61 protein-coding genes and 1 pseudogene (1 of these 62 cut by a window edge) are annotated in these 53,650 nt (G+C 63.3%); 33 read left to right on the plus strand and 29 right to left on the minus strand.

The genetic code is table 11. From position 1 onward, the window contains the following. The 5 genes and pseudogenes from EGD98_RS19305 to EGD98_RS19325 all read left to right on the plus strand — a co-directional run. Positions 1-356 (plus strand): annotated as a pseudogene (locus EGD98_RS19305) (FAD binding domain-containing protein); the annotation flags it as partial. A 435-nt stretch (positions 357-791) separates the two neighbouring features. After that, positions 792-1,685, plus strand: coding sequence for an alpha/beta fold hydrolase (locus tag EGD98_RS19310; RefSeq protein WP_220589993.1), 894 nt, complete (start codon positions 792-794; stop codon positions 1,683-1,685). A 332-nt stretch (positions 1,686-2,017) separates the two neighbouring features. After that, entirely contained in the window at positions 2,018-2,386 is a 369-nt protein-coding gene (locus EGD98_RS19315) for a MarR family winged helix-turn-helix transcriptional regulator (RefSeq protein ID WP_220589994.1), read from the plus strand. Between the two features lie 1,146 nt (positions 2,387-3,532). After that, the gene (locus tag EGD98_RS19320) at positions 3,533-3,784 is read left to right on the plus strand and encodes a hypothetical protein (protein WP_220589995.1); all 252 of its coding nucleotides are present in this window, start codon (positions 3,533-3,535) and stop codon (positions 3,782-3,784) included. Next, positions 3,784-3,954, plus strand: coding sequence for a hypothetical protein (locus EGD98_RS19325; protein ID WP_220589996.1), 171 nt, complete (start codon positions 3,784-3,786; stop codon positions 3,952-3,954). The genes EGD98_RS19320 and EGD98_RS19325 overlap by 1 nt, the downstream gene beginning before the upstream one ends. Positions 3,955-4,133: 179 nt before the next feature. On the opposite strand, the gene EGD98_RS19330 is transcribed toward EGD98_RS19325, so the two are convergent. Further along, positions 4,134-5,399, minus strand: a complete 1,266-nt coding sequence (locus tag EGD98_RS19330) for a tyrosine-type recombinase/integrase (protein ID WP_220589997.1) — start codon at positions 5,397-5,399, stop codon at positions 4,134-4,136. 326 nt (positions 5,400-5,725) lie between these two features. After that, complete coding sequence (locus EGD98_RS19335; RefSeq protein WP_220589998.1) at positions 5,726-6,412, minus strand: NAD(P)-dependent oxidoreductase; 687 nt, start codon at positions 6,410-6,412, stop codon at positions 5,726-5,728. 375 nt (positions 6,413-6,787) lie between these two features. Here EGD98_RS19335 and EGD98_RS21115 point away from each other — a divergent pair, with 375 nt between their 5' ends. Genes EGD98_RS21115 through EGD98_RS19345 form a run of 3 tightly spaced genes read left to right on the plus strand, consistent with a single transcriptional unit; the run spans position 6,788 to position 7,957 of the window. Then, positions 6,788-6,910 (plus strand): hypothetical protein, encoded by a 123-nt coding sequence (locus EGD98_RS21115; protein WP_268899210.1) that lies wholly within the window; start codon positions 6,788-6,790, stop codon positions 6,908-6,910. 46 nt (positions 6,911-6,956) lie between these two features. After that, on the plus strand, positions 6,957-7,397 hold the full coding sequence (locus tag EGD98_RS19340; protein ID WP_220589999.1) for a DUF302 domain-containing protein: 441 nt from the start codon (positions 6,957-6,959) through the stop codon (positions 7,395-7,397). A 2-nt stretch (positions 7,398-7,399) separates the two neighbouring features. Next, positions 7,400-7,957, plus strand: coding sequence for a class I SAM-dependent methyltransferase (locus EGD98_RS19345; RefSeq protein WP_220590000.1), 558 nt, complete (start codon positions 7,400-7,402; stop codon positions 7,955-7,957). A gap of 109 nt (positions 7,958-8,066) precedes the next feature. On the opposite strand, the gene EGD98_RS19350 is transcribed toward EGD98_RS19345, so the two are convergent. Then, positions 8,067-8,639, minus strand: coding sequence for a DsrE/DsrF/DrsH-like family protein (locus EGD98_RS19350; protein ID WP_220590001.1), 573 nt, complete (start codon positions 8,637-8,639; stop codon positions 8,067-8,069). A 1-nt stretch (position 8,640) separates the two neighbouring features. Then, on the minus strand, positions 8,641-8,886 hold the full coding sequence (locus tag EGD98_RS19355) for a sulfurtransferase TusA family protein (RefSeq protein WP_220590002.1): 246 nt from the start codon (positions 8,884-8,886) through the stop codon (positions 8,641-8,643). A gap of 258 nt (positions 8,887-9,144) precedes the next feature. Here EGD98_RS19355 and EGD98_RS19360 point away from each other — a divergent pair, with 258 nt between their 5' ends. From EGD98_RS19360 to EGD98_RS19375, 4 genes are read left to right on the plus strand one after another with little or no spacing between them, the layout of a single operon-like run. Continuing rightward, positions 9,145-10,338 (plus strand): MBL fold metallo-hydrolase, encoded by a 1,194-nt coding sequence (locus tag EGD98_RS19360; protein WP_220590003.1) that lies wholly within the window; start codon positions 9,145-9,147, stop codon positions 10,336-10,338. 6 nt (positions 10,339-10,344) lie between these two features. Beyond that, positions 10,345-10,836 (plus strand): YeeE/YedE family protein, encoded by a 492-nt coding sequence (locus EGD98_RS19365; RefSeq protein WP_220590004.1) that lies wholly within the window; start codon positions 10,345-10,347, stop codon positions 10,834-10,836. Then, positions 10,836-11,306 (plus strand): DUF6691 family protein, encoded by a 471-nt coding sequence (locus EGD98_RS19370; RefSeq protein WP_220590005.1) that lies wholly within the window; start codon positions 10,836-10,838, stop codon positions 11,304-11,306. Before EGD98_RS19365 ends, EGD98_RS19370 begins: the two co-directional genes overlap by 1 nt. A 27-nt stretch (positions 11,307-11,333) precedes the next feature. Further along, the gene (locus EGD98_RS19375) at positions 11,334-12,515 is read left to right on the plus strand and encodes an inorganic phosphate transporter (protein ID WP_220590006.1); all 1,182 of its coding nucleotides are present in this window, start codon (positions 11,334-11,336) and stop codon (positions 12,513-12,515) included. 9 nt (positions 12,516-12,524) lie between these two features. On the opposite strand, the gene EGD98_RS19380 is transcribed toward EGD98_RS19375, so the two are convergent. After that, the gene (locus EGD98_RS19380; protein WP_220590007.1) at positions 12,525-13,367 is read right to left on the minus strand and encodes a universal stress protein; all 843 of its coding nucleotides are present in this window, start codon (positions 13,365-13,367) and stop codon (positions 12,525-12,527) included. A 349-nt stretch (positions 13,368-13,716) separates the two neighbouring features. Between EGD98_RS19380 and EGD98_RS19385 the strand changes: the two genes are divergently transcribed. The 4 genes from EGD98_RS19385 to trxA all read left to right on the plus strand — a co-directional run bounded on the left by EGD98_RS19385 (position 13,717) and on the right by trxA (position 15,846). Beyond that, positions 13,717-13,878, plus strand: a complete 162-nt coding sequence (locus tag EGD98_RS19385) for a DUF7512 family protein (protein ID WP_220590008.1) — start codon at positions 13,717-13,719, stop codon at positions 13,876-13,878. 3 nt (positions 13,879-13,881) lie between these two features. Beyond that, positions 13,882-14,907 carry a sulfite exporter TauE/SafE family protein gene (locus tag EGD98_RS19390; protein WP_220590009.1) on the plus strand — a complete coding sequence of 342 codons (1,026 nt, stop codon included), beginning with the start codon at positions 13,882-13,884 and terminating at the stop codon, positions 14,905-14,907. A 73-nt stretch (positions 14,908-14,980) separates the two neighbouring features. Continuing rightward, positions 14,981-15,385: a helix-turn-helix domain-containing protein gene (locus tag EGD98_RS19395; RefSeq protein WP_220590010.1), complete on the plus strand. Its 405-nt coding sequence runs from the start codon at positions 14,981-14,983 to the stop codon at positions 15,383-15,385. A 104-nt stretch (positions 15,386-15,489) separates the two neighbouring features. Then, positions 15,490-15,846 carry a thioredoxin gene (gene trxA / locus EGD98_RS19400; protein ID WP_220590011.1) on the plus strand — a complete coding sequence of 119 codons (357 nt, stop codon included), beginning with the start codon at positions 15,490-15,492 and terminating at the stop codon, positions 15,844-15,846. Positions 15,847-16,022: 176 nt separating this feature from the next. Here trxA and EGD98_RS19405 read toward each other — a convergent pair whose 3' ends face one another. The 4 genes from EGD98_RS19405 to EGD98_RS19420 form a co-directional block, all read right to left on the minus strand. Beyond that, positions 16,023-16,529 carry a universal stress protein gene (locus tag EGD98_RS19405; RefSeq protein WP_220590012.1) on the minus strand — a complete coding sequence of 169 codons (507 nt, stop codon included), beginning with the start codon at positions 16,527-16,529 and terminating at the stop codon, positions 16,023-16,025. A gap of 324 nt (positions 16,530-16,853) precedes the next feature. Then, positions 16,854-17,330, minus strand: a complete 477-nt coding sequence (locus EGD98_RS19410; RefSeq protein ID WP_220590013.1) for a DUF7970 domain-containing protein — start codon at positions 17,328-17,330, stop codon at positions 16,854-16,856. Then, positions 17,327-18,316, minus strand: coding sequence for a ParA family protein (locus tag EGD98_RS19415; protein ID WP_220590014.1), 990 nt, complete (start codon positions 18,314-18,316; stop codon positions 17,327-17,329). Before EGD98_RS19415 ends, EGD98_RS19410 begins: the two co-directional genes overlap by 4 nt. A 401-nt stretch (positions 18,317-18,717) precedes the next feature. Next, a complete protein-coding gene (locus EGD98_RS19420; RefSeq protein ID WP_220590015.1) occupies positions 18,718-21,318 on the minus strand; it encodes a cation-translocating P-type ATPase in 2,601 nt (866 codons plus the stop codon). A gap of 72 nt (positions 21,319-21,390) precedes the next feature. On the opposite strand from EGD98_RS19420, the gene EGD98_RS19425 reads away from it, so the two are divergent. Beyond that, positions 21,391-21,681, plus strand: a complete 291-nt coding sequence (locus EGD98_RS19425) for a DUF211 domain-containing protein (RefSeq protein ID WP_220590016.1) — start codon at positions 21,391-21,393, stop codon at positions 21,679-21,681. A gap of 6 nt (positions 21,682-21,687) precedes the next feature. Beyond that, entirely contained in the window at positions 21,688-22,269 is a 582-nt protein-coding gene (locus EGD98_RS19430; protein WP_220590017.1) for a VIT1/CCC1 transporter family protein, read from the plus strand. 12 nt (positions 22,270-22,281) lie between these two features. On the opposite strand, the gene EGD98_RS19435 is transcribed toward EGD98_RS19430, so the two are convergent. Next, positions 22,282-22,713 (minus strand): pyridoxamine 5'-phosphate oxidase family protein, encoded by a 432-nt coding sequence (locus tag EGD98_RS19435; RefSeq protein ID WP_220590018.1) that lies wholly within the window; start codon positions 22,711-22,713, stop codon positions 22,282-22,284. Positions 22,714-22,816: 103 nt separating this feature from the next. Between EGD98_RS19435 and EGD98_RS19440 the strand changes: the two genes are divergently transcribed. Then, the gene (locus EGD98_RS19440) at positions 22,817-23,101 is read left to right on the plus strand and encodes an amphi-Trp domain-containing protein (protein WP_220590019.1); all 285 of its coding nucleotides are present in this window, start codon (positions 22,817-22,819) and stop codon (positions 23,099-23,101) included. Positions 23,102-23,125: 24 nt separating this feature from the next. Here the strand turns inward: EGD98_RS19440 and EGD98_RS19445 are convergent, their stop codons facing one another. From EGD98_RS19445 to EGD98_RS19455, 3 genes are read right to left on the minus strand one after another with little or no spacing between them, the layout of a single operon-like run. After that, complete coding sequence (locus EGD98_RS19445) at positions 23,126-23,719, minus strand: metal-dependent hydrolase (protein ID WP_236039671.1); 594 nt, start codon at positions 23,717-23,719, stop codon at positions 23,126-23,128. Positions 23,720-23,764: 45 nt separating this feature from the next. After that, positions 23,765-23,917: a hypothetical protein gene (locus EGD98_RS19450; RefSeq protein ID WP_220590021.1), complete on the minus strand. Its 153-nt coding sequence runs from the start codon at positions 23,915-23,917 to the stop codon at positions 23,765-23,767. Beyond that, on the minus strand, positions 23,907-24,989 hold the full coding sequence (locus tag EGD98_RS19455; RefSeq protein WP_220590022.1) for a glycosyltransferase family 4 protein: 1,083 nt from the start codon (positions 24,987-24,989) through the stop codon (positions 23,907-23,909). The genes EGD98_RS19450 and EGD98_RS19455 overlap by 11 nt, the downstream gene beginning before the upstream one ends. A gap of 552 nt (positions 24,990-25,541) precedes the next feature. Here EGD98_RS19455 and EGD98_RS19460 point away from each other — a divergent pair. From EGD98_RS19460 to EGD98_RS19480, 5 genes are all read left to right on the plus strand, one after another. Then, positions 25,542-26,357, plus strand: coding sequence for a polysaccharide deacetylase family protein (locus tag EGD98_RS19460; RefSeq protein ID WP_220590023.1), 816 nt, complete (start codon positions 25,542-25,544; stop codon positions 26,355-26,357). Positions 26,358-26,704: 347 nt separating this feature from the next. Then, on the plus strand, positions 26,705-27,790 hold the full coding sequence (locus tag EGD98_RS19465) for a GNAT family N-acetyltransferase (RefSeq protein ID WP_220590024.1): 1,086 nt from the start codon (positions 26,705-26,707) through the stop codon (positions 27,788-27,790). Between the two features lie 5 nt (positions 27,791-27,795). Then, complete coding sequence (locus EGD98_RS19470; RefSeq protein WP_220590025.1) at positions 27,796-28,842, plus strand: GNAT family N-acetyltransferase; 1,047 nt, start codon at positions 27,796-27,798, stop codon at positions 28,840-28,842. Between the two features lie 703 nt (positions 28,843-29,545). After that, positions 29,546-30,919, plus strand: a complete 1,374-nt coding sequence (locus EGD98_RS19475; RefSeq protein ID WP_220590026.1) for a nucleotide sugar dehydrogenase — start codon at positions 29,546-29,548, stop codon at positions 30,917-30,919. Next, entirely contained in the window at positions 30,919-32,121 is a 1,203-nt protein-coding gene (locus EGD98_RS19480) for a glycosyltransferase family 2 protein (protein WP_220590027.1), read from the plus strand. The genes EGD98_RS19475 and EGD98_RS19480 overlap by 1 nt, the downstream gene beginning before the upstream one ends. Before the next feature lie 129 nt (positions 32,122-32,250). Here EGD98_RS19480 and EGD98_RS19485 read toward each other — a convergent pair whose 3' ends face one another. After that, on the minus strand, positions 32,251-32,892 hold the full coding sequence (locus EGD98_RS19485) for an HVO_2922 family protein (RefSeq protein ID WP_220590028.1): 642 nt from the start codon (positions 32,890-32,892) through the stop codon (positions 32,251-32,253). A 130-nt stretch (positions 32,893-33,022) separates the two neighbouring features. Next, positions 33,023-33,862, minus strand: coding sequence for an FkbM family methyltransferase (locus EGD98_RS19490; protein ID WP_220590029.1), 840 nt, complete (start codon positions 33,860-33,862; stop codon positions 33,023-33,025). Between the two features lie 168 nt (positions 33,863-34,030). Here EGD98_RS19490 and EGD98_RS19495 point away from each other — a divergent pair, with 168 nt between their 5' ends. After that, positions 34,031-35,239, plus strand: coding sequence for a carboxylate--amine ligase (locus EGD98_RS19495; RefSeq protein WP_220590030.1), 1,209 nt, complete (start codon positions 34,031-34,033; stop codon positions 35,237-35,239). A 133-nt stretch (positions 35,240-35,372) separates the two neighbouring features. On the opposite strand, the gene EGD98_RS19500 is transcribed toward EGD98_RS19495, so the two are convergent. Further along, the gene (locus EGD98_RS19500) at positions 35,373-36,371 is read right to left on the minus strand and encodes a glycosyltransferase family 4 protein (RefSeq protein ID WP_236039674.1); all 999 of its coding nucleotides are present in this window, start codon (positions 36,369-36,371) and stop codon (positions 35,373-35,375) included. A gap of 340 nt (positions 36,372-36,711) precedes the next feature. Between EGD98_RS19500 and EGD98_RS19505 the strand changes: the two genes are divergently transcribed. Then, positions 36,712-37,131, plus strand: coding sequence for a hypothetical protein (locus tag EGD98_RS19505; RefSeq protein WP_220590031.1), 420 nt, complete (start codon positions 36,712-36,714; stop codon positions 37,129-37,131). A 5-nt stretch (positions 37,132-37,136) separates the two neighbouring features. Here the strand turns inward: EGD98_RS19505 and EGD98_RS19510 are convergent, their stop codons facing one another. The 3 genes from EGD98_RS19510 to EGD98_RS19520 all read right to left on the minus strand — a co-directional run bounded on the left by EGD98_RS19510 (position 37,137) and on the right by EGD98_RS19520 (position 38,833). Beyond that, a complete protein-coding gene (locus tag EGD98_RS19510) occupies positions 37,137-37,364 on the minus strand; it encodes a DUF6199 family natural product biosynthesis protein (protein WP_220590032.1) in 228 nt (75 codons plus the stop codon). Beyond that, the gene (locus EGD98_RS19515) at positions 37,365-38,168 is read right to left on the minus strand and encodes a M48 family metallopeptidase (protein WP_413229593.1); all 804 of its coding nucleotides are present in this window, start codon (positions 38,166-38,168) and stop codon (positions 37,365-37,367) included. It abuts the gene before it with no gap. 170 nt (positions 38,169-38,338) lie between these two features. Beyond that, positions 38,339-38,833 carry a hypothetical protein gene (locus EGD98_RS19520; protein ID WP_220590034.1) on the minus strand — a complete coding sequence of 165 codons (495 nt, stop codon included), beginning with the start codon at positions 38,831-38,833 and terminating at the stop codon, positions 38,339-38,341. A gap of 218 nt (positions 38,834-39,051) precedes the next feature. Between EGD98_RS19520 and EGD98_RS19525 the strand changes: the two genes are divergently transcribed. Beyond that, complete coding sequence (locus EGD98_RS19525) at positions 39,052-39,474, plus strand: DUF2391 family protein (protein ID WP_220590035.1); 423 nt, start codon at positions 39,052-39,054, stop codon at positions 39,472-39,474. Here EGD98_RS19525 and EGD98_RS19530 read toward each other — a convergent pair. The 4 genes from EGD98_RS19530 to EGD98_RS19545 form a co-directional block, all read right to left on the minus strand. Then, the gene (locus EGD98_RS19530; RefSeq protein WP_220590036.1) at positions 39,471-41,255 is read right to left on the minus strand and encodes a transcription initiation factor IIB family protein; all 1,785 of its coding nucleotides are present in this window, start codon (positions 41,253-41,255) and stop codon (positions 39,471-39,473) included. The genes EGD98_RS19525 and EGD98_RS19530 overlap by 4 nt on opposite strands. Before the next feature lie 139 nt (positions 41,256-41,394). Then, complete coding sequence (locus EGD98_RS19535) at positions 41,395-42,087, minus strand: SDR family NAD(P)-dependent oxidoreductase (protein WP_220590037.1); 693 nt, start codon at positions 42,085-42,087, stop codon at positions 41,395-41,397. A 42-nt stretch (positions 42,088-42,129) separates the two neighbouring features. Continuing rightward, positions 42,130-42,468 carry a hypothetical protein gene (locus EGD98_RS19540; RefSeq protein ID WP_220590038.1) on the minus strand — a complete coding sequence of 113 codons (339 nt, stop codon included), beginning with the start codon at positions 42,466-42,468 and terminating at the stop codon, positions 42,130-42,132. Between the two features lie 116 nt (positions 42,469-42,584). Further along, positions 42,585-43,535: a hypothetical protein gene (locus tag EGD98_RS19545; RefSeq protein WP_236039675.1), complete on the minus strand. Its 951-nt coding sequence runs from the start codon at positions 43,533-43,535 to the stop codon at positions 42,585-42,587. Positions 43,536-43,776: 241 nt separating this feature from the next. Between EGD98_RS19545 and EGD98_RS19550 the strand changes: the two genes are divergently transcribed. Both EGD98_RS19550 and EGD98_RS19555 read left to right on the plus strand, forming a co-directional pair. After that, a complete protein-coding gene (locus EGD98_RS19550; RefSeq protein WP_220590039.1) occupies positions 43,777-45,225 on the plus strand; it encodes an ATP-binding response regulator in 1,449 nt (482 codons plus the stop codon). 296 nt (positions 45,226-45,521) lie between these two features. Beyond that, on the plus strand, positions 45,522-46,181 hold the full coding sequence (locus EGD98_RS19555; protein ID WP_220590040.1) for a helix-turn-helix domain-containing protein: 660 nt from the start codon (positions 45,522-45,524) through the stop codon (positions 46,179-46,181). Here EGD98_RS19555 and EGD98_RS19560 read toward each other — a convergent pair. Together EGD98_RS19560 and EGD98_RS19565 are read right to left on the minus strand one after the other, a co-directional pair. Then, a complete protein-coding gene (locus tag EGD98_RS19560; RefSeq protein ID WP_220590041.1) occupies positions 46,178-46,375 on the minus strand; it encodes a hypothetical protein in 198 nt (65 codons plus the stop codon). The two genes, EGD98_RS19555 and EGD98_RS19560, sit on opposite strands and share 4 nt — an antisense overlap. Positions 46,376-46,471: 96 nt before the next feature. Then, entirely contained in the window at positions 46,472-46,669 is a 198-nt protein-coding gene (locus tag EGD98_RS19565; protein WP_220590042.1) for a CopZ family metallochaperone, read from the minus strand. Between the two features lie 132 nt (positions 46,670-46,801). Here EGD98_RS19565 and EGD98_RS19570 point away from each other — a divergent pair, with 132 nt between their 5' ends. Further along, positions 46,802-47,395, plus strand: a complete 594-nt coding sequence (locus EGD98_RS19570) for an AsnC family transcriptional regulator (RefSeq protein WP_220590043.1) — start codon at positions 46,802-46,804, stop codon at positions 47,393-47,395. 3 nt (positions 47,396-47,398) lie between these two features. On the opposite strand, the gene EGD98_RS19575 is transcribed toward EGD98_RS19570, so the two are convergent. Together EGD98_RS19575 and EGD98_RS19580 are read right to left on the minus strand one after the other, a co-directional pair. Continuing rightward, positions 47,399-47,830, minus strand: a complete 432-nt coding sequence (locus tag EGD98_RS19575) for a type II toxin-antitoxin system VapC family toxin (RefSeq protein ID WP_220590044.1) — start codon at positions 47,828-47,830, stop codon at positions 47,399-47,401. Next, complete coding sequence (locus tag EGD98_RS19580) at positions 47,831-48,082, minus strand: AbrB/MazE/SpoVT family DNA-binding domain-containing protein (RefSeq protein WP_220590045.1); 252 nt, start codon at positions 48,080-48,082, stop codon at positions 47,831-47,833. Positions 48,083-48,211: 129 nt separating this feature from the next. On the opposite strand from EGD98_RS19580, the gene EGD98_RS19585 reads away from it, so the two are divergent. After that, positions 48,212-49,195 carry a ring-cleaving dioxygenase gene (locus tag EGD98_RS19585; RefSeq protein ID WP_220590046.1) on the plus strand — a complete coding sequence of 328 codons (984 nt, stop codon included), beginning with the start codon at positions 48,212-48,214 and terminating at the stop codon, positions 49,193-49,195. Between the two features lie 82 nt (positions 49,196-49,277). On the opposite strand, the gene EGD98_RS19590 is transcribed toward EGD98_RS19585, so the two are convergent. Both EGD98_RS19590 and EGD98_RS19595 read right to left on the minus strand, forming a co-directional pair. Next, positions 49,278-49,529, minus strand: a complete 252-nt coding sequence (locus EGD98_RS19590) for a DUF8028 family protein (protein WP_220590047.1) — start codon at positions 49,527-49,529, stop codon at positions 49,278-49,280. A gap of 74 nt (positions 49,530-49,603) precedes the next feature. Continuing rightward, a complete protein-coding gene (locus EGD98_RS19595; RefSeq protein ID WP_220590048.1) occupies positions 49,604-50,044 on the minus strand; it encodes a TRAM domain-containing protein in 441 nt (146 codons plus the stop codon). Positions 50,045-50,217: 173 nt separating this feature from the next. On the opposite strand from EGD98_RS19595, the gene EGD98_RS19600 reads away from it, so the two are divergent. Then, entirely contained in the window at positions 50,218-51,939 is a 1,722-nt protein-coding gene (locus tag EGD98_RS19600; protein ID WP_220590049.1) for a histidine kinase N-terminal 7TM domain-containing protein, read from the plus strand. Further along, positions 51,936-53,650: the 5' portion of a histidine kinase N-terminal 7TM domain-containing protein gene (locus tag EGD98_RS19605; protein WP_220590050.1), read on the plus strand. 118 nt of this gene lie beyond the right edge of the window; the window shows 1,715 of its 1,833 coding nt (coding positions 1-1,715); the start codon lies at positions 51,936-51,938; its stop codon lies beyond the right edge, outside the window. Before EGD98_RS19600 ends, EGD98_RS19605 begins: the two co-directional genes overlap by 4 nt.

Consider the following 53,650-nt stretch of genomic DNA (forward strand, 5'->3'; position numbering starts at 1 on the left):
CCATACGCACCAGCCAGCGCGAACGGGCGGTGACGACGCTCCCACCGGTCTTCGAGTCAGTGGTGACCGAGACACCTGACTTGTTCGTCCAGGCAATCTATGACCTCAGCGTCCCCGAGATGGTCGTTGATCGGATCTGTTTGCTTGGGGATAGTGCGTTCGTTGCGCGCCCCCATACGGCAGCGGGAACCGCAAAGGCCGTCGGGGACGCAGTCACCTTCGTCGAGACGGTCTCCCAACACGAGTCACTTGAGAGGGCACTCTCAGCGTGGAATCAAGCCCGGACAGCGTATGGCGCCCAGCTCGTTTCCAGAGGCAAACGGATGGGTGAGGACCGACTGACTCTCGGTTCGTAGATGGAGACACCACGTCCTCGGGTGTATCGGATTAGGACCGGCAATTCGGGTTCGGAGGCTGACGGCAAGCACGTGAGGACCGATCACGCCGGCAGGCCCGAGCGCAGCATCTGCTGACGACAGCGCACCTATTGTGCGCAAAGACGACGTGTTGGCCAGGGTGGTTGGTCGGTCCCTTGTCTACAGTGCAACACCAGTCTCATTGCCCAGTGTACGGGTCGATCTGGTAGTCGGGCGCCCGGTCACTGCGCCAGCAGTGCAGTTCCCCATCTATGAGTTTACGGAACATGGCGCATGGCTGATATCGCATCGTTGGAACTCCCGGGCCGTGGTGGTCCAGTGAAGATCGACTTGCAGGATGGAATGACAGGTCGGTATCGGGCAAGGAATCAATAGCGGACACACTGTCATATTGAATCCCAGAGGGTGTAACTGATGTCTGAAACGGATGCAAACGCTCCACTCCCAGATATTCCGTCCGCGGAACGGACCTTCCGGGAGGTGAACGATGTGACGCTCCATGTTGTGTCAGCAGGCGACCCTGCTGATTCGGTCGTCGTGCTGCTTCACGGCTTCCCTGAATTCTGGTATGGGTGGGCGGGGTATATCGAGCGGTTCGTCCAGGCTGGATATCGCGTGCTCGTCCCCGACCAACGCGGCTACAATCGGAGTGAGAAACCGAATGGGATCGCTCCCTACCGTGTGTCGACCCTTGCCGAGGATATCGTCGCCCTGCTCACTACCGAAGCGTGTGACAGCGCCCATCTCATCGGCCATGATTGGGGTGGCACCGTTGCATGGCATGTCGCACTGCGTTCGCCGGACACTGTCGATCGACTCGGTATCATCAACATGCCCCATCCGACCGTGTTCACCGAGGCGCTCCAGTCCAATCCCAGGCAACGGGAGAAAAGCCAGTATATATGTTCATTCCAACAGCCGAATACGCCAGAGAAGCGGGCCAAACAGAACGAGTTCGACACGTGGGTGTCCGTTATGAATGGTCCGTCCAGGCCCGGAACGTTCAGCGAGACGGATTTCGAGCGGTATCGACAGGCGTGGGTAGAGCCTGGGGCGCCAGCTGCGATGCTCAACTGGTACCGAGCACTCGTCCAATACGACAATGAGCCACCACGGACACAGGTGGCGCCACCGACGTTGCTTCTCTGGGGTGAAAACGACCAGGCGCTCATCCCTGAACTGGCGCCAGAGAGCATAGAACACTGTACCCACGGCGACCTTGCACAGTTTTCGGATGCGACCCACTGGATTCACCACGAGTATCCCGACCGTGTCAGCGAATTACTGCTGGAGCATATCGAGGGATAGCATACTGGAACCAACTGCAGGAGTTCGTGGCGTTGACGGCCCGCTTGGCTCGCCGCTTGCCGTCCTCCATTTGCTCGCTACTATGAGTCCTCAGACCGGTCCAAGCACAGACTGCAGAAGCTCCTCGATGACTGGCTCGTTGAGCGAAAGGAAGCAGGAAGTAGAGCAGTGGGCTGGTGGCGTGTACAGAACTATCCGTCTGCGAGCCTATTTTTCCCTTCCTGAGTAAGCAAGTACACCATGGCAGGGGCACCTACTTCGCGTTCTGCGACCCACAGGCGAGCTTTTATCAAGCACAAGGAGGCGAAACGAACGCGTCGCCCCGACCAACGATGACCGAGACCAACCCCACCCACGAAGAGATGCATCACCCCTCAGGCCACTGGTACGACTGCACGGGCTTCCAGCGCGATCTCCTGTTGGGCATCGCGACCCACGACCGACTGGACCAGGCCCCCTGCGGCGCCAACCTCCACCGGTGGCTCGAAGGCCGCTATCCCCACGACGTCAACCGGTCCCGCGTGTACACCAACCTCGGTGACCTCTACGACGCCGGTATGGTCAAACGCCGCCCGATCAACGACCGCAAGACAGCCTACGAGCTCACTGAAGCCGGCCAGGAGTGTCTGGCCGCCCACGGCCGCCTCGTCGAGGAACTGGACCTCCCGGATATGATGCCCGCCACAGCTCGAGATCAATGAGCCACTATCGAGTATCACCAACTCGGCTGACCCGAGTGACGGTAGCCAAAAATGGGGACGGCAGATCACATGACAGTGCTGGCCACCAGTGACCACCCGTGACCCGTGGGTGGCCACTGTTCACTCGTATCGTCCGGCGGACGATAGCGGATCGGTGTCGTGCCCCTGAGCCCCACCCAATCCGCATTATATACAATGTGTGCATTGAATATAAAGTTAATCAATTACGAATCAGCCTGAATAAAAACATCCCACTCCCCGACACCACACCGTGAGCCCGCGCCGTGGTCGGTGACGCCCGGTTCGATTCCGGGCGCAGGCCCTCCGCATGTCCAGCAATAGTGCCAACAGCAGCGAGCGTACGAATCGGGGCCGGCGGGACCCAGCCGGCCCACGAGGTGCCTCTGACAGTAACTCGAGTGACAGCACTGGAGGTAGCCGGCACACTGAGATAGTCCTTCTGGCCGACAGGAACCCAGGACGCCGACAATCCGACCCACGAGTTACCACTGAGCGTGCTGTCACCAGGACTCGGCCACCGTCGTCGCCAGGCCCGGTGGCGCTGAAACAGGGCTCGGTCCCACCAGGGCGGTACCCCGTCGCAACGGCGCCCGGGGACCGGCGCCCCTTCCATACCACTCGACAGCGATGGAATACGTCTTGTGGTGGTTCCGACCTCGTGGTCCGCCAGCCACGTGGCTCGCGGCGTCGACGACTGGCCGGCCGTGACCACCGACCGGCCGCAGACACACGGGACCTGGACCCGGACACTACAGGCAAGCATGACCCACGGCGGCGTCGGGTCCGTGTCCCAGATGGGCCCACCGACCCGCGGGAGATGACTGTTCTGGCAGCCGCCGGCGGTGGGGTGTCCCTGACTGGCCCATCGCCACGAGATTCCCGGGGGCTGGCGGGGTGGTCCCAGACAGGCCAGCCCGGCCGCTCGACTGACGGATAGGCTGTCACGAGCGAGAACGGCAGGTGGCCGGCCCTGACCAGAGGCCGGCCGCAGCGGCAGGCCCATAGGCGTGGGATTGTAGTAGGGTGGGGAGTGCTCTCCGGTCGGTCGCGAGCAGCGACTGGGCCTCGTTCGTTCGGCTGTAACCGGAGCGTAATAAACTCTCGTCAGACGAACGGAGGTCGGACATGACCTGTCCGGGTACCGTGGTCCGCTGTGAGGCCCTTGATTGTCGGCCCGCCATGCTCGTCCTCGTGTGCGAGGGCGATCAGCTTCGGGCGGTGTTGGTGGCCGACCTCGCGAGTGAGACCATCCAGCGGCTGCGCTACGGCCACACCGACACCGTCGTCCAGGCCGTCGACGAGGCCGACGGTATCGACAGCCACCGGGTGCCCAGCGACGACGTCGCCCCGGCACCAGCCTTCGGAGGTGAGCGGTGATGGACGTCGAGGAGTGGCGTCTGTGCTACAGCGTCGGTGGGCTCACCCACTACACCGCCTGGTGTTCGGACTACGACCGCATCGCGGCGCTGTACGAACAGTACCAGCGGGGCGCCTACGCGAGTGAGGTCCGCACCGAGTCCCGGGCGGTCTGCCATCAGTCGTCCTGACCCGAGAGTCAGGACCGAAGCCACAGCCCTAATTACAATATCTTTGTGGTGACAGAGCGCTGGTAGCCTTCTGTGCCAGAGTGGTGGCCTCAGTCCTCTGACCATTAGCTGTGGTATCTACGGGGGTTACTGACTGTTGGTTGCATCTCTCTGGAACCGAGGACAGGACCTTCTATGGATTACCGCTGGACAGCGAACGCGTCAGCGAGTTTCTCCTGCATGAATTCGCGGCGGAGCTCCCGGCGCCGGTCTTCGGAGAGATAGTCGTCCCAGACCACAGTCGCCGAAGCGCTCCCCTGTTCTTCGGCAATCTCCTGAATCTGGTGTTCGACCAGCTCTTCGACCGTCGAGGAGTACCGGTCGTACCAGAACCGCCGGGCCATCTGGGGAACCGGTCGATGGCCATCGATAGTTTCGGGAAGGGCTGCCCGTTCGGCAAGGTCGTCGAACCAGTTACGGATGGTTCCACCGGTGCGGTGACCGCTCGACGAGCGCGGCGAGGGAAATAGGTACCCGCTCCAGTCTGGGTCGTGGTCGAACTGGGCTATCCGTTCCACGACAGCGGCCTGGCCATAGATGAGCGCCACCGAGCCCGGGCCGTTCTTGCGACTCTCGAATTCGATGCGTGGTGCATCGTCGTCCAGAACAATCTGGTCGGCATGGAGGGCCGCGACCTCGCCGGAGCGGAGTCCCCACCCACACAGCGCGACGACGAGTAGCTTCTCACGGGTGTCTCGGGCAGCTTCGAACAGAGATTCGACGTGTTCTGGACCCAGTGGCGGATTCGACGTCGTCCCGGCGTCGTCGCCGCTCCAGTTGTAGTCGAGCCCGTCAGTGGGATTCAGTGCAGCTTCACGCCGGCTCACCAGCGTCGTGTACCAATCAGAGACGGTAATGTAGATGCGCCTGAGCGTCTCGCGGGCAACCTCCTGGTCCAGCTCGTCGAAAGTAGCCCAGCAGGCGTCGACGGCTTCGTGAGCGGCTACCGTTGATTCTCTGGCGACCGGCGAAAGGAGGTCATCTGTATCGTTTACCGTCGCGTAGGTACGCACGTATCGACCCAGCCGGCTCCGGTGTGCGTCGATGGTCGACTCACTCCAGGATTTGCGCTGTTGCTGTCGGTCAAGATAGCGTTCCAGTGCGTCGATGGTGTCGGCATGGTCGATCCCCCAGTCGTAGCCCTGGACTTCGAGACCGAGATCCTGCTTGCAGAATTCCGTGACTGTGGTATCGTGGTGTTCTTGCAGTGTGTAGATAAAGCGGCGGAAGCCATTGTCGTTGAGCCATTCGTAGGTCGGCTGCTCTGTCTCGGGGTCGAGGTCATCGGCCCGCATAGCGGGGGCGACGACATCCCGGTAAGCGTCGACGAGCCCATCGCGGTCCAGCAGGGTCCAGGCGGGTGAGTCCTGGCCGGCAACTGGATCTGAATCGGGCGATTTTGGCATATACAGCGATACAGTAGAATATCATATATTTCTGTTGGAGTTCTTGACCGCAGTAGTCACCGCAACCAACAACAGAATATGCCCACTGTGCATTATTGTAAATAAACTGTATGGCGCTATACAGATTTGGACTATCTGCTTCCATAACCTTGGCGACTACGCCGGATCTGGATTGTTCACGACGTGAGTGGGGACGTTGGTCAGGAGCGAGAACTTCGGTTTGTCCACGTCGAGGACAATCAGGTCCGCACACTCCCGGTTCGTGGCTCCCGATGTCCTCACCCACGAACCAACACTCAGAGACCCTAAATTTACCCGGCAGAGGGTCATCTGCCGGCTAATCGTTGGACTACGCCGGTGGCCTGGTCCCAGAGGAATGGGATGTCGATATCTCGCTCCGTGGTGAGCGACGGGGCCTCGTGTACGTACTGCTCGTTTTCGAGCACCCACAGGAGGAACTCGGCAACGTCGGCACGGGGGATGGGACCAGCGTTGACGTCGACGTCTACACCGTGGACATACTCGCCGGTCCTCGGCTCATCTGTCAGACCACCCGGACGAACGATAGTCCAATCGAGCTCACTCTGCATGACCTGTTCCTCTTGCCGGGCCTTGTCTGCCATGAGGTCGGCGAGGACCGTTGCGTTCGCCAATCGGACGTACCACGGAACAGTGCACATACTCCCCCCGAGACCCATCGACGTCAATACCACCAGACGCTCGACACAGTGGCGCTCCATGGCAGTCACGATATGTGCCGTCCCACGTGAGACGATATCGTCGGGATTGTTCTGGGTCCGACCGAGGAGACAGCAGACAGCATCCACCCCCTCGACTGTCGCCGATACAGCTTCCGGATCGAGGACGTTGCCTTGGATGATAGTGATAGCACTCCCGGTCGAAAACGAGGCTGGTGACCGTGTGAGGGCGCGGATATCATGCCCTCGGTTGCCCGCCTGTGCAGTCAGTTCACGACCGGTGTCACCTGTTGCACCGAACACTGCCAGTTCCATGGCGCTATATCACTTGTTTGGAGACCACCGTTCACGTCGATTATCGTTACAATCGAAAGACCGGGCGACTGGCACCAGCGGGACGCATACGGGGAGGTGACCTGAAACGAGCGTGATCAGGGTTAGGAAATAAAAGTTGCTGCTGGTCTAGAGTATAGTTTCCCAAATCCCGTGGCGAGTGGGGTCAGACAGATGCAGGCAATTGCACGGTAATGTGGCAATGAAAACTACTCGAATGAACCGAGACACGGTCTGCTTTCGAGCCGATACCAATGGCCCACCTCGTAGAGGGTCAGTCAGGTACATCACGCAACGTCGAACTGGATGGCACAAGAGAAGCGAATATTCAGGGTGCTATGGAACGGACTCGCTGGTATGAGCGACTCGGCCGCCGGTGGATCTCTACCCTGGTTTGTGAAAGTCATCATCGCTGTTGCACTCCTCGTCGTCGTTTTCATCGTCGGCATCGACCTGCTGACGTTCGCGGCGGCGTGGTAACCGAACCCCGAAGTGTTTTGCACGTGAGGCACAATTTAATACACGAATGTCGTTACCTATCGACCCACAGCAGTTCGACCCTGCGGATATCGGGGAAGTCCAGGCGACCCTGGAGATGGACCACGAGGCGGCTATCGAGCACGTCCGAGAGGTGTTCACAGACGCCGGTTTCGGCGTCGCCACGGAGTTCTCGCCCTCGGAGATGCTCAACGAGAAGGTCGACGCCGGCCGGGACCCCTACTACGTACTGGGAGCGTGCAACCCGGCGATGGCGGACCGAGCGCTCGAGGCCTCGGACAAACGGATGGGCGGTCTGTTCCCGTGTAACGTCGTCATCTGGGAGGAGGAACCGGGTGTCCAGCGAGTCTACCACGTCAGCATCATGCGCATCGCCCGGCTCGTCGGGATGGCACCGGACGACGAGGCGATGGCCGACATCATCGCCGACACCGGCGAGCTGGTAGAGGCGGCCTTCGAGAACCTCTGACGATGGGCCACCACACCTTCGACGCCGACCGAGCGGCGTCACTGGAAGCCCCCGAACGGCGCTACAGCGTTCTCTCCGCCGAGGAGCTGCGCTGGGCACTCGACTGTGCAGCTGACGACACCGTCGTCGACCTCGGAAGCGGGACGGGGTTCTACACCGACGATGTCGCCCCGGACGCCGGCGAGGTGTACGCCGTCGACATCCAGACGGAGATGCACGAGTTCTACCGCGAGAAGGGCCTGCCGACGAACGTCGAACTCGTGACCGCGCCGGTTGACGATATGCCACTCGACACCAACAGCGCCGATAGGGCGTTCTCGACGATGACCTACCACGAGTTCGCGACGGCGGCGGCCATCGAGGAGATACGCCGCGTTCTCCGACCGGAAGGGCAGCTCGTCATCGCCGACTGGGCAGCCGACGGGGAAGGCGACCGAGGGCCGCCCCTCACGGAGCGATACGCGCTCGAGGACGCGGTCGCGACGCTCGGCGAACACGGCTTCGACGTCGAGTTCGAGGCCGCTCGACCGGAGACGTTCCTGCTGATTGCCACGGCCTGAGCTTCGGGTCGGGCAGCAGTGTATACACACTGACAATCGGTGGACCAGACGAGCGCGTTCACAATGCGCAGGATTTCAGACCGGTGTGTGGAGGTTCGGAATCGGCCCCTCAGACCAGGAGCTGGATGTCGGATTCGGCCATGTGCTGGAGCGCCGTGGCCGCGCCGACGCCGACGGTGACGTCGTCGTAGAAATCGTCCTCGTCGTAGTCCATCAGGTCGATGGTCATCTGACAGGCCTGTAACTCCACGCCCTGGTCCAGCGACAGGTCGATGAGCTCCTCGATACTAGCGGTCCCGTTCTCTTCGATGCGCTTTTCCATCATCCACGTCGCCATCCGGTCCATGCCGGGCAGTGCAGCTAGCGCGTTGGGCATCGGCATATTCGGGTTGCCGACGGCCGAGAGCTGGAGCGTTTCCGATTTCTCCTCGTGGAGGATGTCCAGCCCCCAGAAGGTGTGGAAGACGACCACGTCCCAGCCGAATGCCGCGGCCGTGCTGGCGAGGATGAGCGGGGGATAGGCCATATCGAACGTCCCCTGGGTGGCGACGATGGTCATCTTCTTCTGGTCGTCGTCGGCTTCCAGCTCGGCGACGCTCTTTTCGAGCTCTTCGATTCGAGCCTGGAGCTGAGCTTCGGTCATGGACTCGTCGTCGCCGGTCGAGGGTGTATCCGTGCTCATTTCAGGCGGTCTTCTCGACGTAGTGTTTGTACACGTCACCGTCTTCGACCTGTTCGAGCAGTTCGACGCCGCTGGTCCCCTCGGCCCAGCCGTCGATGTCGCTCATACTGCCGCTGTCGGTCGCGAGGACTTCGAGTACCGACCCCTCGGCGAGGTCGTCGATCGCGTTCTTCGTCTTGACCACTGGCATGGGGCACGATTCGCCTTTCACGTCGAGCGTCTCCGCGATGTCGAATGTATCACTCATTGTTGGAAGGACTCCATGGGTTGTATTGGAGCTACTGCACAATATTCAATGCCCGGTTAAAATATTGTCGATTATTGTACTGGCTGCGAATTACTACCTGGAACGGAAGCACCCAATACATCCGTATACCGGCCTATACTACGTTTTTAGATATATAGCGTCGATGGTCGGGGTCATTTGGGTGTACAGTATTGTGTAAAATAGGATATTCTATACAAAACCTTTTATGCATCAGCCCTGTAGGGGTGACTGTATCAGATGAACGCTGAAGACTTCCCGACGCCCGACGCAGACGTCGAATCGGTCACGCCCGAACGGCTGAAAGAGCGCATCGACGGTGGCGAGTCCGTCACAATCCTCGACGCACGAATGGGCTCGGACTACGAAGAGTGGCACATCGACGGCGAGAACGTCGAGTCCATCAACGTTCCGTACTTCCACTTCCTGGAGGAGGAACTGGACGAGGACGTTCTCGACGACGTCCCAGCGGACCGAGAAATCACGGTCGTCTGTGCGAAAGGCGGCGCCAGCGAGTTCGTCGCGGGCACACTCACGGAGCAGGGGTACGACGTCCACCACGTCGAAGACGGCATGAACGGCTGGGCCCGTATCTACGAAACCGTCGAGGTCACCGAGTACGAGGGCTCGGGGACGCTCATGCAGTACCAGCGCCCCTCCTCGGGCTGTCTGGGCTATCTCGTCTACGACGACGAAGAGGCCGCCGTCATCGACCCGCTGCGTGCCTTCGCCGACCGCTATCTCGACGACGCCGAGGAGCTCGGTGTCGACATCGAGTACGCGCTCGACACGCACATCCACGCCGACCACATCTCTGGGGTCCGCGAACTCGCCGAGGCGGGCGTCGAGGGCGTCATCCCCGCAGCCGCCGTCGACCGCGGGGTCACCTACGCCGAGGAACTCACCAACGCCGAGGACGGCGACGAGTTCCACGTCGGCGACGTGACCATAGAGACCGTCGCGACGCCAGGTCATACGACTGGGATGACCTCGTATCTCGTCGACGAGAGTCTGCTCGCCACCGGTGACGGGCTGTTCGTCGAGAGCGTCGCCCGACCCGACCTCGAAGAGGGCGACGAGGGCGCACCTGACGCCGCCCGGCTGCTGTACGAGTCGCTGCAAGACCGCGTGCTCGCGCTGCCCGACGAGACGCTCGTCGGCGGCGCACACTTCAGCGACGCGGCCGAGCCGGCCCCGGACGGAACCTACACCGCGCCCATCGGCCAGCTCGTCGCGGAGATGGACGCGCTCACGATGGACGAAGACGATTTCGTCGAGACGATTCTGGCCGATATGCCGCCGCGGCCGGCCAACTACGAGGAGATAATCGCGACGAACCTCGGGCAGAACGCCGTCGACGACGAGGCGGCGTTCACGCTCGAGCTGGGCCCGAACAACTGCGCCGCGAGCCAGGAATCGCTCGCGGGTGACTGAGCGGCGATGGTAACGGACCCAGTCGTGCTGCAGGTGGCCGCCGAGCTGTTCCCGAACGGAATCTCCCGGTACGCAGTTGGCGGGCTGCTCGTGGGCCTCGGAGCGGCCGTCATCTACGTCGGCACCGGCATCAGCGCCGGGGCGAGCACGTTCCTCGAGTCGACGCTGTCGTACGTCTCCGGCCAGTCGCGCTTCCAGCAGTACGTCGCTTCGCGGGACTGGCGGATCGTGTTCACGCTCGGCATCGTCCTCGGCGCGGCGGTGTACGCCGTCGTCTATCAGGGCGGCGCGTGGACGACCGACGTCGCCTGGTGGCGGCTGCTCGTAGGCGGCGTCCTGGTGGGTATCGGGACCCGCGTCGGGAAGGGCTGTACGTCGGGCCACGGCGTCTGTGGCGTCGGCTCGGCGTCGAAGACGTCCATCGCGGGCGTGCTAGCGTTTCTCGTTACCGCCATCGTGACGGCACAGATAGTCGCCGCGCTGGGGGTGACGCCGTGATGGCGGACCAATCGACAGACCGCCACCCGCTTTTCATCCCGCTCGTGCTGCTGGGCGGACTGATATTCGGGTTCGGACTCGCCTACAGCCACATGGCCCGTCCGGAGGTCGTGCTGAACTTCCTCCAGTTCGAGGACTTCGGCCTGCTGTTCGTGATGTTCGGCGGCGCGGCGGTAACGGGAGTCAGCTTCTTGCTCGCGCCGCGCGTGCTCGACCGAGCGCCCCTGACCGGCGACCGCTTCGAGCGCCGCCTGAAGTCCTTCGACCGGAACGTACTGGTCGGCGGCGGGATATTCGGCGTCGGCTGGGGGCTCTCCGGCATCTGTCCCGGAGCCGCTTACGCCAGCCTCGGTATCGGCAACGTGGCCATCCTCTGGGCGCTCGGGGGGATGTTCCTCGGCGCGTACCTGCAAGGCTGGTGGCGGAGCCAAACGAGCAGGGCCGACCCTGCCCCCGCGGGGGCGGACTGACACCCGGTTTTCACTTCCTTACAACCAATGGAACTCGCACTCGTCGCACTGTTCCTGATCGCCGGGCTCGCGAGTCTGTTCATGTCGTGGGTCATCGGTGCCGGCTCCAGCGGCGCGACCCCCTTCGCGCCCGCCGTCGGCGCCAACGCCATCTCGACGATGCGTGCGGCCTTCGTCGTCGGTATCTTCGGACTCGCTGGTGCGGTGACCCAGGGCGCGAACGTCTCGGAGGCCGTCGGACGCGGGCTCGTCGGCGGTGTCAGTCTCCCCGCGGCGGGTGTCATCGTCGCCCTGTTCGTCGGTGCCGGGCTCATGGCCGTCGGTATCTACACCGGCTACCCCATCGCGACTGCCTTTACCGTCACCGGCGCGGTCATCGGCGTCGGGATGGCCACTGGGGGGACCCCGTTGTGGGCCAAGTACCAGCAGATAGGTACCGTGTGGCTCCTGACCCCCGTCGTGGGCGGTGGCATCGCCTACGGCATCGCGAGCGTGTTGCCGCGAGCGGACGTCCCCGAACGGGCGACCATCCCGGCGCTTGCAGCACTCGTCGGCGTCGTGCTCGCAAACGTCGACTTTGCCTTCCTCGGCCCGGGTGGCAAGCCAGGGTCGGTTACGGCCCTCGGAGAGCGGCTGCTCGGCGTCGACGGGGTCGCGGCGACAGCGGCCCTCTCGGGCGGTGTCGCACTGGCCGTCGCCGCCGCGGTCTACTGGGACGTCCGTCGCGACGAGGCGGGCGGCCTCAGACGCGTCCTGCTGGCGCTTGGCTCGCTCGTGGCGTTTTCGGCCGGCGGGAGCCAGGTCGGACTGGCCGTCGGGCCGCTGCTCCCGCTGCTCGAGGACGTGGGGATGCGCTCACCGGCTGTCGTCCTCCTGGGCGGCGGTGTCGGTATCCTCGTTGGCTCCTGGACCGGCGCACCCCGGATGATAAAATCGCTCTCCCAGGACTACTCGTCGCTGGGGCCGAGACGGTCCATCGCCGCCCTGGTTCCGAGTTTCCTCATCGCCCAGCTCGCCGTCTTGCTGGGCGTGCCGGTCTCGTTCAACGAGATCGTGGTCAGCGCCATCATCGGGAGCGGTGCCGCGGTCGGCGGCAGCGAGGCCGTCGACCCGCGGAAGATAACTGTCACCGTCGGTGCCTGGGTCGGCTCTTTCGCTCTCTCATTTGCCCTCGGATTCGGGTCGATGACCGCTATCGGTTCGTTCTAAGCTTCGATTTCAGGCGGTTCGGGACGGCGGGACGAGGTAGACGTTCCCGCTCGCGCGGGCCACGATATCCTCGGAGACGCTGCCGAGCAACAGCCGCCGCATCCGACTTCGGCCCCGGGAGCCGACGAGGATCATCGTCGGCGTCACCCTCTCCTCGACGGCCAGAATCTCCTCGCCGGGGTCACCCTGTCGGACCTCGACGGTCGTGTCGATGTCCCACGTGGCGAGCGTCGAGGCGAGCGCATCCAGCCGGTCGCTCGGGTCCCCGTCGGTCGCGCCCGAGTCTTTGGGCGATTCGACGTGGACGAGCGTCGCTTCTTGCGTGGCGTGGCGCAGATACGAGAACGCGTCGAAGGCGCGCTCGGCGTTCGCGGAGAAGTCGGTCGCGTAGAGTATCTGCTGGAAGAGGTGTTCTCTGAGCACGTCAGGGTCCGCAGTCTCGCGTTCGACACGGTTGACCAGGAGCGGGACGACTGTCGTCCGCGCGAGGTTCCGGGCCGTCGACCCGATGACGCGGTTCTCCAGCGGGCTCTGGCCGCGGGAGCCGATAATCGTCATATCTGCCTTCTCGGCCTCGGCGATACCGTTGATACGCCGGTGGGGCATCCCCCGAACGACGTTCGTGTCGGTCTCGAACCCCGCGTCCGCCATCACGTTCTGATAGCGACCCAGCGCCTGCTCGCGCCGCTTGCTGAAGTTCATCCCCGGCATCCCGGCGTGGACGTTCGACGGGATGACCGTGACCAGGTGAATGGTCTCGACGCCGATTCGCCCGAGACACTCCAGACACGTCTCCGACGCTATCGCCGCTTCACTGGCCGCCGAGAGGTCTGTCGCATAGATGGCCCTCATAGGCGTGGGTACGTGGTCCACAGTTAATATTGTTTGTAATAGACAATACTACCTGGCCCAAAACTCGACCACAACTCGTGTGCTCCCTGGACCGGTGACCGCAAGTCCCGTGAGGACCGCGAGAGCGCGCCTGAGTTTATTCCGCCCTACCGTGGCGGTTCTAATCACTGTGGCCCGACACCCGATATCCAGATAACCTATGCGGATATCTCGGTGAGTTAGCGGTCGGATTCTCTGCAGTAATATTGTGCTCCTCTCCCAAAACCGTTATCAGTACCCTCCGGATAGAATGACACGAGTGGAAAAGTATGATATTTGCACAACAGAACAATTCTGGAAGGACATACCGATGGTAGACCTGGCGGGGGTCACAGCCGGCGGCGCGGGCAGCGTCGACGCAGCCGTGCTCATCGGGGCCGTGCTGCTCGAGGCGGTCCTCCTCTACGTCGGCTACGGTGCGGTCGAACAGGTGTTCGGACATCGTGTGGTCGACCGGCTCAAGGGAGAGTGAGGGATGGAGATACTGGGGCTCGGTCTGTGGATGGTCCTCCTGTTCGTCGGGTTCGGGCTGCTCATCGGCGTCCTGTTTGGTTTCTTCGGGATGGGCGGCTCCTTCCTGGTGACGCCGGCGCTGCTGGTGATGGGGTATCCAACCAGGGTCGCCGTGGGGAGCGGGCTCGCCTTCGTGTTCGGGACCTCCGTCATCGCGACGCTGAAACACCGCGACATGGGCCAGGTCGACTACAAACTCGGGGTTTTGATGATCGCCGGGACGACCGCCGGCATCGAGGCCGGCAAGGAGATCGTCATCCATCTGGAGTCGCTCGGGCTGGCCGGGAGCATCATCAGTGTCACCTACGTCTTCCTGCTGGGTGGCATCGGGGCATTCGTTACCTACGAAGCCGTTAGAGGCGACGGTGGTGGCGGCGTCGACCACGACCAGGCGGATGCCGAGGTGGACGCCGACGACATCCCGGAGATAGCGAAGAAGATACAGTCCTATCGCGTCCCCCCGATGATGTCGCTTCGTGGTGGCGTCAGCGTCTCGCTGTGGCTGATACTGGCCGTCGCCTTCGTCACCGGGCTGCTCTCGGGCTTTCTCGGCGTCGGCGGCGGGTTCATCCGCATGCCCGCACTGTTCTACCTCATCGGCGTCCCAGTCCCCATCGCTGTCGGGACCGACCTCTTCGAGATTGTCTTCTCGGGCGGCCTGGGGAGTTTCCTCTATGCGATGGATGGCGGGGTCGACATCTCCATCGTGGTGCCGCTGCTGGCGGGGAGTGCCTTCGGAGCCCGCATCGGCTCGGCCGCGACCAGCATCGTCGACGAGGACGATATCAAGGTGTACTTCGGACTGATGTTGCTGGGCGGCGCGCTCGCCGTCGCGGTCCGTGAGATAGGCACCGTCACCGGCATCGATGCCCTCAACACGGTCAGTCTGGTGCTCATCCTCGGCTCTGCGCTCGTGGTCAGCGGGGCCGTCGTCTACAGCAGCGTCACCGCCCTCCGCGAGGAGTCACAGTCGTCCGCACCGGCCTGAGGCGAGTTCGCACACAATTGTGCGAACTACACACAAATCTTTTACACGCACAACTCCTCTCTTCGTCCAAGCAATGCCGGACTCGATGACCGAACAGCTACAACAGGATATGGAGTGTGAGGGGCTGCTGGAATGTTTCCACGGGCTCAAACAGCTCGACAAGGAGTGTTTTCAGGCGCTTGTCAACGCCGAGGACCCGCTCACTGTCGACGAGATAGCCGAGACCGTCGACCGCGAGCGCTCGACCGCCTATCGGTCGGTCCAGCGCCTGCTCCAGACGGGGTTCATCCAGAAAGAGCAGATAAACTACGACCAGGGCGGCTACTACCACGTCTACCGGCCGACGGACCCCTCGAAGATAGCCAGTGAGATGCAGCGGATGCTCAACGACTGGTACGCCAAGATGGGCCAGCTCATCGGGGAGTTCGAACAGAAATACGAGAACGAGGCCGAGTCACCGCCGCAAGCCGGGAGCTAGAACGACGGTTTTGCGACAGTGGACGGTGATGCGGGACTCTTTCGAGATAGTATTGTATATTGTCCCCACAACTCTTAACCACTCCTGGCCCCTACCTTACAGTGATGACAACTGATACTGCAGCCGACACAGACATAGAACCGAGCGACGAGCCAGTGGCCGTATCGGGCCCCGAGCAGCTCGACGACCTCCTCGCGTCCCACGACGTGGTACTCGTCGACTTCTACGCCGACTGGTGTGGCCCGTGCAAGATGCTAGAGCCCGTCGTCGAACGGCTGGCCGCGGAGACCGACGCAATCGTCGCGAAGGTCGACGTCGACGCGAACCAGCAACTCGCCAGCGACTACGGTGTTCGCGGCGTGCCGACGCTCGTCCTCTTTGCCGACGGCACGCAGGTCGAGGAGGTCGTCGGCGTCCAGCCCGAAGACCAGCTGCGCTCGCTCGTGGCGTCACACACGTAGATAAGCGATACACGATATCTCGTCATCACCGGGGCCGGTGTCGCCGGACTTTCAGTGGGGTCGCGGTCGGATAGTCGTGAGCGCGGCGCTGGAAGCAGGCAACGAACACACCGCGAATAGCGGCGGACAAAGCGGCAGTGACCGACGCCAGCGCCGTGCATAAAGGCAGTGGGAGGCTACTGTTCCGGCGTGCGCACGGTGAGCACCGGGATGTCGGCGGTCCGAACCACCTTCTCGGTAACGCTCCCGAGGAGGTAGCGGTCCACGCCGGTCCGCCCGTGGGTCCCCATCACGATGAGGTCCGCGCTCTCCTCGTCGGCGTAGTCGAGGATGCGCTCGTAGGGAGCGCCACTCAGGACCGCCGTCTCGACTGGCACCTCGTCACCGACCGCGTCGGCGACCTCGGAGACGACGGCTTCGCCGTGCTCGGCGATGAATCCCATCCGCTCGGAGTCTTCGTTGGTCATTCCGGACGACTGCGTCTCGTCGTGGTCCCCGACCATGTCAGACTGTTCGACGTCGTCGTGTTCCTCGTGAATCAGCCCCGACGGTCCGAGGTCATCCTGGGCCACGAACAGCACGTGCAACGTGGCGTCGTACTGCCGAGCGTGGTCGACGGCGTGGTCCAGGGCCGCGTCTGCGGCCTCGCTGCCATCTGTTGGGAACAGGATGCTCTCGTACATGGGCCTCCAACGTGTATCTTGGACTGCCGGACTGTTAAAAATGTAGGCCGAGTAACTATACCTGTAACTAGTTACTATCGAGGTGGCTTCGACAGCCCCGACCAGTAGCGAACAGTCAGCCGACGAGACGGTCACGGTGACCTGGTCGAGCCGCGGGGAGTCGCGTCTCAGTATCACTCCCGCGTATGCCGTTCTGGACTGCGACGAATGCGACGGCGACACCCTCGGTCCCGAGGGAAGTCCTGGACGTTCGGCTACCCAGCCCTGCCATATCCGCCCCGCAGCGGCCGGGCGGTAAAATGGAGTTCCACAGCGCGTGTTGGGTTAGCCGAGCGAGTCGAACCCTTCCTCGCGCATCAGCTCTGCGACCCGTTCGGGGTGGCGAAACGCGGCAAGCAGCGCGAACTCCCGAGCGTCGGTCTTCGAGACGTCGTTGGCATCAAGTTCCGCGGCCAGCTCGTGTCGGAACGCCGCCTCCCCGTCAGCGACCTTATCACGGACGTGAATCTCGAGGCGGGTGTCCCGCTCGTCGCCGACGTTGCTCCGCCGGACGAAGTACGGATAGCGCTCCCGGCCACCGGGTTCCGATTTGCCTGCCGGTCCGTCGCTGGGGACGTCCGGGTCGTGGTCGGCTGGGGACTGGTCAGACGCTGTGGCCGGGGAACTGTCAGCCCCCTCCGGCGACCGCTCGTCGCGCTCGGGCGAGCTGGTGGTCTGCCCTGAACTTTCAGCCTGTGATTCGTCGGTCGAGTCATCCTCGTCGAAGTCGAGGTTTCCGGAGCCGGACTTGAAGTTCGTCACGCCGTCGTCACCTCCTGCTCCTCGCTGAGGTCGAACTGTCGGCGCTCGTCGTCTCTGACGTCGATATCGAGAACCGGCTCGACCTCTGCGTCGAACGTCTCCGTGGCGAGGAAGTACGCGAGTTCGTACAGTTTCCGCAGCGTCTCGATTTCACGGTCACGGACGCGACGCTGGCCTGGTTCGCTGACCATCTCGCCGTCGCGCTCGAAGGTCTTCCAGCGCTCCTCTACCACCTTGAACGCGGAGCCGCGAGCCTCCCACATCGCGTCCATGAGGCTCTCGCGGTCGCCGATGCTGACCGGCGTCGCGAACTCTGGAGTCGACTCGAACTGGTCGCGGTACTGCTGGTGAGCGTTGGTCTGGCCCACGCCCGAGGGGACGACACAGGCGAGGCCGACCTCGATATCTAGTTGGGTCTCCATATTGCCGACGAGTTCGCCCAGGCCGTCCAGACTCAGATTGCCCTTCCCGGCCGGTTTGACCGGCGCGACCAGGGTGCGAAGTGCGAAGATAGCGTTGTACAGCAGATCCTCCGCGCGGGCGTTCGGGTCGATGAGTATAGCGTCATACTGTTTATGGAGTTCCTCCCGCTCCCACAGCAGGTCATAGAGGAGCTCGAACCGTGGATACTCCTCGCGGCTCATGTTCTGCATCCCCGTCTCGTAGGATATCTTCTGTTCCAGATTCGAGGTGAAATCGCCCAGCATATCGTGGCTCGGGATGATGTCGACGCCCTCGGCGGTCGTCTCGATGAGCTCCTCGAAGGGACCGTCGGGCATATCCAGGACGTGCTTGACGAGGTTGTCCGCGTCCGGGTCGCTCCGGCTGGCCCCAGCGTCGAAGAGGCTAGTCAGGTTCCCTTCCTGTGGGTCCAGGTCGATGACGAGCGTCCGGAGCCCCATCCGCTGTAAGGCCACCGCGAGGTTGGCTGTCATCGTCGTCTTGTAGGTCCCGCCAGATTCCGAGTACACGACGGCCGTTATCATAGTGGGGTCTGTTGTGTGCCTGTTTCATAAATCTGTGTCAGACATTTGTACCAGTCATCTGTAATTGCTGTCTGTAACAGTTGTCTGGTATAACTGTATGTAACGAACTCTGTACGGTGGTTTCAATTGATGTTGCAGACTCTGGTGCCGCACTCTGTTACAGACACACATTACAGAATACTGTTATAGACATTTATCACAGACATCTGTTACAATATACTGCTACAGCCACCTATGACAGAAACCAGTGATGCTTGCCTGTCACAGACGGCTGGGACAGCTTTCCGGGCCGACAGGAACAGATGACTGTGACAGCTCCGAGACGGCGAGTGGCGGCTGGACTCCGAGTCGTGGATAGGGGCCGCTAGCTCGGAAGGGGACACGACCAGCGAGCAGTAGTGCTACTCCCGGACCAGCACTGCCACGCCGAGATACAGCGGCAACACGCCGACTGCGAGTGCCACCAGATAGCCCCAGTCGACGAGTCCGAGCGGCACGGTTCCGAAGTAGTCGTTGAGCGGTGTGTACAGAACCGCGAGTTGCAACGCGAGCGAACCGGCGACGGCGATGGCCAGCCAGACGTTCGACAGCGCTGGCGTCTCGCGCAGCCAGCGGATAACGTAGAGCTTCTCGAACTCCAGGACGACGAAGGCCGTAAACACCATCGTCGTCACGTACGGCGTGACCGACGCCGCGCCGTCGAGCGTGACGAACAACAGGCCGAGAATAGCCACCGTGGACGCGGTCCCGGCGCCGCCGATGAGCCCCAGCATCCCGGGGTCGACGATACCGCGGTCGGGGTCCCGGGGTGGGCGCTCCATCACGTCGCCACTCTGGGGGTCGGCGCCAAGGGCCAGTGCGGGCAAGCCGTCGGTCAGGAGGTTTATCCAGAGCAACTGGACCGCGGGGAGGACGAGATACCCCAGCAGCGAGGCGACGAAGACGATAGCCACCTCGGCGACGTTCGCACTGAGGAGATAGGCGACGAACTTCCAGACGTTGTCGAAGATGGCCCGGCCCCGTTCGACAGCCCGCTCGATGGTCGCGTAGTCGTCGTCGAGCAGGACGATGTCGCTGGCCTGTTTGGCCACGTCGGTGCCCCGAACCCCCATCGCGACCCCGATGTCCGCGTTCTTCAGCGCGGGCGCGTCGTTGACGCCGTCACCGGTCATCGCGACGATGTGACCACCAGACTGCAACGCCTGGAGGATACGGACCTTCTGTGCGGGAGAGGTGCGAGCGAAGACGTCGACTGACTCGACGCGCTCGCGGAGCTGGGCGTCGGTGAGTGACTCGACATCGCTGCCGGTCGCTACCTCCCCACCGAGTCCCAGCGTCTCGCCGATAGCAGCGGCGGTGCGAGCGTTATCGCCGGTCACCATCTTCACGTCGATGCCGGCCCGCTGGGTCGCTTCGACCGCCGCAGCCACCTCCTCGCGTGGCGGGTCGAGCATCCCCACCAGCCCGACGAACGTCAGTCCGTCGCTGATGTCGACCGGGTCCCCGACGGCGTCGCGCTCGACGATACCACACTCGCCGACGGCAATCGCGAGCACACGCAACGCGTCGTCGGCGAAGGCGTCGACTCGCTCGTGGATTCGCTCGGCGGCCACGTCGGTCAACGGCTGTGGCCCGTCGGCGGTGAGCACCTGCGAGGACTTTTCGACGACCACTGCCGGAGCGCCCTTGACGAACACCGCGTCGTCGTGGACGGTCCCCATCCACTTGCGTTCGGAGGAGAACGGAATCTCACCGGTTCGAGGGCGCTGTTCACGGAGGGTAGCGACGTCGATACCACGCTGCTCGGCCGCCAGCAGGATGGCCTGCTCGGTGGGGTCACCCGACTCGGCGGTGGCGTCGTTGCAGAGGGCCCCCGCCCGGAGCAGCCGGTCGATACGTTCGGCGTCGGGGCGCTCGAGCGATGCGCCGGGCGAGACGACACTGTCGTTGACCCAGCAGCGCGTGACCGACATTCGCCCCTCGGTCAGGGTACCGGTCTTGTCCGTACAGATTGTGTCGACAGCGCCCAGGGCTTCGACGGCGGGGAGCCGACGGACGAGTGCGTCCTCGTCGGCCATTCGCCTGACACCCAGCGCCAGCGTCAGCGTGACTACCGCTGGCAGTCCTTCAGGGACAGCCGCGACAGCGAGCGAGATAGCCGTCAGCGCAGACTGGACCGGGTCCGTCCCGCGGGCCAAGAGCAGCGGGACGACAAGCGCCGCGAGGACGATGACGCCCAGGCCCAACAGCCGCCCCAGCCGGTCCAGCTCGGCCTGGAGCGGTGTATCTGTCTCGGCCGTTCCTGCGAGTTCGCCCGCGATAGCGCCGACCTCGGTGTCCATCCCAGTCGCGGTGACGATAGCGACGCCGGACCCGCGGGTGACGTTCGTCCCCCGGTACACCATCGATGCTCGCTCCGCGAGCGGCGTGTCCGCCGGGACCGCTGGCACCGACTTCGAGACCGGCACGCTCTCGCCGGTGAGAGCAGCCTCGTCGACTTCCAGGGAGCTGGTCTCGACGAGCCGGCAATCCGCTGGAACGACGTCCCCACCGGAGAGTTCGACGACGTCCCCGGGGACCAGCTCTGTGGCCGCCACGTCGACGGTATCACCGTCGCGACGCACGCTCGCCGTCGGCGCCGCCAGTTCCCTGAGCGCGGCCAGGCTCTCTTCGGCCCGGTAGTCCTGGACGAACCCGAACAGGCCGTTGGCGAGGACGATGACGGCGATGAGCACCGCGTCCACCGCGTGACCGGCCCACAGCGAGAGGGCGGCCGCGGCTACCAGCACCCAGATGAGCACGCTGTCGAACTGTGCCAGGAAGATATCGACGGCGCTTCGACCCCTGCCTCGTTCGACCTCGTTCGGGCCATAGGCGTCGAAGCGGTCGGCCGCCTCGGCATCGGAGAGTCCATCGGGGCTGGTGTCGGCAGCCGCGAGAACCGCCTCGGCGGCCTTGCTGTGGGGTTGTTCTGTGGTCCGGGACGCCTGTTCCGTGGTCATCGGCACAGAGTGGGGTCGCTCCTGGGTGGCCCTCGGCTACGGTTTTGTGTCTGGCATACTACACGTTCGGGTATGGCACCCGTCAAGCGCCTCGTCGTCGACATCCTGAAGCCACACGACCCTCCGCTGGCCGAGTTCACAACCCATATCGCCGACGTCGGGAGCGTCGACGGCGTCACCGCCTCGCTCATCGAACTCGACAGGGAGGTCCAGAACGTGAAACTCACCGTCGCCGGCGATGACATCGACGTCGACGCCACAGAGGCCGAGGTCGAGGCCCTCGGGGGCACCGTCCACTCCGTCGACCAGGTGTCCTGTGGGGAGCGGGTCGTCGAGGACCGCCCGGTCCCACAGGACCGCTGAGAACCCGTGCCCTCTATTCGCGACACAGCGGTGCGGCTCCTTGGCGACGAGGACGTGCGGTCGATATCGCGCCGGTACTTCGTCTCCAATGGGTTCGACGGGACGCTGACCTGCATCGGCGTCGTCGTCGGGGCCGTCCTTTCCGGGGTGCCCGACGGGGTCACGGTCGTCAAGATCGGTCTGGGGGCGGCGGTCGGGCTCGGGACCTCCGCCGTCTGGAGCGTCTGGGAGATAGAGCGCGCCGAGACGAGAGCCGAGATTCTCCGCATCGAACAGGCGATGCTCGTCGACCTCGACGACACACGGGTCCAGCGGGACAGACAGGGCGAACGGCTCGTCCACGCGACGATGAGCGGCCTGGGGCCACTCATCGGCATCCTCGTCCCACTCTCGCCGTTCGTCCTCGAAGGGACTGTCTTCTCGATGGTCGAGGCGGCCCTCCTCGCGGTCGGGCTGGGTATCGCCATCCTCGGCGTCTTCGGCGCGTACATGGGGTCGATATCCGGCCAGCGATGGTACGTGGCGGCGGCCCGCATGGCGCTGGCCGGATTGGTCGTCGCCGTCATCAACGTCTTTCTCCCGGGGTAGCTGTGCCCACGCTCAGGACTGAACGCGCCCGGTCAATTCGTCCGGAACCAGCCGATAGAACTGGAAGTCGACTTCGCGGGTGGGGTGGTCGAAGATACCGATAAGCGGAATCTCGACTCTGTGTAACCCCTCGAGGGTCTCGGTCCCGATACCCTCGCGCTCGACGTCTTCGAGGTGGCCCTCCGCGACGACACTGTGCCAGTGGTCGTCCGTGCGGTCGAACGTGACAAAGGAGACGGCTCTGTCGGGGAGCGAGCCCTTCGAGTGGGACTGGCCGACGGCCAGCCGGAAGTAGAAGGTCGCCTCTGCGCTGTCGTAGCCGTACGAAACGGGGACGGTATGGGGCGGCCCCCCGTCGGTGGACAGCGAGAGCACACCCGTCCCACCCCGACCGAGGAACTCGTCTCGTTCCTCGTCTCCCATCGCGACACTCGTTTCTGACATAGTTAGTACGTTGACAGGAGCGGACATAAGCCCACTGGACCGTTCGTCGTGACACCGGTGCTAAACGAAACCGATGTAACGGTCGACACGGACTAGTCTGGTGATGTCTGACCCTGAAACCGAGCGCTCGGTCATCCGCGCGGGCCGTGACTTCGAACAGGCGTACCGACTCGACGCGAGCGAGGCCGGCGAGTTCCTCATCGCCATCGGCGAACAGCTCCGGGACGGCGACGAACTCACCATCGTCGAGGACGAGTGGGAGCTCCCCTTCGCCTTCGGGGAGCCGGTCGAGCTCGAGATAGATTTCGAGGGGATGGGCGAACCGTCCCTCGAACTCGAGGTCGAACTGCCGGGCCGTACCGACGAACAGGCCCCTGGTGTCGAGTAGGACCTGACGACCCAAACGCGGGACTCAGAGCTGCCGACCGATAGCCCGTCTAAGCCACTCGTAGCTGTCCCGTACGACGGGCATCCCGTCGTAGACCCACAGCGCAATCGCGAGCGCCCACAGCGAGAGAAAGAGCACCAGTCCCCGTGACAGGTCACCCGACAGGACGGCCGCTGCGATGTCCGTCACGTAGGGGACCACGTTGCTCATGACTTTCCGAACGAAACTCTCCCCTTGGGACCCGCCACCGTCAGTGAGTGGCCAGAGAAGCGTCCCTATCTGGAGCTCCCCGGTAGCGAGATACGTCGGGAGGATATCCCCTGGGAGGTGCAGCAGGTAGCCGGCAGCGAACGCCACCCCGAGCCGTGGGCGTCCCCGACGGACGGCGACGACGACGGCGGCGACAGAGAGTGGGACCGCGATGAAAATCGAATGTCCCAGCGTCCGGCCGCCCTGGAGCACGCCGAACTGCCAGGCCAGTGGTTTGTCGATGAGGTCAGGGAGGAGGGCCCCGACCGCGACCAGTGCCGTCTCGCGGGTCGTGGGAGCGGTCCGCGAGAACCCGTGTGAAGCGAGCGAGAACCCGATGTAGGCGACGATTGCGTGTGTCCATGGCATCATGACGGTGGTATCCCATCTGGGACAGGGAACCGGACTAGTTTCTCAAGCGACAAGTAGCTTCGCGAGGGGCCCCTCGATGGCACACAGCGAGTGCGCTGTCGAATGGGGGTGGTCGTCACCGTCCGTGGCAGCGGGCCGCCGCCCGAAGCGAGCGGCGGCGTCGCCCTCCCGGTCGCGGTAGCGCTCATTGCTCATCCAGGAGCGACTCGTAGATATCGATGAGGCGCTCCCCCATCCGTTCCAGACTCACTTCCTCGACGTGCTCGCGCCCGTCGGAACGGGCCCCCGTCTCCAGCACAGACACGACCGCGTCGACCAGCTCGGCGTCGGTCGAACAGACGTGTGAATTCGTCACCGGCCCCAATCTCGTGCGCGCGTCGCCGACGTCGGTGGAGACGACCGGGAGGTTACAGGCCATCGCTTCCTTGACCGTGTTGGGTGAGCCCTCGCGCAGCGAGGGAACCAGGAGCAGGTCCGCGGCGTTGTAGTACACCGGCATCTCGTCGAAATCCGCGTCGTCGACGGTCTGTAACCGTACTGTCTCGTCGACGGATTCGTTCGCTTTCTCCACAGTCCGCACCGCCACCGAGTGGCGTTTTTTCTCGTTGGATTCGTGATACGGAAAGATGACGTGGCGTTCGTTCGAATCCCATCCCACAGCCTCCCTCGCTTCGGCCCGGTCCATCGGCCGGAACAGCGACATGTCGACACCGCTCGGGAGTATCGAGGCCTCACACGGCAACGCCTCGGCCATCTCCTGGCTGCGGACGATGACGTGGTCGCTCTGGGTCGCACAGAGCTTGGTCAGTCTGGGTTGGAGCCCCGCTATCCGGTCCCCGAGCACGTCATCGCCCCAGAAAGTCATCACGACCGGGCGCTGGGGCTGGGCCAGCCCCAGTGGGGCGACCACCCCGGAGTTGATATGTATCAGGTCGTACTCCTCGAGCAACGACGATTTGAGTATCTGTGGGTACAGCATCGACCCCCGAATCGCGTAGTAGATCGGATTGTGGCCGGCGATACTGCTCAACAGTTCCCCGTGGATTCTGTCGCCGCCGTGGATGTGCCCACCGTCACGGAAATCACCGGTGTAGACCGCGTCACAGTCGATGCCCAGTTCGGTGAGGATATCCACCTGATTGAGGAAAAACTCCATCCCGGAGCTGGACACCTGCAGGACTTTCAACCCCGAGTTACCGTCGCTACGGGCGTCTCCCCCCTGTCGACGGAGCGGGGTCCGCTCGCTGTCCAGCAGCCGTGCTAGCATAGGCTGTTCCAGGCGTCCGTCGACGCTGTTGCTGTTTTCATAGCCAGTATCGTACCTACGGTGGGATGGTAATGGATGGTCAGATGATAAGTATCGATAGCTTTGCCGGGGATAATCCGTGTATAACTGCCGTCAATGGGCCGCTGGCTCGGGACTGAGGTGGTTCGCGGCCGTGTTCGTCGCTACCCCCAGCCGTGTGATTCCGGCGAGGAGCGAGACGTGGATAGAGTCGGCTTCGCGAGTCGATAGCCGGGCCCGCTGGCGATGGCTGGCAAAGGCGTTGGGGTGTGACTGTGAGTTCGGTTCGGCCGCCGAGGAGTGGGTTTCGACAGCCCACCGGTCATATGTTGGCCATTCTTAATATCTCGAGCGCAGTAGCACGCGCCGTCGAATGAGAGTTGTCACCGAGATAGCTAGTCCGAACGGATGTCGTATCGCTCGGGCCCGGTACCACACGTGGGCAGGAGGGCCAGCGGGCGCCACAGCCGACCATCGAGATACCCCATCGACCCAGTTACCGACGACGGACCAATTCGCGGTCGCCAGCGCACGATGACGATTGCCGGCGGACGCCAGGCGTGTATCACGCTGGATCTCGAAAACAACTGGGAGCTCGAGGGGCCGAAGCTGAAATACGCGACGTTCGAGCATCTCGACGAGTACATCGAGCTCCTCGAATCGCTCGACCTGCCACTTTCCGTCTTCGTGGTCGGCCAGACCGTCGAAGAGCGACCGGACGCCATCGAACAGTTGCGTGAGCGACTCGACGTCGAGTTCCATCTGCACTCGTACTCCCATGACCTCTCGGGGACGGCGAGCCTCGAAGACGAGGTGCGAAAAGGGAAACGAGCGTTCGAATCTTACTTCGGCCGCTCACCGCAGGGGTACCGGTCGACCCAGGGGCGAATCGACCGGGCCGGCCTCCGGACGCTCGAATCGGAGGGGTTTCTGTTCGATTCGAGCGTCTTTCCGACGTACCGTCCCGGGGTGTACAACAACCTCGACGCCCCCATCGAACCGTACCGACCGCCCGAGGCCCAGTCGCTGTTCGAGATTCCGGTCGGCGTCGTTCCGGGGCTCCGGATTCCGCTCTCGCAGGGGTATATCAAGGCGATGGAGGGGCCGTTGCTCGCCGCGCTGCGTCACGTCCCGTTAAAGGACGTGGTCGTGTTCAACACGCATCTCCAGGATTTCTTCCACACACGTGCCCACGACCAGCTCGACCAGCCAAAGCGGTTCTTCTACGAGCGGAATATCGAGAACGCCGAGCGGGTGTTCCGGCGGGTCGTCGAGACACTGCGCCGTGACGGGTTCTCCTTTATGAAAATGACGGACGTCTACGAGCGCTGTACAGACGGCAAGGACTGAGGGAACAGCCGGTCGGTATCGGTGGGACCGATCTAACGAGCAGTGGTCACCAGAGGCGGGGCGACTGGAGACACGTCCTGTACAGCTAGCCCATTGCCATCGTGAGCGGAGTCGCCGAGGCGGGAGGTGACCAATGTTATGGACGATGAAATGAACTGGACAGAATTCGAGATGGAGATAATTTCTGTATACTAACTACCCGAACTCGCGTTGAGTCGAACCAATATGTCACCCGGCTTGTCGTCGGACCCGTGCCACAGACAACGGCAGGTACCGGCCCTGCGAGCGGAGAGAGAACCGACTGGTCGCATCTGGACAGGCGCTGTGTCACAGCGGGACGAACGGAGATGACGATGTTGGACGCCCCACAGGCTACCGAGCGATACACGGTCGGGACCTGTACCGACAGCGACGAGTGGAATCAGTTCGTGGAACACAACGACGGTCCGGCGTACAACCACTGGGCCTGGAGCGACGCGGTCGCCTCGTATGGACATCCCAGATGGCACCTCGTTGCTCGTGACAACGAGACGGACGAGATTGCGGCCGCGCTTCCGATATACCACGTCGAGAGTCGGCTGTTCGGTTCGAAGCTGCTGTCACCGGCCTTCGCCGAGCGGGGCGGGATAGTCATAGACGAGACCGCTCAGGCAGAGACCGCGAAACGACTCATCCTGGAGCAGACCAAACGGATGGCGGCGGAACTGGACGCCGAGTACGTCAGCCTGCGGGGCGCACAGGCCACCGACGCAGCTGATTTCAGCGTCAAGAACAGGTACGTCACCTTCCAGGTGTCGACCGACCAGGGGTCGGACGCGGTCTGGGACGACATACGGGACAGTCGACAGCGCCAGATACGGCAGGCCGACGACAACGACGCGTTGCAGTTCAAAGTCGCCGACTCGCTGGCGGACCTCGAGACGTACTATCAGCTCTATCTCGAGACGATGCATCGTCACGGGAGTCCCGCCCACTCCTTCGAGTTCTTCAGGACGCTCTGGGACCAGCTCCACGAGCCGGGGCATCTCCGTCTAAGCCTGATACTGCACGAGGGCTCGCCGATAAACGGGATGATAGACCTCTCGCTCGGGTCGACCGTCTATCAGTGGGGCGTCGTGAACGAGTACGAACATCGCGACCTGAACGGCGGGAGCCTCCTGCTGTGGAAATCGCTCGAACGCGCCGCCGAGGACGGGTTCGACACCTACGAGTTCGGTCGGACCCGGGAAGGGTCGGGGGTCTATCTGTTCAAGAAGAGTTTCGGGGGGACGAAGACCTGGTACGACGACGTTCACTACTTCCCGAACGGTGAGGTGGCGCTGCCCGACCCGGAGGCCGAAAAGTACGAGCGGGCAAAGGAGATCTGGAAACGACTGCCGCTGTCGGTCACTCGCATCGTGGGACCGCAGGTGCGCAAACAGCTGGGGATCTGACTCCCATGGAGATCCAGCACCTGTCGCTCGAGGAGTGGGAGGAGCTGCTTCCCAGCTCGGGGGTCGGCCCGTTCCACCAGCCGGAGGTACTTACGCTGATGGACGAGTACGAAGACGGCGACCTGCAGTTGCTCGGCGGGTTTCGCGGACAGCAACCGGTCGGCCTCTTCCCCGTGTTCGTCCGCACCAGGTATCCGCTGCGGTTCGTCGTGTCACCACCGCCAGGGCTGAGCATCCCCTGGCTCGGCCCTGTGTTGATGCCCACGAGCCCGAAACAGCGAAAACGGGAGCAGCTCAACAAGCGGTTCACCGAGGAAGCGCTCAAGGCGGTGGATGCGGGGGGCCTCCGCACGCTGTTTGGCTTCGTCGGCTCTCCGAAATACGGCGACCCGCGCCCGTATCTCTGGAACGACAAGAACGTGGACCCGCGGTTCAACTACGCGCTCGAACTGGGGGACCGGGAGCGCGAGTCGGTCCTGAAGTCGTTCAGTCGCGACCTGCGCCAGGAGATTCGCAAGCGCGAGGAGCTCGATATCTCCATCACTGTCGAAGGTCCGGCTGCTGCCGAGCGAATCTGTGGAGAGCTAAAAGAGCGCCACGCCGCACAGGGGCTGACCTATCCGACGCCGCGGGCGTTCACACGTGAGGTTGTCACGCGGCTCGAAGACCGGACGAGGGTGTACGTCGCCCGCGGCCCCGACGGTGAGTTCCTCAGCGGGGTCACCCTTCTGTTTTCCAACGGGGACGCGATGTTCTGGCAGGGCGGTATGAAAGCGAGCTACGGGGGTATCAGCGTCAATAGCCTCCTCCACTGGGAGATAATCACGGATATCCTCGAGAGCCCGGAGCTCGACAGCGTCGAGCGGTACCACCTCGGAAACGCCCTCAATCGCCGTATCTCCCGTTACAAGAGCAAGTTCAACGGCGAGCCTGTGGTCAACTACGAGGTCAAATCGAACCTGATGGTGGTGGCCAGAAAGGCACACACAGCCCGACAGGAGCTGGCTGGGAACGGGCTCCCCGATATCCGGGACTGGTCGTTATCAACGTAGTATCTATTTACTCCACCGCCACAGGCGATAACGACAATATACGACAGCCCACTCACGCCTCGACGGTCGACAGTCGAGGAGTACAGGAGTCTATCACTATGCATTTGGGACTGAACGGGGCAGTAGACTGGACCGGTACTCCCCGCTGGCAAAGATACGGGCCGCCAGTCGCTGTGGCCGCTGTGTCACCATCGAACACCCCCTGGACCGACAGAGTCGACGAACACGTGGCCGGACTCGCGTACCGGATTGGGCCGTGCTATGGTCGGAAGCTCCAGTCGTTCCTTGCAGCCGACGTATTCAATTGGCTAGTCCCTGCCACGGGAGTGCAAACGACCCGGAGAAAGTCCGACGTAGAACGCCAACGCCGTGGCGCTTCGAGGGTAAGTACCGCTAAACTACCAGATAAGTTATCCAGTTGTAGTTACTGTATGGAGAGAGGATATATCTCGAAACACCTAGCCATCTCAACCGGATTCAGGGCCGCACTGCAGCGTCGATGGACGAGTCACCAGCTACCCCCGAATCCCACCGAATATATGCCTAACGAACCATCGACCTAGCCGCCTGATTCACGACGGCTATGTAAGTTGTATTAAATTTTTAATAATATGGTTACGAGCGGCGGGAAGACACTATAATTGCACTATTTGTTGCAAAGCTATCTATAACTATTCATATCCCACTGGGGGTATTCGACACGATGGCCCATCTTAGCATCGTTGGAATGGGATACGTCGGTCTGCCCCTCGCGCTGGCTTTCGATGCCGAGGGCCACGACGTAGTCGGGTTTGACACTGACGCCCGGAAGGTAGCGCGCTTCCGGCGCGGCGAGGACCCGACAAGTGAGGTCGGTTCGGACGCCATCGACCGAAGCGATATCACCTTCACCACCAGCGAAAGCGAAATCGAATCGAGTGATTACTACGTTATCACCGTTCCGACCCCCATCGACGAGTCGGGGGCACCGGACCTGGCGTTCATCGAGGCCGCCGGTGAGACGGTGGGTGCCACCCTCTCCGACGGTTCGACAGTCGTCCTGGAGTCGACAGTGTATCCGGGTGCGACACGGGAGGTCCTCCTGCCGGTGCTGGAGGAGAAATCCGGAAAAACTGCCGGCACGGAGTTCTATCTGGGCTACTCCCCGGAGCGTCTCGTGCCCGGCAACGCAGCGAAGGGGCTATCGGATATCGTCAAGATAGTCAGCGGGCACGACGAGGTCGCCCTGGAACGGCTCCGTGCGCTCTACGGCGACGTCGTCGATGCGGGACTCCACCCTGCCCCGTCGATGGAAGTCGCAGAAGCAGCGAAGTGCCTCGAGAACACCCAGCGCGACTTGAACATCGCGCTGATGAACGAGTTCGCGTTCGGTTGCCGGCAACTCGACCATCCGATAGACGCTCGCGACGTAATCGACGCCGCCTCGACGAAGTGGAACTTCCACGAGTACCACCCCGGAACAGTCGGAGGCCACTGTATCCCGGTCGACCCGAACTATCTCATCTGGCAGTTCGAGCAGCACGGCTTCGACTCCGAGCTTATCCGGACTGCCCGGTCTGTAAACGACGAGTTCGCGACCCAGATGGCCACGGCCGCTATCGAGGCCCTCGGCGAGCGAGCGCAGACGCTAAATCGCGAGTACGAGACTATCAACGCCGATGGGGGGCAAGTACCGGACGGGAGCGGTCCAACCGCGGTGACAGTGCCACAGTTCCCGGACGACGGGCCACGACTGCTCGTCCTCGGATTCGCCTACAAACCAGGCACCACGGATGTTCGCTCACCAGTTCTCAGGGACGCTATCGAACAGTTACAGGAAGTCGTCGAGGTCGTGGGTGTCGACCCACATATCTCGAACGAAGCGGTTCGGAACGATTTTGATGTCCCTGTCCAGGAGAGCCTCTCAGTCGACGATTTCGATGGGTTACTGCTGTCCACGCCACACGACGCCTTCAGGTCGCTGGACCTCGGGGCGATTCGTGACAGGATGAACGAGCTCCCGGTGCTTGTCGACGTGACCGGGACCTACGACAGCGACGAGGCAGCCGAACACGGCTTCATCTACCGGGGCATCTGATGTACGAGGGCAAAACTGTCGGTGTGGTCATCCCGGCGTACAACGAAGAAGAGTTCATCGAGGCTGTCATCCGGGGGGTTCCCGAGTACGTCGACCGGATATACGCTGTCGACGACGCCTCGACCGACGCGACGTGGACGGAGATTCTGGCAGCACCGACGGCCGAGGACGGTCCAGGTCCGCGGTACGAACAGACTGACGGGGGCACTGATCGCGGGACGACCGGCAACGGGCTCACACCTACCCGGAGCAGTGACCGAACCGACCCGGACCAGCCCGACGGGACGGCCGACCTACAGGAGAGCTGGAGCGTCGAGTCGATGGCCGACAGCGAGACGCCAGTCCACAGGGCACTCGCCGAGCGAACCCAGGAGCTCCGGCGCCAGGGGCGAGTGGTCGCTATCCAGCACCGCTCGAATCAGGGCGCGGGCGGCGCAATCAAGACCGGCTACCTCGCGGCGCTCGTCGACGGCGTCGACGCCGTCGCGACTATCGACGGTGACGGACAGATGGACCCCGGCGTCCTCTCGGACCTCCTCGACCCGATTGTCGACGACGACATCGACTACACGAAGGGGAATCGGCTCTTGCACCGCGAGTACCGGAGCGAGATGCCGACACTCAGGCTCGTCGGTAACTTTATCCTGACCTTCCTGACGAAGATAGCGAGCGGGTACTGGCGTGTGATGGACCCACAGAACGGCTACACCGTCATCTCACGACAGGCCCTCGAAGCGGTCAGCGTGAGAGAGATGTACGAGGACTACGGCTACTGCAACGAGTTGCTCATCAAACTCAACGTCGCCGACACTCGTATCGCCGACGTGCCGACCGACGTGGAGTACTCGGACGAAGAGAGTCATATCCAGTACTCCTCGTACATTCCCCGGGTGTCGATGCTGTTGTTGCGGGGGTTCCTCTGGCGATTGAAGACCAAGTATCTCATCCTGGACTTTCACCCGCTGGTCTTCTTCTATTTCCTCGGTGCTGCCAGCAGTGGCGTCGGCGTTCTCAGTGGCCTCTACACCGTCTGGCAAAGCCTCGCCACGGGGTCGAGCTACCTCCTCGACGAGATAGTGTCACCCGTACTACTGGTGACCGGGCTGACCTTTCTCCTGGTCGCGATGGTCCTCGACAGGGCCGAAAACGACGCGCTGGTTCGGCCCCAGCAACTCGGTGCGAACAGCGCGCGAATGGAGTGACTCCGGGGAATCCGCCACCGATGACAGTTCTCGACCGAGGTGACGAGACCTGGCACGAATCCCCAGCCAGGTCCCGAGTCGTCACTCGCAACGGCGGTGGGTCATGCTGGCCGAGACGGTGTCGGGAACTTATCTGATGTCTGCGCCACGGACGTTCGTCTTGACACTCCGGAGCCCCTGTTTGGCTTTCTGCTTCGAGGAGTAGCCTTGCCCGCTGTCAGCGATTATCTCGCCGTTGTCGTGACGGAGTCGCCAGCGCCACTTCGCACCGCTGTCAGCGAACAGCTCGAAGGTACCCTTACTGGCGCCTTCGTCTTCCTCGGGCTGATCGTCTTTCGACGTGTCGAGGACGTGCGCGCCGGGGGCGTTCTTTCGGACGCTTTCGAGGCCCTGTTTGGCCTTCTGTTTCGAAGCGTACCCCTGACTGCTGTCGGCGATTATGTTGCCGTTATCGTGAACCAGACGCCAGCGCCACTCCTCGGCGTTGTCCTCGTAGAGGTCGAACGTCGCCTTGCTCGCGTTGGCGTCCGTGTCGATAATCCCCTCGTCGGCCGGCCACTCGACGTCGATTTCGAGGCTCACCATCTCGCCCTCCTGTTCGAGTTCGACCTCGAACTCCGGGTCGGCCGGCATCTCGACGGTCACTGTCTGTTCCTCGTCGGCCGGGACCGGCTCACCGCGGCTGAGTCTGCGGGCCAGTCGGCGGAAGTACGTCGCGAGGCCGCGACGGCTTCGTGTCTCCTCGGATTCGTATATAGTCTCTTCTGACATACAGAGTGGTAAACAGATGGCAAGCATAAAGTCCTACCCCAGGGCCCACGACTGTTTCGGGCAGATATCAGAGGCGATGACGCTCACCCACCGACGGTGTCGTATCGAAGGCGCAATGAGTGCAGTCCAGTCACCGTGTTGCTCTGATGAAGTAGATGTCAGCTCGGTAGTTCGTCGGACCCTGCAACTCCTCGATAGTAAACCCCGCCTCAACCAGACGAGTCTCGACATCATCAGCCGTATAGCCGTACCGCTGGCACTTGGACGTGTGAACCTCCAGGTAGACGACATCCACATCTGGAAGGGTCTCCCAGAGTCCGGTGAGTACCTGAAGCTCCACACCTTGCACGTCGATTTTCAGCACTGTCGGCGGTGATACTCCCTCCTGGACGAGGTCGTCTCCGCGTCGCGTTTCGACTGTTACGTCTGTGTCCGCTTCAGTTAGATAATGATGACCGGCACCGAACTCCCTGAATTCACTCGCTAACGAGGCGTTGCCAGAGTGGTCAGACAGGGCGTAGGGTGAAATCTGCCACCGTTCGTTTGCGGCGTTGTCCAGGAGGTTCTCCCTGAGCCGACGGCGGTTCATGGGTTCCGGCTCGAACCCGACGACCTGCCCCGTCGTCAACCGACGGGCGATAAGACAGCTGTACGTCCCGACGCAGGCGCCGACGTCCCAGACAACCTCGTCACCGTCGAGGTCCTCAAGCAGAGCAGCGAGAACGTGGCGTTCACCACCCAGCTGTGTCGAACGAACGAGTTCCGACCGCGTCGACACAGCGAACGTCGCGCTCGTGTCTCGTACCTGGACCTGTCGGTACTCACTAGTAGTAGACAGGCGCCACCTCCAGAATAGTCGACGCCACTTCCAGAGCGTTCGGAGAGTGGCCGACAGCAGAGGCGACCGGTCGATTACCTGCGAGCCGGCGTCGACAAGTTTACGTCGCATTGTAGCAGTTATGCCTTTCACGTCAGTCCACACCAAGACAGGAGTGTGTCTCGACCAGTTTTGTTACGGAGACGTTTCCACGAACGCGTCCACGCTCGGCCACATAATTTTGAAATATTCGATGTTTAGGGGTGGTCAATCTCGATAACTTATTGGTAACTTTGCTCCCATGTTGTCCACTGGTTCAGCATGAGCGTCTCAAGCGCGCCCAGGGAAGCTATCGTCGTTCCGGGGGCAAATTCGGGGTCCGCGCTGGAATGTATTCGGTCACTCGGCTCGCGTGGCATCCACACAATCGTCGCGGCCGAAGACCCGGCAATCGCACTGACCGCATCGCGACACTGTGGGGAGGTTGTCGAGGTACCGCCACCTCGGGACGATTATCTCGGATACAAAGATGCCCTCGTGTCGCTCGCGTCACGACCGGAGGTCAGGACCATTATCCCAACGCGTGAAGATGACATCTACGTTCTCTCGAAGTACAGAAACGAGTTCCGCCAGTATATCGCAACGCCATGGCCACAGTTCGACACGTTAGAAACGGTCCACGACGGATATCGGTTAGCAGAGTTCGTCTCCGATCTCGATATCCCGGTGCCGGAAACGCAGCTGTACGACGAGGTTGCCGATTGGAGTCAAGAGCGTATCATCAAGGCCCGGTATTCGGTTCTCACCGACGACCACGTCGACTCACTCGAGGCCGGCCGCCTCCATCCGGACCTCGGTCAAATGCACGTCTCTCCGGACACCGGCCCGGACCGGGACGAAGTCCGCCGTAGAATGAAGGGACACCTCCCAGTTGTACAGGAGTACATCCCCATCCGGTTCGAGTACTCGTTTCGCGCCCTCTACGACCAGGGTGAACCACTCGCGACGAGTGTCCGGCGCCAGACACGAGGGATGTCCTACGCAGGGGGGACGAGCGTCTATCGGGAACTCGTTGACGACCCGACGCTCGAAGCGTTCGGTCGCAGAATACTAGACGCACTCGATTGGCACGGCCTCGCGACTGTCCAGTTCATCGAGAGCGCCGAGACGGGCGAGTATATGTTCGGTGAGATCAATCCACGGACCTGGACGTCCATCCCCTGTGACGTGCGTGCTGGTGCCGATTATCCGTACTTCTACTGGTTGTTGGCCGGCGACAGAGCAGACGTTATCGACCCGTCCTACGAGAGTGGATATGCGACGCACCTCCTCTTCGGGGAGTTGCTGTATCTCAAGAGCGTCCTGTTCGACGAGTACCCGAACGCCTCCCGCCCGGCCTTCCACACCGCACTCTGGTCGGTCCTTTCGTCGCTCTACCACCATCCGAACTTCGACTTCCTGACTGTCGACGACCCGATGCCGTTCTTCCAGGGGGTGCGACATTCCATCAAAGACGCACTAGCCCAGTGAGAATTCCGCGCCTGGTTCGCAGTCGTCGGAGTCGTCACGACTGTCTCTGGAACCCCCAGCGGATTGGGTCGCGATACGTCGGTTTCGGGTGTCGGAGAATCTATACGTTCGGCCAGAGTCGCCAGTGGCCCGTCTATCGCCTACTGACTCCGGCCGTCTCCTCGAGCAACGATTCGTAGATGTCCAGGATACGTTCGCCCATCCGTTCTAATCGGACGCCCTCTACGTACTCTCTGCCGTCAGACCGCTCGCCCGAATCGAGCACCGAGCGGATGGCTTCGGCCAGCTGTGAGTCGTCTGAACACACGTGCGAATTAGACACTGGTCCCAGGCGCTCACGCACGTCACCGACGTCGGTGGAGACGACTGGCAGGTTACAGGCCATGGCTTCTTTGACCGTGTTCGGCGAGCCCTCACGCAGAGACGGGAGGAGCAAGACGTCCGCTGCGTTGTAATAGAGGGGCATCTCGTCGTGGTCAGCGTCGTAGACCTGTTGTAGCCGGACCGTCTCATCGAAGGACCTGTTCACTGTCTCGACAGTCCGTTTCGCGAGGGGGTATCGCTTTTTCTCGCGCTGTGGTGGATACGGAAAGAGCACGTGGCGGGCAGTGGTGTCCCAGCCGACCGCGTCTCTCGCCTCAGTGCTGTCGATAGGTCTGAATTTCGATACATCGACACCACTCGGGATGATCGTTGCGTCACACGGGAGTGCGTCTTTCATCTCCTGACTTCTGACGATGACGCGGTCGCTCTGTTCGGCACAGAATTTCGTAATTGCCGGTTGATATCCGCCCAGTCTGTCACCCAGCAAGTCGTCGCCCCAGAGGGTGAGTACCACCGGTCGCTGCGGTTGCAGTAAGCCCAGCGGTGCTACCAGCCCCGAGTTGACGTGGATGATATCGTACTCCGCCGTCAACGAGGAGCGCAGTACCTTCGAATACAACGAAGAGCCCCGAATCGCGTAGTACAGCGGGTTGTGTCCGGATATCACTCGTAACAGGCTTTCGTCGCGATGGGTCCCACGCATATCGTGGGAGTATCGAACGTCGCACTGGATGCCCAAATCCCGGATGATTCGCACTTGCTCGTGGAAAAACTCCATCCCCGAGCCCGTTATTTGCAACACTTTCATGCTTCTGGATTTATGTGTGACTCCGGCATAGTCGGTCGGCGGGGTTGTCCCGTGGTGCCTGCAACGAGGGAGTGCCCAGAGACCTGGAGACGCCTCGGACCGTGCTGTCACCGACTGTCGCTGTGTGGGTCATCATCTCCGTGGATAGTATATCTGTCAAGTGCAATTATATAGTAATGAATCTACATATTAGTCGTTTCTCGCCTATACCCGTATGAGCCAGCGCATACTTATTATCGAACTTCCCGTCCGATGGTCACACAACACGAGTACCACCAACCGCCTGCAGAACCAGGCCACACCCTTTACTTGTCCAGCCACCCAAGCGGTAGAAGAGTAGATGAACCCCACAGCGCCCACGTCGGCGAAGCCGGGTGACGAGCCGCCAGTCCCCTGTGATGCCTGCCGGAGTGCGCTCGCGTCGGTGTCACGGGACAGCGTCGCCTTCCTCCTGCTGGACCAGTTCACTCTCCCGGTTGTCGGCTGCAAGGACCACCTAGAGCAGTTCCGGACCATCTGTGGCTTCACGACGGACGGTCGGGCGGAACTGCTGACCCACCAGCCGGCCGGCGGCATCACCTGTCCCGCCTGTCGCCGCTCGTCACACGCGGCCGGCCACGCGATGGTACCGGTCGAGGGCGGCGCCGCGGTGTTGCTTGGCTGTCCTGACCACCAGTCGGAAATCGCCAGCCGGTACCAGGCCGGTCAGCGAACCCGACGACAGTTGACCGACGACTTCGACTCCTTTCGCTCGGTCTGACGGCCTCAGAGAGCGATGACCGCGGCCACGCCGAGACAGACGACGCCGAGCCCCCGCGTCGCCCAGACCCACCACTCGGAGACGGGGGCGTCGCTGCCGTATTCACCACGACGACGGCGCTGGCCCGTGCCACTTAGTACTGACAGTTTGAGCGCCGCGCGGGGTGCCACAAGCAGGAAGACCCCCAACAGGACGCCCAGTCCGACCGCGAGCCACTGTCGAACGTCGACCATCTACGAGCGGAGCCGCTCGATGCGTTTCTCCGTCGGCGGATGGGTCGAAACTATCTTCGAGAGGAAGCTGTCCGAATCCCCGAAGATACAGAGCGCGCTCACCTGACTGTCAACGGCGGACTCACGAGACCGCTGGTGCCCGCCGGATATCTTCTCTAAGGCGCGGGCGAGCGGGTCGCCACCGCCGATGGCCTCCTTGGCGTCGGCGTCGGCGACGTACTCCCGGTACCGCGAGATGGCGAGCACGAACAGCATCACGAAGAACTGGACGATGTTCCCGACGATGATGGCCAGGAAGAAGTCGGCGATGTCGTTGTCACCGGTGGCGAAGACGACCATCTGGGCGGCGATACCGACGATGGAGGCGATGCCCTGGCCGATGACCATCGTGACCACGTCGCGGTTGGCGATGTGGGCCAGTTCGTGTGCGAGGACGCCCTCGAGTTCGTCGTCGTCGAGGAGCGCCATCAGTTCCGTGGAGACGACGACGACACCGGCGCCCTTGCGACCGACGGCGAAGGCGTTCGGCACGCCCATCCGGGCCACTTTCAGTTTCGGCTTCTCGATGCCCATATCACGGGAGAGCTGGCGCACCTGCTGATGAATCTGGGGGTACTGGTCCTCAGAGAGGTCCTCGGCCCCCACGCTTCGCAGCGCCGCCCACTTGCCGACCTTGTACTGAAACCCAACCAGCAGCACACTTCCAGCGATTGCTATCGGCCAGATAGACGTACCGTACGCGACCATCGCGAACGCGACGACCACGAGGTAGAACCCTGCGAGGATGGCGCCGACGACTGCCATCCGTATCTTCAGGCCAATGTGTTTCATATGGGGAGTAGTTGGAAACTGAGACATATAAACCCGTTCGAACAGGATGAACTGAAACCTTGGCCCAGCGACCGCTCCGGGCGTACGCGACTGTGAGGACGTCTACGGGCCGGCAGCACCGCCCGCTGGACGTGAGTGGCGTCTCAGTCGTCGGCAGTCGGAACGGTCTCGGGTGCAGGTTCCTCGTCGCCGACAGCGTCCATACCGACGGTGTCCGCGTAGTAGACGGCGAGGGTGGCGGCCGCTGAGAGTGACAGGGACTGGGCAATGGCCGTCTCACTGTCCGGACCCTCACCGGGGTGGTGGCCGACACCGAGCCCTTCGGAGCGCAGCTCCCGGTGTGTGAGCGACGTGAGACGCCGTTCTCGACACGCGGCTGTGAGGATACCGGGCTCGGGATAGGTGGTGGTGACCGTGTAGCCGTGGAAGACCCGGTCCGCCGAGATAATGGCCCGGACCGCTATCTCGTGGGTCGCCCCGTCACCGCCGGCCGTCAGCACGAGTTCCGGGAGCGAATCGAATCGGTGCGTGACCTCCGGCAGCGTGGGATACGTAATCTCTAGGTCCCACGCGGAGGGGATGTTACCGATGACGTCGAGGAGAATGCGCTGGTCGGTGGTTGGTGTATTGTCTGTCATAAGGACAGCAGCCTGAGGCTCTGTACCGGTCAAAGAGTGACCGGTGAATCTAAACATTTCGAAGTCCGCGCAGAGACGACACATCCGTCCCACCGTCGGCCCTCGGCGGCGTCGGCTATTCGCGCCACCTCGTCGGACATCCGTGAGCCGACCCTGCTACCCGTGACCTGGCGGCCCCCGCCCCAACTGGTATTGGCCAGACCCGTCAGTACGGACGTATGAAGCAACGTCAGAAACACAAGCTCGCGGACACCGCCCAGCAGATAGTGGGGGGGTTTCTGCTCGCCGGGCCGTTCGTCGTCACGCAAGAAGTCTGGCTGCTCGCACAGAACATGACGATGTTCCACAGCGTCTTCCTCGTCGGGGCCATCATGGCCATCGGCTACGGCGGCCTCTACGGCGCCGACAACGACCGTGACCCCAGGACGGAGGCCGCCTTTTTCGGTATACCGGTCCGATTTATCTCGGTGATGTTCGTCGCCTTCGGCTCCGTGGGTACACTGGCCTTTGCCATCACGGCCCCGGACCTGTTCCTCGAAGAGCTCCCCCCACGGACGACGTTACTGGTGACCTTCCGGGCACTCAGCGTGGCCGCGGTCTTCTCCGTCGTCGGTGCGGTGACGACGGACAGCCTGTTCTAGTCGCCCCGAAGTACGTCGAGAGTCTGGTCGTCGACGTACTGGCCCTCGCGGCCCGCGGTGTAGGCCTTGGCGATAGCGATCGCGCGGCCGGTCTCGGAGTCGCCGAGGGTGGGGGTCAGCTCGGACTGCAGTAGCTCCGTCGTCCAGGCGCAATCCTCGTATTCGATGTCACCGCGGACGAGCGCCATACAGAGCGAGACGACGATGCCATGCATCGCCGACGTGACGTATTCGGTCTCGGCGCCGGCGACGGCCGCCAGCCGGTCGACCTCCACCTGCGTCTGCCCGATGGTCGCGGCGAACAACACCGCGCCCGCGCCCAGTTCCGCGGCGGTGAACTCATCGACGTCACCGTCGAAGCGATCCAGCGAGCGGAGGCTCTCAGAGAGGACAGCCTCCGAGAGCCCCAGCTCCGCCACCACGTCCTCGACGATGTCCTCGGGGTCGCGCCGCGGGATATCCGCGTCGACGGCCTCGTCGAGAGTGTCGAGCCACTGTGCGATGACGCGTGGTTCGAACGAGCGCAGCCCCGCCACCTCGACGATGTCGGCGTCCCCGCCGCTCATCCGTGCAGCGGCGACCACCGTCGTGGCCGCGAGCTCGGCTGCGTCCTCCACGTCAGCGCCTTCGACGGCGTCACTGACCATCCCGCGAGCGAGCAGTCGGGTCGAGGAGCCGATATCCAGTTCCTCCACCAGGGCGTCGATTTCAGTCTCGACAGCGTCGACGGTCAGCGCGGCCTCGTTCTCGTCGGCGCCGGCCGGAATCCAGACGTCGACGGAGCCGGCGCGCTTGCGCTGGACAGCGCCGTCATCGGCCAGCGCTTTCAGTGCGCCCTCGGCGGCCGCTTCGCTCGTGTCGTGGGTCTCTGCCACGTTCGTCGTCGTCGGGAGTTCGTCGGGGTAGACGGACTGGACGGTCTCCAGGACGGCCTCCCCGTCGGCAGTCGTCGTGGACGAACTCGACGAGCCGGACGAACCGGCCGAACCCGACGAACTCGACGAACCCGACGAACTCGACGAACCCGACGAACCGGCCGAACCCGACGAACCGGACGAACCCGACGAACCGGACGAACCCGACGAACTCGACGAGCCGGACGACCCCGACGAACCCGACGCGCTTTCGTCACTGCCGGCGCCGTCGGCTGCGGTCGCCGCCTCCTCGTCTGCCGAGTCGGTCTGGCTCTCGTCGCTGGGCTGGTCCGGTGCCTGCGAGGCCGGCACCACCCGATAGCGGTCGTTCCCCAGCCGGTCGTCGAGCAGCTCCTGGAGGTCCTGACAGCGGTTCCGGACGGACACTTCGCTCGTGCCGGAGACCTTGCCGAGGGCACTCTGTTCGTAGTTGTCGTCCAGCCCGTTGACGAGCGCGGCAAGGGAGAGGACCCCACCGGCCGTCGCCGCGGGCGAGGGGCCGCCGGAGACGACGGTCGGGTCGAGCGCGAACGCGTCCTGCAGGAGTCGGTGCGCGACCGTCACGAGCTCCTCTGGCATATCGACGGACTCGCCGAAGCGCTGGACCAGGGTGTTCGGGTGTGGTGGTACCTCGGCGATGTCGAAGTAGTCGGAGACGGCCTCGAGTTGCTGGCTGGTGATATTGATGTCGGCGTCCGGCGCGTCGAGTGCGCCCGACCAGGCGCTCGCGATGTCTTCGTCCCGGACCGGGAGCCCGTCCTCCCGGGCGGAGAGTGCAAGCGCCGCGGCCGCGGTGTTATCGAGTCGGTCCTCGTTGACATCGGGCTCGTTGCGGAGCTGGTCCAGCCGGACCAGTGTGATCTGCATCGTGTTGTTGGGTATTTGCAATTTCTCACAGACCGTCACGAGCCGATTCTGCACTGAATTATCTGAGGTACTCGCCATTATACCTCGTTGTGCCCTTCATGGTGTTAAGTTTTGCATACTGCTAGCGAACGCGTCTCACTCACCAGTCGATGGGGCGACGGTCACGGAAGAACCCGCCGCTGGGGGCGTCTGGGCGAAAGCGGGCCAGCCAGACCGGTGTGTCGGCGCCCTGTTCGGGCGTCCGCGGGGCCGAACCGTCGGTCATGTCCGTCTGGACGTAGCCGGGACAGACCGAGTTAGCGAGCAGGTCCGGGTACTCACCGTCTAGATACCGTGTCAGCCCGTTCAAGCCCGTCTTGGAGATTCGGTAGGCCGGCATCTCACCGGACTGGGGCTCGGTGATGGCGCCCAGCCCCGAGGCGACGTTGACCACGCGGCCGCCCGGCCGGTCGAGCAACAGTGGCAGGGCGTGTTTGGTCAACACGACCGGTCCACGGAGGTTCGTCGCGAACGTGCGGTCGATGACCTCGGTCGGCATCGCATGCAGTGGCTCACGGGAGTCCATCACGCCCGCGTTGTTGACGAGCACGTCCAGCCGGCCGGCCTCGGTCTCGATGCGGTCGACTGCGGCGCGTATCTCGCTGTCTTCGAGAACGTCCAGTTCGACCGCGCGACGGTCGTCGTCGGTCACGTCTGCCGTGTCACGAGCGCCGGCGTACACTGTCGTTCCGTGGTCGACCAGCCCGTCGGCGATGCGCTTGCCGATGCCCCTCGTGGCGCCGGTGACCAGCGCGATCTGTCCGTCGAGACTCTCGTACAGTGGCACGTCCATGCCGCTACGCAGGGACCCGGCGTGGAAAACGGCTCGCCCGGATTAGACCGATATCGGGTCGGCGATACTCGACAGTGTCGCCATCGTCAGCCGGGGCGGCCCGTCGCGCTCGGCCGGACCGAGTGTTGACCCCCCGGCGTGGAATGTGCGCCTGTAGTCCTGCCATTCCCCGAACCGGGCCGTCGGGTCGAGGATGTCTCGCTCGCTGAACCCGGTGGGTTCGTCCACGACCACGACCGTGTCGGCCCCCGGTGTATCACCGATGTGTTCGAGCCGCAACCGGTCGCCGTACCGGTGACCGTATCGTTCAGTCACGTTGAGGACATCACCGGCCGCAAAGCCCGCCACCGCCTCTGTGACTCTGTACCCGTTGGGTTGCATACTGTGGGCAGCGGTAGACGCTTCGGTCGGAAAAACGTATTCGGGAGCTAATATTTGTGCAATATCACGAACGTCCGTCCGGGTCGACGGCGCCAGACGGGAGCGGGGCGGGCCACTCAGACCTGCTCGAACCCCTGCAGGGCGACCACGATACTCTCGTCGGCGGGGTCGGTCCGGACGCTGTAGGTCGTCGGGTGCCGCTGGTCGTGGGGGTACACCGACGGCTGGGGTACCTCGAAGCGTTCGGTGCCCGCGAACTCACGCAGGTACTCGCGGGTGAGCATCGGCTCGAGAAACGCCAGTTCGGGGTCGCCGTCGACGCCGACGAAGCCCTGGATGAGCGTGTTCGTGAACGCCGCGGGGTTCCCGGGAAGTTCCGGCGCGTCCGCCGGGGCCAGATGTTCGCCCATGTCGGTGATGTATCGCTCGGCAGCGGTCTCCGGCGGGGACCGGTTGTAGCCGGTCGGAATTTGCTCGTCGGGGATTCCGTCGTACGGAGCGCAATCGGGCCCCACGATGGCGTCGACGGTGTCGGTCCCGAGCATATGGAAGTGGACGTCGAAATGGGGCTTCGCCCAGGCCCCACCGCCGCCGGGGTGGCCGTCTGGGTTCCAGTTCAGGCCGAGGAAGGTAACCGGGGTCGCCTCGGCGTCCGGGAACGGGACGAAGAACTGGAGTGATTCGCGACGATGGATTTCTCGTGCCTGGCCGGTCGGCGCGTACTTGTCGTCGTAGGTCGGGTCGTCGCTGGTCCGGTCCGCGGCCAGTTCGTAGCCAGTCGGCAGTGACCCGGTCACCACCTCGCGGTCGAACTCGACGCCGTGGTACTTCGGGACCCCGGCTGGCGTCGCCGTCGAGAACGGGGTGACCTCGCCGTCCCCGAGTGTGACCGCCTCCCCGTAGGTCGTGATACCCTCGGGCGGGAAGCCCTCGCCGTCGTCGCCCGACGCCCCGACGGCGACGGAACCGCCACCACAGAGCGTCCCGGCCCCAGCGGCCCGCAGTAGCTGGCGCCGGCTCAGTTTCGGCTGTCGATGCGTCCCCGTGGGTAGACTCCGCTCGAACATATGGCGCTCCCTGTATCCCCGACGGTCGCACGACACGCCGCGGGTGTATTTGACATCTCCAGTCGAAAGTGTAATAAATTTGTGGGGATACAGCTTCTAAAACGATGAATTTGTGGGAGTATCTCTGAATGTATATGGCCGGCGGTCGAACGGACAACCGGCCCAGCACGCTGTGACCGGCGATTTGTTCAAGCTGTAACTACCCTAATATTCTTACAGGCACGCCTGTGTATGAGGGTGCATGGATAGTCCGATCCGGGTGCTCCACGTAGACGACGACCCGGACTTCAGAGAGCTGACCGCGGAGCTCCTCGAACGGGAGAACGACCGCTTCACCGTGTCGACTGCGCCGGGACCCGAGGCGGGTCGAGAGCGGCTGGAGTCGGCGGAGTTCGACTGTGTCGTCTCCGACTTCGATATGCCCGGCGAGTCGGGCATCGCGTTCCTCGAGACCGTCCGTGCTGACTACCCCGACCTGCCCTTTATACTGTTTACCGGAAAGGGGAGCGAGGAGGTGGCCAGCGACGCGATATCGGCCGGCGTGACGGATTACCTGCAGAAGGCCATCGGCTCCGAACAGTACGAACTGCTGGCCAATCGCATCGCCACGGCAGTCGACCAGTACCGCACCGCCCGCGAGCTGGAACGCCAGAACGACCTCTTCGAGAAGGCCGAGAGCATCGGCAACGTCGGCGCCTGGGAGTACGACATCGTCACGGACACCTCGTACGTCTCCGACGAGGTGTTGCGCATCCACGGGCTGGACACCGACGAGCATCTCACGCCCGAGGAGACCATCGAGTATTTCCACCCGGACGACCGCGACGAAATCCGAACGGCGTTTCGGGGGGCCATCGATGACGGCCGCGCCTACGACCTGGAGCTTCGGATGCGGGACGCCGACGGAACACAGCACTGGGTTCGGACGCGAGGAGAGCCACAGTCGGAGGACGGCGACATCGTCCGTGTCCGGGGTATCCTCCAGGACATCACCGAGCAAAAGCGGCGCGAAAAGAAGCTCGAACGACAGAACGCCAGGTTAGAGGAGTTCGCCCACGTCGTCTCCCACGATATCCGCAACCCACTGCAGGTCGCGAGCGGGAAACTCGAGATTGCCAGACAGACCGACGACCCCGAGGCGTTCACGCAGGCCGAAGAGGCGCTCGCCCGCATCGAGACCATCATCGAGAACATTTTGACACTCGCGCGCCACGGTCGGACGGTCGACGAGACCGAACCGGTCCAGTTGCAGGAGGTCGCCCAGGAAGCGTGGGAGACCGTCGAGACAGAGGGGCTCAACCTGTCGTTCGACACCGAGGTCGAGCTGGCGGCAGACAGCGACCGACTCCGACAGCTCCTGGAGAATCTGTTCGCCAACACTGTCGAACACGGTGACGGCGCACACACCATCAGAATCGGCGAGATTCAGCCGCTGTATACGGCGACACGCACCAGCGGGGACACAACCACGGGGTTCTACGTCGCCGACGACGGCGGCGGTATCCCCGAAGACATCCGCGACGAGGTGTTCGACTCGGGCTTTACGACCGCGGCAGAGAGCACCGGGTTCGGGCTGGCTATCGTCGCACAGATAGCCGAGGCCCACGGCTGGGACGTGACCGTCACCGACAGCTACGACGGCGGCGCCAGATTCGAATTCACGGAGCAGCCGGCCGGTGGGGCCGACTGAGACCAGCGCGGCGGTTGCCACTCGTCGGGACGTTCCGTGGGACCAAACCGCCACTAACCGTGGAGTACTGGAGTACAACCCGACGAGCGGCTGACAGCGGGGACCGAGCGCGGCTCCAAGCGTTCCCGTCGAATCGTCGTATCAAAACCGCTCCTGTCAGGTCCCCATCACCTGATTTTACTGGCCGGCCATGTACCGCTCAGCCTCGATTCCAGCCCGAAATCAGACGGACTACTTTCCAGAGCCCCCCTTTCGAGCGAAGATTCTTGTTGTTCGTTTGAGAAGAATCGCTCAGCATGGCTACCATCGTAATCGGGTCAGTGCCGACAGAAGAACTCGCACTGGCTCACACGTTCGAGGAACTTCCCGACGTGACCTTCGAGAGCGAGCGGATTATCCTGAGCGGTGACGATGCGGTGATGCCGTTGCTGTGGGCCCGTAACGCCACCCGCGAACCGCTCGAAGCGGCCATCGACGAGGACCCGACGGTGAACAACGTCAACCTGCTGGCCGACTTCGGTGACGAGTTGCTCTACCGGATGGACTGGATAGACCAGGTGCAGCTCCTCTTGCATATGCTGACAAACTCCGAAGCGACGATACTGGACGCTCACGGCCGACGCGAGGGGTGGCGAGTCCGGGTGATGTTCCCGGACCGGTCACACCTCTCCGAGACCCACGAGTTCTGCAAGGCCCACGGGATGGAATTCACCATCGAGTCCATCCGACAGATGGACGGCCAGCCCTCGGGCCGTTTCGGCCTCACCGAGGACCAGTATCTGGCGCTCATCACGGCCGTCGAAGAGGGGTACTACGACGTACCCCAGCAGCGGACGCTGGAGGAGCTGGCGGAGGAATTCGAGATATCACACCAGGCGCTCTCCGAACGGCTCCGACGGGGGACCGAATCACTCGTGGAGGACACGTTACTGGTGGGGACACCATCGGACGGTTAGTTGAACCGCCTGAGAAGCCGGACGAGCACGGAAGCGACCACACCGACGCCGCTAACGCGGGTCGAGAGTGCCGCCGCCCCGAGCAGGAGGGCGGCCGCCCAGTGCTCGCCACGGCGCAGGGCCATGGCAGCGTCGACGAGTGTGGAGATGATAGCGATGTTCCCGAGCGACGACCCCTTTGTCTGTGTTGGCATCGTAGCCACAGGTATGCCAACGACGTGTGAGAACGCTCCCCCTGTGTCTGCGGGGTGTATTTAACAGCCGAGAGCGCCGGCTGGCCGACACCGCTCTCAGGCCTGGGCCGTGTAGCCGGCGTCTTCGACGGCGGTCACGAGGGCGTCCTCGTCGGCGTCGCCGTCGACTGTCGCGGATTCCCCCTCGCGGTCTACACTGACCTCCGTGACGCCATCGACGTCACTCAGTGCGTCCGCGACGCTCTGTTCACAGTGCTCACAGCTCATCCCCTCGACGGTCAGTGTCGTCGTCATACACTCGTCTGTTGGGACGCCAGCGTTAAGCCGATTTCTCCTTCTATTTCCGCGGTAGGTGGCGACGTTCGCTTTCGGATTCAAAGATATATCGGCCGTACGCTTTTACCGCTTCACCGACTGGGGAGACGTATGCGCGACCTCGACGAGACGGACATGGAGATTCTGCAGCTGCTGCTTTCCAACGCCCGACGGCCCTACAGCGAAATCGCGGAGACGGTCGGCCTGTCGGCGCCGGCCGTCTCCGACCGCGTTGCGCGACTGGAGGAGGCCGGCGTCATCAACCGGTTCACGCTCGACGTCGACCGGTCCCAGCTCCGGTCTGGGATTCCGGTGCTGGTCACCATCGAGCCAGGTACCGACGACCCGGCGGCGCTGCGCACGTCGCTGCTGGAGACCGACGCGGTCGAGCACGTGTTCACGACCGCCGAGGCCGACCTCGTGGTGTTCGCCCGCGTCCCCGACAACGACATCGCCGGGTGGCTCGCGGATGCGGTGGATATGGACAACGTCGCCGACTTCGAGGTGGAACTGCTGGCGACCGCCGCGTGGTCGCCCGACCTGGGCGGAACGGAGTTTGCGCTCTCCTGTGCCCAGTGTGGCAACACGGTCGACAGCGAGGGGACCGCAGCGCGCATCGACGACTCGCTCTACCAGTTCTGCTGTCCCTCCTGTGAGGCCCGCTTCGAGGAGAAGTACGCGGAGTTACAGGAAGGAGCGGACTGAGACTCAGGGCCGGAACGGATTCGTCGGCGTGTCGAGACGTGTGACCGGCTCCGCGGCATCGAAATCATCGTCGAAGGCGTAGAGGAATTCGAGGTCAGCTGTCTCGATGTAGCCCACGATAGCCGCATCGACGAACGAGAACGGCGCGTGCTGTCTGAAGCGTGCCTTCGCCGTTGCGAGCCCGCTGTTAGTGAGTCTGTCGACGTGGAACCGGCTGTTCTCCTCGACGCGTGCGAGGAAATCCACCGCGGCTTCGTGGCCCACATGTGTCGTGAGACCGTTTATTGTCTCTGCCAAGACATAGTCCAGAACGACCAGTTCCGGGAGCGAGCCATCGTCAGCGGCCCTGAGAATCTCCAGTCCCCTGTCGTGGTCGCTATCACGCCGATAGAGTGCGGCAAACAGGACACTCGAATCGACCAGCGCTCGGGGCATCTACTCGACGTCGACGCCCCACGCGTCGTGCTCCTCGGCAGCGTTCGTCTCCCTCTCGCCGTCGTAGCCGTCGAAATCGGCGAACGTTCCCCGGCGTTGCTGGACGATTTCGACGCGGAGGCTACCGTCGTCGGCCAGCGACCACCTGAGCTGGTCCCCATCATCGATATCCAGTTCCCGGCGAATACGGGCGGGGATATTGGCCTGGTTTCCAGAAACCGTGCTTTCCGCACGGATATCGTCGCTGCTCATACGGGATACTCTGTCCGTATGCCTGAAAAAGCTAGTGTGATAGCACACTTGGGCGGATAGTAGAGCCACCGAGCCCGGTAACATCGGTGTCAGCGCGTATTAAAGTGCGAGGAAGGCCTAGAGGGTGATATGACAGTCTCCACACCCGGTATCCATCACGTGACCTGTATCGCGGGCGACCCGCAGCGAAACATCGACTTCTGGGTCGAGACGCTGGGACTCCGGCTCGTCAAGCGGTCGGTCAACCAGGACGACCCAGGCACCTACCACTTCTTCTTCGCCGACGCGGAGGGGACCCCCGGGACGAGCATGACCTTCTTCCCCTGGGAGGGGATGCGCCAGGGGAAGGTCGGCTCGGGACAGGTCGCGCGCACGGCCTTCCGCGTCCCAGAGGGCAGCCTCGACTACTGGGAGGACCGCTTCGACGAGTACGGCGTCGACTACGAGGACCGCGTCGAGCGCTTCGGCGAGACCGTCCTCCCCTTCTCGGACCCGGACGGCTTGCCGGTCGAACTGGTCGCGGTGGAACTTCCCGAGGACGAGCCGACGGTCCCGTGGACGGAGTTCGTCCCCGAGGAGTACGCCATTCGGGGATTCCACTCGGTGACGCTGTGGCTGGCCGACGCACAGCGGACCGAGGAGCTACTGGGAGAGATGGGGCTCGAAGAGGTCGGCACGGAGGAAGCCGAGGGTGACACGCCCGGTGACGAACGGACCCGCTTTGCCGCGAGCGGGCCGGTCGGGACGTACATCGACGTGCTCCCGACGATCCAGGGCGGTCGCCAGGGCCACGGCGTGGTCCACCACGTCGCCTTCCAGACGCCGACCGACGAGGAACAGATGGCGATGCGGGACGTGATACAATCGGACGGGCTGCGCCCGACACAGCAGATAGACCGCCACTGGTTCCGCTCGGTGTACGTCCGGGAACACGGCGGCGTCCTCTTCGAGCTGGCCACGAGCGGCCCGGGCTACACGAGCGACGAACCCCTCGGCGAACTCGGCGAACGGCTCGTCCTCCCCGGCGAGTTCGAGAACCGTCGCGAAGAGATCGAGGCGCAACTGACCGAGATTACGGTCCCGCGTTCCGAGTCGGCCGAGGCCGACGACTGATACCGACTGCTATAGCGATTTACCGCTCCGACCGCACGACGAAGGGTAACGTCGGTGGGCTGAGACCACATCTCCGACGCCGTCAGCCGCCCGGGCGATACCCCCGGCTCAGGAGGATACAGACGACGTTCAGGACGACCAGCAACGGGAGCCGGACCGCGGCCGACGTGGCGAGGTCGGTCACGAGCCCGGCGACGATGACGAGCGGGAGGACGATCGTACCCCAGAACGCCGAGGCGCGGAGCAGTTCGGCGATGTAACTCCCGCACGCGACGAGACCGGTGACAAACCGCCGGAGCGCCCCCGCTCCCAGCGTGTCCAGTCCCAGGCCCATACAGTGGGACGCGGGGCCGTGGGACAATAGTAATCGGTCTATAACGGGTCGCGTGGCGCCAAGTTACGCCGCGGTCACCGCACGGTGGCCTCGCCGACGGTCTCGGCGAATGCGACAGTTTCCTTGACGTCGGTTATCTCCACCTCGACTCTGTCGCCGGGTTTCGTGCCCGGAACGATGACGATGAACCCGCGCTCGACCTTGGCGATGCCGTCGCCCTGGTCGCCCAGCGTGTCGATGGAGACCGTGCGGACTTCGCCTTCCTCGACAGGTGGCCCCTGTTCGTGGGACGGGGCGGGGTCAGCCCGTGAGACGGAGGAGGGGGCCTCCTGGGCCGGGACTGTCTCCGTCTGTTCGTCCTCCTCGGCGGCCAGGAGCGCGACGCGGTATGACGTGCCCGTCTCGATGGAGCCGTTTTCGACGAGTTCAGGCGGGATAGCGACGGTGTAGCGGTCGCCCTCGTCTTCGACCGACGTCTCGAATAACAACCGAAGTGAATCAGATATTTCTGTCATTGCCTCGTCTACGAACCCCAGGGCTAAATCCTACCGGAATCGTCCTGTATAATTCGACTGGCCGTCACGTTCGGTTCGGGAACGCTCCGGACCCCGGTCTCTGGCCGGTCCCGATGTCAGCCGACGGCAAGGAACCCCGTGGTGTTTTTTCCGCGCGCTGTCTTGTCCGTGGTATGGTCAGCTCACTACCACTGTGGCTCTGGTACGTGAGCATCCAGGTCGTCTCGGCGGCCCTCCTCGCCGCCACCGGATATCTCGTTTGCTCACAGCCCGAAGCACACCACCAGCGGGAGTTCGTGGCCTACGTCGCCGTCCAGGCGGTCTGGCTGCTGGTCGCAACCACGAAGTTCCTCGTCGGGCCGCCCGAACTCAAGTACGCCCTGAGCCTGCTGACCGACCTGCTGGCCCTGGGTGCCATCACGTCCATCGCTTACTTCGCGACGGTGTATACGAACCGCTCGCTCTCGCTCCGGCGTCCACAGAACGCGCTCTTCGTGGGGTGGCTGGTCGTCGCTGTCGGGAGCATCCTCACAGAGCCGCTGTTCGGGTTCCAGTATGCCTCGGTTACCTACCACCAGGAGCCCATCGCGTATCTGGCTGTCACGCCCGGGCCAGCCTACCTGCTGGGTTCGGGGATGGCCGTCGCGGTTGTGCTGGTCAGTCTCGTCTACCTCACCAGGCTGTTCATCAGTTCGACCCACAGGCCGACCAGTTCGGTGCTGTTGCTGGTCGCCGCAGCGGTCGCCTCGTTCCTGCCTAATCTGGTGTCGACGCTCAATATCGTTCCGCTGCTGCCGGGCTATGATTACACGGTTTTCGGAATCGTCCCGTTGACCGTCATCCTGGGGTACACGGTCTTTTTCAGGGGCGAGCTCGATCTGGCTCCGATGGCCCGGGCCGAAATCGTCGACGATATCGACGACGTGTTGCTCGGGCTGGACGACGCGGGACGAGTCGTCGATTACAACGCCGCCGCCGGGCCCCTCCTCCCCGAGGACGTAGCCACTCCCGTCGGGACGGCGCTGTCGGAGCTGTTACCCGGTCTGGCCGCCGAGGTGCCCCTCCCGGAGGCCGGCGAGGACGACGTCTCGGCCACCTACACGACGGTCGTCGATGGCCGTCGAACCCATTACGCCGTGTCGGTATCGTCAATCGTCGAGCGTGGTACCGTCGCCGGCTACACGGTGGTCCTCCGGGACGTCACCGCGGTCGAACGGTCGAAGCGGGAGCTGCAACGCCAGAACGACCAGCTAGAGCAGTTCGCAAGTACCGTGGCTCACGACCTCCGGAACCCGCTCCAGGTCGCAGACGGCGCTGGAACCTTACTCCACGAGCAGCTCCAGGCCGCCGACGCGCCGGAGGCAGCCACCGCGGCTGACCACATCGACCGGGTGACCGGCGCGGTCGCCCGGATGGACGATAGACTGGACGAACTACAGACCCTCGCGAAACACGCCCAATCCGTGACCGAGACCGAGTCGGTGGAGTTCGGGGCGGCTGTCCGGGGGGCCTGGGACGAGGTCGACACCACGGATATGACCCTCGATGTCAGGTCTGGCGGGACTATCCAGGCCGAGCGTGGGCGGCTGGCCAGCGTCCTCGAACAGCTCGTCCGCCACAGCCGCGAGCGAGCAGCGGCCCGCGTCGAGGTCACACTCACCGAGTCCGGGTTTACGTATCGGGACGACGGCCGACAGATTCCTGCGACAGAGCACACCGAACTGTTCGATTCCGACACGACCACCACCGCACAGGGTGTCGGGCTCGGGCTGGAAATCGTGCGGACACAGGTCGAGTCCCAGGGATGGTCGATATCCATAGAGCAAGCCGATGAGCGGACCGCATTCGTCGTCACCGGTGCCGAGACGACGGTAAAGACGGAGCCACGAGCATGAACGGCTCGCCCCTTTCCCAGCCGGAGTACCATCCCATCATGGCGGCGTATGTCGGCCTCCTGGTCGCGACTATCGTCGTCCTCGCCCTGCTGAACGTGTGGGTCGTTCGTGGCCGGTCGACGTCTCGTATCCGGGCCGTCCTGCCGCTCCACACCGCCGCGATGGTGTGGGCGGGCGTCGCCGCCCTCGAACTGCTCGTCGTCGACCCCACACTGGGCCGCTGGCTGGTGTATCTACGCACCGCCTGCTCCTATCTGACTGTGGTGCTTTTCGTCTACTTCGGGACGGTGTACAGCGGCCGCTCGACCTCGCTCAGACGACCGTTCAACGCCCTGTTCCTCGGTGGGATGGGTATCGGGTTCCTGGGGCTGGTGACCGACCCGTGGCTCGGGTTGCACTTCGACCCCCTGGTGCGTGCCACAGAGCCGTTCCCGTACTACCGCACTGGCTTCAGCCCCCTGTGGCAGTTCAGTTTCGTCTTATCGTACGTCGGAATCGCGATGTCGCTGTACTACCTGACGGAGCTGCTGGTCACCTCACAGCACCGGTCGCGCCGACCGCTGGTCGCCTACAGCCTCGGCATCCTGCTCGGACTCGTGCCCGGCGCAGTCACGTTCGTCGCCGAGGTACCGACACTGCCCGGGTACGACCACACCGTCCTCGGGCTCAGTATGGTCAGCGTGGGCACGTTCGTCGGTGCGTGGCTCGGGATGGTCGAAATCGCGCCCATCTCACGGGACCGGCTGCTCGAGACCTCCGGAGACGGGCTCGTTGTCTGTGACGACACCGGGACAGTCGTCGACCACAACGAGGAGGCCAGGACGTTTTTCACTGGCGAGAGAGCGCCCGTCGGGTCGCCGCTCGCGACGGTCGCACCCGCGCTGGCAGCGGCCCTCGACGATAGCGACGGGAGCGGGACTGCCTGGGACGACTCGGCCTCGGATACCGAGTTCACCCGGGACGGGCGGTGGTACTCGGTGGTCATCTCGCCCGTGACCGACGGTGGGGCGGTCTCGGGGTCGGCACTGCTGGTACGGGACGTGACCGAACGCGTCGAGAACCGGCGGGAGCTGCGGCGTCAGAACGAGCAACTCGACGAGTTCGCCAGCAGTGTCTCCCATCACCTTCGCAACCCGCTCCAGGTCGCCGCCGGGCAGACCGAACTGGCCCAGGACCGCCTCGGTGAGTCGCCGCCGGAGGATGTGGACATCGGCCGACTCGACGACCTCGATGGCGCACTCGACAGGATGGCAGCTATCATCACGGACCTGCGGACACTCGCCGAACAGGGCAAGTCGGTCGAATCCACCGACTCCGTCCCGTTCGACGCGACGGTCCGGACCGCCTGGGCCCACGTCGACACCGGGAGCGCGACGCTGGCAATCGAGCGCGATGGGACGATAGCGGCCGAACAGAGCCGACTGCTCAGCATCCTGGAGAACCTCATCCAGAACAGTGTCGAGCACGGTTCGACGAGCAATCGGACCGAGTCCGATGACGCCGTCGAAGGCCATGGCCCCGATGCACGGGACGACCGGGACACAGCGGACACGGCCCTCAGCATCACGGTTCGTCTCACCGACGAGGGCTTCGTCTTCGAGGACGACGGGTGCGGTATCGACGCCGACCTCGACCGGCTGTTCGACTACGGCTACACCACCAGCAGCCAGGGGACCGGACTGGGGCTGTGCATCGTCCAGACGATGGTCCA

The sequence above is a fragment of the Haloarcula salinisoli genome, from assembly GCF_019599405.1.
GTDB lineage: Archaea > Halobacteriota > Halobacteria > Halobacteriales > Haloarculaceae > Haloarcula > Haloarcula salinisoli.

Excerpts from the sequence above, each read along its gene's own strand:
- EGD98_RS19310 (WP_220589993.1), top strand. The coding sequence starts at position 792 with ATGTCTGAAACGGATGCAAACGCTCCACTCCCAGATATTCCGTCCGCG.
- EGD98_RS19315 (WP_220589994.1), top strand. The coding sequence starts at position 2,018 with ATGACCGAGACCAACCCCACCCACGAAGAGATGCATCACCCCTCAGGC.
- EGD98_RS19320 (WP_220589995.1), top strand. The coding sequence starts at position 3,533 with ATGACCTGTCCGGGTACCGTGGTCCGCTGTGAGGCCCTTGATTGTCGG.
- EGD98_RS19325 (WP_220589996.1), top strand. The coding sequence starts at position 3,784 with ATGGACGTCGAGGAGTGGCGTCTGTGCTACAGCGTCGGTGGGCTCACC.
- EGD98_RS19330 (WP_220589997.1), bottom strand. The coding sequence starts at position 5,399 with ATGCCAAAATCGCCCGATTCAGATCCAGTTGCCGGCCAGGACTCACCC.
- EGD98_RS19335 (WP_220589998.1), bottom strand. The coding sequence starts at position 6,412 with ATGGAACTGGCAGTGTTCGGTGCAACAGGTGACACCGGTCGTGAACTG.
- EGD98_RS21115 (WP_268899210.1), top strand. The coding sequence starts at position 6,788 with ATGAGCGACTCGGCCGCCGGTGGATCTCTACCCTGGTTTGTGAAAGTC.
- EGD98_RS19340 (WP_220589999.1), top strand. The coding sequence starts at position 6,957 with ATGTCGTTACCTATCGACCCACAGCAGTTCGACCCTGCGGATATCGGG.
- EGD98_RS19345 (WP_220590000.1), top strand. The coding sequence starts at position 7,400 with ATGGGCCACCACACCTTCGACGCCGACCGAGCGGCGTCACTGGAAGCC.
- EGD98_RS19350 (WP_220590001.1), bottom strand. The coding sequence starts at position 8,639 with ATGAGCACGGATACACCCTCGACCGGCGACGACGAGTCCATGACCGAA.
- EGD98_RS19355 (WP_220590002.1), bottom strand. The coding sequence starts at position 8,886 with ATGAGTGATACATTCGACATCGCGGAGACGCTCGACGTGAAAGGCGAA.
- EGD98_RS19360 (WP_220590003.1), top strand. The coding sequence starts at position 9,145 with ATGAACGCTGAAGACTTCCCGACGCCCGACGCAGACGTCGAATCGGTC.
- EGD98_RS19365 (WP_220590004.1), top strand. The coding sequence starts at position 10,345 with ATGGTAACGGACCCAGTCGTGCTGCAGGTGGCCGCCGAGCTGTTCCCG.
- EGD98_RS19370 (WP_220590005.1), top strand. The coding sequence starts at position 10,836 with ATGGCGGACCAATCGACAGACCGCCACCCGCTTTTCATCCCGCTCGTG.
- EGD98_RS19375 (WP_220590006.1), top strand. The coding sequence starts at position 11,334 with ATGGAACTCGCACTCGTCGCACTGTTCCTGATCGCCGGGCTCGCGAGT.
- EGD98_RS19380 (WP_220590007.1), bottom strand. The coding sequence starts at position 13,367 with ATGAGGGCCATCTATGCGACAGACCTCTCGGCGGCCAGTGAAGCGGCG.
- EGD98_RS19385 (WP_220590008.1), top strand. The coding sequence starts at position 13,717 with ATGGTAGACCTGGCGGGGGTCACAGCCGGCGGCGCGGGCAGCGTCGAC.
- EGD98_RS19390 (WP_220590009.1), top strand. The coding sequence starts at position 13,882 with ATGGAGATACTGGGGCTCGGTCTGTGGATGGTCCTCCTGTTCGTCGGG.
- EGD98_RS19395 (WP_220590010.1), top strand. The coding sequence starts at position 14,981 with ATGCCGGACTCGATGACCGAACAGCTACAACAGGATATGGAGTGTGAG.
- trxA (WP_220590011.1), top strand. The coding sequence starts at position 15,490 with ATGACAACTGATACTGCAGCCGACACAGACATAGAACCGAGCGACGAG.
- EGD98_RS19405 (WP_220590012.1), bottom strand. The coding sequence starts at position 16,529 with ATGTACGAGAGCATCCTGTTCCCAACAGATGGCAGCGAGGCCGCAGAC.
- EGD98_RS19415 (WP_220590014.1), bottom strand. The coding sequence starts at position 18,316 with ATGATAACGGCCGTCGTGTACTCGGAATCTGGCGGGACCTACAAGACG.
- EGD98_RS19420 (WP_220590015.1), bottom strand. The coding sequence starts at position 21,318 with ATGACCACGGAACAGGCGTCCCGGACCACAGAACAACCCCACAGCAAG.
- EGD98_RS19425 (WP_220590016.1), top strand. The coding sequence starts at position 21,391 with ATGGCACCCGTCAAGCGCCTCGTCGTCGACATCCTGAAGCCACACGAC.
- EGD98_RS19435 (WP_220590018.1), bottom strand. The coding sequence starts at position 22,713 with ATGTCAGAAACGAGTGTCGCGATGGGAGACGAGGAACGAGACGAGTTC.
- EGD98_RS19440 (WP_220590019.1), top strand. The coding sequence starts at position 22,817 with ATGTCTGACCCTGAAACCGAGCGCTCGGTCATCCGCGCGGGCCGTGAC.
- EGD98_RS19445 (WP_236039671.1), bottom strand. The coding sequence starts at position 23,719 with ATGCCATGGACACACGCAATCGTCGCCTACATCGGGTTCTCGCTCGCT.
- EGD98_RS19450 (WP_220590021.1), bottom strand. The coding sequence starts at position 23,917 with ATGAGCAATGAGCGCTACCGCGACCGGGAGGGCGACGCCGCCGCTCGC.
- EGD98_RS19455 (WP_220590022.1), bottom strand. The coding sequence starts at position 24,989 with ATGCTAGCACGGCTGCTGGACAGCGAGCGGACCCCGCTCCGTCGACAG.
- EGD98_RS19460 (WP_220590023.1), top strand. The coding sequence starts at position 25,542 with ATGACGATTGCCGGCGGACGCCAGGCGTGTATCACGCTGGATCTCGAA.
- EGD98_RS19465 (WP_220590024.1), top strand. The coding sequence starts at position 26,705 with ATGACGATGTTGGACGCCCCACAGGCTACCGAGCGATACACGGTCGGG.
- EGD98_RS19470 (WP_220590025.1), top strand. The coding sequence starts at position 27,796 with ATGGAGATCCAGCACCTGTCGCTCGAGGAGTGGGAGGAGCTGCTTCCC.
- EGD98_RS19475 (WP_220590026.1), top strand. The coding sequence starts at position 29,546 with ATGGCCCATCTTAGCATCGTTGGAATGGGATACGTCGGTCTGCCCCTC.
- EGD98_RS19480 (WP_220590027.1), top strand. The coding sequence starts at position 30,919 with ATGTACGAGGGCAAAACTGTCGGTGTGGTCATCCCGGCGTACAACGAA.
- EGD98_RS19485 (WP_220590028.1), bottom strand. The coding sequence starts at position 32,892 with ATGTCAGAAGAGACTATATACGAATCCGAGGAGACACGAAGCCGTCGC.
- EGD98_RS19495 (WP_220590030.1), top strand. The coding sequence starts at position 34,031 with ATGAGCGTCTCAAGCGCGCCCAGGGAAGCTATCGTCGTTCCGGGGGCA.
- EGD98_RS19500 (WP_236039674.1), bottom strand. The coding sequence starts at position 36,371 with ATGAAAGTGTTGCAAATAACGGGCTCGGGGATGGAGTTTTTCCACGAG.
- EGD98_RS19505 (WP_220590031.1), top strand. The coding sequence starts at position 36,712 with ATGAACCCCACAGCGCCCACGTCGGCGAAGCCGGGTGACGAGCCGCCA.
- EGD98_RS19510 (WP_220590032.1), bottom strand. The coding sequence starts at position 37,364 with ATGGTCGACGTTCGACAGTGGCTCGCGGTCGGACTGGGCGTCCTGTTG.
- EGD98_RS19515 (WP_413229593.1), bottom strand. The coding sequence starts at position 38,168 with ATGGCAGTCGTCGGCGCCATCCTCGCAGGGTTCTACCTCGTGGTCGTC.
- EGD98_RS19520 (WP_220590034.1), bottom strand. The coding sequence starts at position 38,833 with ATGACAGACAATACACCAACCACCGACCAGCGCATTCTCCTCGACGTC.
- EGD98_RS19525 (WP_220590035.1), top strand. The coding sequence starts at position 39,052 with ATGAAGCAACGTCAGAAACACAAGCTCGCGGACACCGCCCAGCAGATA.
- EGD98_RS19530 (WP_220590036.1), bottom strand. The coding sequence starts at position 41,255 with ATGCAGATCACACTGGTCCGGCTGGACCAGCTCCGCAACGAGCCCGAT.
- EGD98_RS19535 (WP_220590037.1), bottom strand. The coding sequence starts at position 42,087 with ATGGACGTGCCACTGTACGAGAGTCTCGACGGACAGATCGCGCTGGTC.
- EGD98_RS19540 (WP_220590038.1), bottom strand. The coding sequence starts at position 42,468 with ATGCAACCCAACGGGTACAGAGTCACAGAGGCGGTGGCGGGCTTTGCG.
- EGD98_RS19545 (WP_236039675.1), bottom strand. The coding sequence starts at position 43,535 with ATGTTCGAGCGGAGTCTACCCACGGGGACGCATCGACAGCCGAAACTG.
- EGD98_RS19550 (WP_220590039.1), top strand. The coding sequence starts at position 43,777 with ATGGATAGTCCGATCCGGGTGCTCCACGTAGACGACGACCCGGACTTC.
- EGD98_RS19555 (WP_220590040.1), top strand. The coding sequence starts at position 45,522 with ATGGCTACCATCGTAATCGGGTCAGTGCCGACAGAAGAACTCGCACTG.
- EGD98_RS19560 (WP_220590041.1), bottom strand. The coding sequence starts at position 46,375 with ATGCCAACACAGACAAAGGGGTCGTCGCTCGGGAACATCGCTATCATC.
- EGD98_RS19565 (WP_220590042.1), bottom strand. The coding sequence starts at position 46,669 with ATGACGACGACACTGACCGTCGAGGGGATGAGCTGTGAGCACTGTGAA.
- EGD98_RS19570 (WP_220590043.1), top strand. The coding sequence starts at position 46,802 with ATGCGCGACCTCGACGAGACGGACATGGAGATTCTGCAGCTGCTGCTT.
- EGD98_RS19575 (WP_220590044.1), bottom strand. The coding sequence starts at position 47,830 with ATGCCCCGAGCGCTGGTCGATTCGAGTGTCCTGTTTGCCGCACTCTAT.
- EGD98_RS19580 (WP_220590045.1), bottom strand. The coding sequence starts at position 48,082 with ATGAGCAGCGACGATATCCGTGCGGAAAGCACGGTTTCTGGAAACCAG.
- EGD98_RS19585 (WP_220590046.1), top strand. The coding sequence starts at position 48,212 with ATGACAGTCTCCACACCCGGTATCCATCACGTGACCTGTATCGCGGGC.
- EGD98_RS19590 (WP_220590047.1), bottom strand. The coding sequence starts at position 49,529 with ATGGGCCTGGGACTGGACACGCTGGGAGCGGGGGCGCTCCGGCGGTTT.
- EGD98_RS19595 (WP_220590048.1), bottom strand. The coding sequence starts at position 50,044 with ATGACAGAAATATCTGATTCACTTCGGTTGTTATTCGAGACGTCGGTC.
- EGD98_RS19600 (WP_220590049.1), top strand. The coding sequence starts at position 50,218 with ATGGTCAGCTCACTACCACTGTGGCTCTGGTACGTGAGCATCCAGGTC.